Below are 43,563 nucleotides of genomic sequence, written 5' to 3' on the forward strand. Positions count from 1 at the left end.
CTATTCGGCGGGGGAGGAGGGGAGGTCCACCCAGTCGGTTCCCACCGGGGTCAGGTACGCATTCCCGGAGCTGAGTTCCGCCACATGGGCCCGTAATTTGGCCACGGCCTCCTCGGTGTCGTCCGTGGCCACGCGCAAGGTGGCCCCGTTTGCGGACCAGTCGGTTCCCATGACGGTGACGGATGCGGTGCGGAGCTCGTTCTCCCAGCGTGCCGCCTGAGCCAGCGGAGCATTGACCTCATAGACTCCCAGCCGGGCGCGCTGCGCAAACTCCGCGCGGTCCAGGGCTTGGGACACCGAGTCCGAATACGCCCGTACCAGACCTCCCGCACCCAACAGCGTTCCACCGAACCACCGGACGACGACGGCGCACACATCCGACAGGTCTGAGACTTCTTCTCGGGGTGAATCACCCCCGCCGGTCCGCCGTTGGGTGATGGCTTCCAACATGGGGATGCCGGCTGTGCCGGATGGTTCGCCGTCGTCGAAGGAGCGCTGGATGCGGCGATCCGAGCCCACAACCCAGGCTGAGCACTGGTGACGGGCGTCATGGAACTCGCGGCGTAAATCGGCCAGGAGATCTTGGGCGTCGTCCTCGTGGTTGATGCGTTGCAGCACGGTGAGGAAGCGGGACTTCTTGATCTCGATCTGATGGCGCAACGCAGTGGTTGAGCTCAGGACCGTGTAAGGCTGCGGCATGAGAACCAGTCTATGGGCCTGTAAGAGTTGATCTGCGCCACTCCGGTCCGCCCGCTGGGTAGCCTGGGACCATGTTGCACATTGCTTTGACAGGCGGGATCGCCTCCGGAAAATCGGCTGTGGCTGCGCGTCTTGTGGCCAACGGGGCCGTCCTGGTGGATTCGGATGCCATTGTCCGGCAGTTGCAGGAGCCTGCCCAGCCAGGTCTGGTGGCGATCGCCCGTGAATTCGGTCCGCAGATGATTGCAGCGGACGGTTCACTGGACCGACGCGCGTTGGGGGAGCTGGTCTTTGCCGACGACGACGCCCGTGCCCGCCTCAATGCGATCATCCATCCTCTGGTGCGTGCACGTTCCAAGGAATTGGTGGAGGCCGCGGTGGCTCAACACGGTGAGGACGCGGTGATCGTCCACGACATCCCCCTGTTGGTGGAAACCGGGCAGGCAGAGGATTTTGACGTGGTCTTGGTGGTGGAGGCTCCGCGTCATGAGCGGATCCGGCGGATGATCCAGAACCGGGGAATGTCCGCGACTGATGCAGCGGCTCGTATTGATGCACAGGCCACCGACGATCAACGGCGCGCGGTGGCGGACCACGTGTTCGTGAACGATGGGCCACTGAATCACCTGGAGGCTGCCGTGGATCAGTGGTGGGCTCAGGCGCGGGGTTGAGGATCACTCGACGAGCGGCGGTCGACGGCACTTCATGCAGTGTCGGTCCCCCGGCGTAGGCTGGCCACATGAGCTTGGCACAGGAGATCAACCGCGTCGTCGCACCCTTTGAGGTCGTCTCCGAATTCAAACCCGCCGGCGATCAGCCCAAGGCCATCGCTGAACTGACGCAGCGGGTCAACGACGGCGAAACCGACATCGTGCTCCTGGGCGCCACCGGTACAGGCAAGTCCGCCACCGCCGCATGGTTGATCGAATCGGTGCAGCGGCCCACGCTGCTGATGGTGCAGAACAAGACCCTGGCCGCCCAGCTGGCCAGTGAGCTGAGGGAGCTGCTGCCCAACAACGCGGTGGAATACTTTGTCTCCTACTACGACTACTACCAGCCGGAGGCCTACGTCCCACAGACGGACACTTTCATCGAGAAGGACTCCTCCATCAATGAGGAAGTCGAGCGGCTGCGGCACTCCGCCACCAATGCCTTGCTGACGCGGCGCGACGTCGTGGTGGTCTCCACCGTCTCCTGCATCTACGGCCTGGGCACCCCGGAGGAATACATCCAGCAGATGGTCACCCTCAAGGTGGGGGAGGAGATGGACCGTGATGACCTGCTGCGCCAGTTCGTGAACATGCAGTACGCGCGCAACGACGTCGACTTCCATCGGGGGACCTTCCGGGTCCGCGGTGACACGGTGGAGATCATCCCCATGTACGAGGAACACGCCATACGGATCGAGTTCTTTGGGGATGAAATTGAAGCCATCTACACGCTGCATCCGCTGACCGGGGAGATCATCCGGGACGAGAACGAAATGTATGTATTCCCTGCCTCCCACTACGTGGCCGGAGCCGAACGCATGGCCAGGGCTGTCACTGAGATCGAGGACGAACTACGGGAGCGCCTGGAGACCCTGGAGAACCAGAACAAACTGGTGGAAGCCCAGCGGCTGCGGATGCGCACCACCTATGACCTGGAAATGATGCAGCAGATGGGGTACTGCAACGGCATCGAGAACTACTCCCGGCACATCGATGGCCGTGGCCCCGGCTCTGCACCGCACTGTCTGCTGGACTACTTCCCGGACGACTTCCTGCTGGTGATTGACGAATCGCACGTGACGGTCCCGCAGATCGGTGGCATGTACGAAGGCGACATGTCCCGCAAACGCACCCTGGTGGAACACGGTTTCCGTCTGCCCTCAGCCATGGACAACCGCCCGTTGAAGTGGGACGAGTTCTTGGAGCGGATCGGACAAACCGTCTATCTCTCCGCCACACCGGGCAATTACGAGATGGGCAAGGCCGACGGTTACGTGGAGCAGATCATTCGCCCCACGGGCCTGGTGGACCCGGAAGTGGTCATCAAACCCACCCGCGGGCAGATCGACGACTTGCTGGATGAGATCAACACTCGTGTCCAACGCGACGAACGTGTTCTGGTCACCACACTCACCAAGCGCATGGCCGAGGACCTCACCGACTACCTGATGGAGCACGGCGTCAAGGTCCAATACCTCCACTCGGACGTGGACACCCTGCGGCGTGTGGAACTGCTCAGTGAACTGCGGCAAGGCGTATTTGACGTCCTGGTGGGCATCAACCTGCTGCGTGAAGGCCTGGACCTCCCGGAGGTTTCCCTGGTCTCCATCCTGGACGCAGACAAGGAAGGCTTCCTACGTTCCACCACCTCCCTGATCCAGACCATCGGCCGTGCCGCCCGAAACGTCAACGGGCAGGTCCACATGTACGCGGACAAGATCACGGACTCCATGCAGACCGCGATCGATGAGACCAATCGACGTCGTGAAGTCCAAATTGCGTACAACAAGGAACACGGTGTGGATCCCCAGCCGCTGCGCAAGAGGATCGCGGACATCACGGACCAGCTGGCCCGGGAAGCAGAAGACACCCACGAACTGCTGGCGGCGCGCTCGGCGGCCAGCGGCAAGACCGCGCCTGCCAAGGACGCCCAAAGCTCGGCAGCCCTGGCAGATGCGGAACGCAAGTTGCGCCAGGACGGCGTGGAAACCGGCCCGGCACAGAACCTGGAGGACCTGGTCCTTCAGCTGACCGAGCAGATGAACCAGGCTGCGGCAGACCTCAAGTTCGAGCTGGCGGCACGCATCCGCGACGAATTGGCCGACCTGAAACGCGAACTACGCCACGTCCAGGACGCCTCCGGGTCCTGACTGACCGAGCACAGGGCGCCTTCACCTGGCTGTCACCTTCCCGTCAGCCCGCCGTTGCCCCGCCCCGTGAGGCTGGACGTGACCTAGTTGTTCACAGCACAGGCCGAAACACCGGGGGCGGTAACCGTGAGTCAGTCGCACACGAGTCAACGCAAGCGCGCGACCACCGACCAGAATCAGGGCACTGACACCGAGTTCGCCAGAACCGGTGGTGACAGCCGCGAAAACTTGGACGAACTCTCCCAGGACGCCACCAACCTCTCGCGCGGGCAAATTGCTGTTCGAGTCCTTGCCGCACTGGGACTGCTCTACACCCTGATCTGTGCCGTCGGATTGATCGGCACCGGGTTCGGGAATCTGGGGGAGGACACCGCTTCCGGGCTGTTCGACTTTGCAGTGAATCCCTTGGTGGGACTTGCCGTGGGAATCCTGGCCACATCCGTCATTCAGTCCTCCTCCACCACCACAGCGATCGCAGTGACGGCAGTGGGGACCGGGGCGTTGCCGCTGAGCGTGGCCGTTCCCATCATCATGGGCGCCAACGTGGGCACCTCCGTCACCAACACCTTGGCATCGCTGGGATTTGTGGGCACCAAGGATGAGTTCCGACGTGCCTTCTCCGCGGCCACCGTCCACGACTTCTTCAACCTGTTCGCCGTGGCTCTGCTGCTGCCCCTGGAGATGCTCTTCCACCCCCTGGAACGGTTGGCTGAACTGATCACCGGGCCCCTGTCCGGGATCCAGACCACGGATCCGGGGGATGCCGATGTGGTCTCCATGGTCACTGACCCCGTGGTGAACGGACTTGCCTGGGTACTGGGTTTTCCCGGGGAAACCATGGGAGCAGTTCTGCAGATCCTGGGTGGTGTGGCCCTGATCTTCTTGTCCGTGCGCTACCTGGGCAAGCTGCTGCAGACCCTCATGGTGGGCAAGGCCAAGAAGATTCTTCACAAGACCGTGGGCGGCACGCCACCCGTGGCCATGGGTGCCGGTGCCCTGGTGACAGTCCTGGCCCAGTCATCGTCCGTGACCACCTCCGTCTTGGTGCCCTTTGCAGGCTCGGGTGCCCTGAGCACCCGTCAGATCTATCCGGTGACACTGGGAGCCAACATCGGCACCACCACCACGGCACTCATCGCGGCCATGGCTGTCACGGGGGAGAACGCCACCATCGCGCTGCAAGCGGCCCTGGTCCACCTACTGTTCAACCTGCTGGGCATCCTTCTGATTTACGTCCTGCCCTTCCTGCGCAACATTCCGTTGGCCTGCGCCACCTGGCTGGGCTCCCTGGCAGCTGAACGCAAGTGGGTGGCAGCCGCCTGGATCATCGCCGCATTCCTGGTGGCCCCGGGCGCCGTCGTGCTGATCAGTGCTGTGCTGTGACCAAGCCTGGTAGCCAGCCAGAACAGGAGGAGACCATGAACGCCAACACCGAATCCGAACTCCAGAACCTCTTGGCCCAGGCGGAGGCGGAGATCCGCCAACTGCGTGCCGAGATTGCAGCGCGCCAACAGTCGGATGTTGACCGCGTGATTCGTGACCTGCCGGAAGACCTGTCCGCAGCCCAGGGCAAGTGGTCGGATCTCAAAGGGCTGCTGCAAGCCCTGGCGCGTGACCAAAGTCGCGATGACGGCGAATGACAGACGTCTTACCAAGCCTGGGCAAAGCACAGCTGCCGTGTACCATGATGCGCAGCGTAAGGGAGTATCCACTCGCGTTGTGAACGTCAGCACGCAGGGCCATGGCGGCCCCGCCGGGCACAACGGTCGGAACCCCACCTACCCGTGCGTCACACGGGGATCTGAGGTGGCCGACGGAGAGACTTGCGTTCTCGAACCATACCTACCTTGGAGAGGACGCTTCCTTGGAAGTTTCACCCTTGATCTGGGAAGTCACCATTGCCGTAATCGTCGGCATGCTGGCTTTCGACTACTTCTTCCACGTGCGCAAGGCCCACGAACCACACATCAAGGAAGCGGCCATCTGGTCCGCGATTTATGTGGGTGCAGCCCTGATCTTCGGCCTGTTCGTGCTGTGGCAGTGGGGTCCCACGTTCGCCGGTGAGTACTACGCCGGATACATCACGGAGAAGGCGTTGTCCGTGGACAACCTTTTTGTGTTCCTGATCATCATCGCCTCCTTCAAGGTCCCGCGTGAAGATCAGCAGAAGGTTCTGCTGTTCGGCATCACCTTTGCCCTGGTGGCCCGCACGGCCTTCATCTTCATCGGCGCTGCCGCCCTGAACGCCTTGGCCTGGCTGTTCTACATCTTTGGCCTGTTCCTGATCCTCACCGCCGTCAACCTGATCCGTGGTGAACTCAAGGACGGCGAGGCCGAGGACGAGGCAGACAACTTCATCATCCGCCTGGCCAAGCGCTTCATCCCCACCACGGATTACTACGACGGCGACAAGCTGTTCACGGTGGAGAACGGCAAGCGTGTGATGACGCCCATGCTGCTGGTGATGGTGGCCATTGGCGGTACGGACATCCTGTTCGCCTTTGACTCCATTCCCGCGATTTTTGGTCTGACCCAGGAGACCTACCTGGTGTTCACGGCCGTTGCCTTCTCCCTGATGGGCCTGCGCCAGTTGTACTTCCTGATCGACGGCCTGCTGGACCGCCTGATCTACCTGTCCTGGGGACTGGCCATCATCTTGGGCTTCATCGGCTACAAGCTGATTGTCCACGCGCTGCATGAGAACGATCTGCCGTTCATCAATGACGGTCAGCCTGTGCACTTCCCGCCGGAGGTCACCATCAGCCAGTCACTGACCGTGATCGTGGGTGTGTTGGTGCTGACGGTGCTGCTCTCCCTCTACAGCCCCAAGGGCCGCGCCCTGCGCGTGATCTCCGGCCTGCGCAACGTGGCCGAGGCTTACGTGACCCTGCCCAAGGATGCCCCGACGGCGGAGCGCGAACGCTTGGCGGCCAAGGGCGCCAAGCTGGCTGAGCGCATGCCCAAGGTGCCGGAGAAGTACCAGCAGGAACTCATTGAGGAAGAAGACGAGTTCCGCGACCTGTTGGCCCGTGCCCGCGGCAAGCACGAGCACTATGAGCGCACGGGTGAAGCACCTGAGCCGGAGACGCTGCACAAGGACACCAACCCCAAGGTGTGATCCTGCATCAGTCTGATGCGCTGACCTGCCTGACGGGAATCACTGGAGGCCGGTACCCCAACGGGTGCCGGCCTCCACCATGTCCCTTCACCCGGCGGGGTCTTTGGCAGGGTCTTTGGCGGGGTCCCACCGGAGTCAGGTGGCGGAGATCACCAGCACCAGTCCTGCACCGGCCCCGGCCCACAGCAGGGAGGCCAAGGTGCCGATGAGGAACTGCTCACGCTGATGGCCGGTGGTGAACTCTCCATAGCGCGCCAAGCCCTTGATGGCCACCACGATGGCCACACCGTTGGGGAACCCCAGGACAAAACAGGCCATGACGCTCAAGCGTTCCAGCACACCGATCACCAGACCGCCGCGCAGAGGTGGGCCCACCGGTTCACCGGGCCCCGCAGCGTCGGCGGCCGTCAGCTCGGTGGACCGCCCGGCCGTGATGATGGCCATGGTTTTTCGGCGCTGCGCTTCCAGATCCCGGGCAATGTGCAGGATCAGACGCACCACGGGATCACCTGACAAGGCAAAACCCACCACCAGGGCTGTCCCGCTGAACCAAACGGGCACGGAACCTGCAACGGCCATCCACCCGGCAGTGCTCAGGAAAAGCATCAGGGGAATCCAGACCGTGACAGCACCACGGAGGCTCATCAATGATCCTGTGAACCCTGGTGCAGTGCTTGCGTGCTGCTGAGCCGCCTCACTCATGGATGTGCCCCTGCCCATCAGCCTGCTCCAACAAGTCCACCAGGACACCACGCACGGCGTGCTCCTCCTGCCACAGCGCAGTGCTCAGCCGTCTGGACACCGAGGACTGGGTGATGCCTAGCTCTTCAGCGATCTGCTGCTGGGTCAACCCTTGATCGGCCAGGGTGGCAGCTTGACGGGCGGTGGGTGTGCGGCGTCGTCGGACAGCGGCCAGCAGGCTCAGGAGGGCATCCGCCTGGTGGGCAGCTGTGTCACTATCAGCGCCGCGCACAGCGGTGTCCCAGGACGACGCCTTGGCGGCATCCACCGCGTGGCGCGCATTCACAAAGCCGTCCCCGGTGGCCTCACTGACACTGGTGGGCAGGGGAGTGTCCACCGCGCCCACTCCCACACCCACATACCAGATCTGGGCTTCTACCAGGAGCAGCGTGGCCGCCACAGCGGCAACAGGGTCCGAGTACAGGGCTTGGAGCTCGTCACCTGCTGAAACCTGCCAGTTCAGAGTGGCACCGGGCACCTGTGAGCGCAGAAGATCGCGGTGGGCCGCCATGTCCAGCTCACCGGGGTGTTTGCGGGAGTCCCGGCGGTCAGCGGTCAGAACAAACGGCACGGATCCTCCTATGCGTGTTCAAGTGCATATCAACACTATATGCAGTTGGCGATGCATGCGGCATCAAGCCCTGGGTCCGTCACCGACCTGTTTGGGTGATCGGCCCCACGTTGTCCATGAGCACCACCGGAAAGCCGTCTGCATCCGATGCCGCCAGATCAATGCGCGCGTTCATGCCGTAGTCGTGATTGCCGTCAGGATCATCAAACACCTGTTGGACCGTCCAGAATCCCTTGAGACCGGCAGGGTCCTGGTCAATGCGGATCAAGGCCGGCCCACGCGACTGGGCGTCCGTGTAGATGTCCTCGTATTCGTTGAAGTAGTCATCCAATGCCTCCGCCCAGCGGTCCCGGTCCCACCCGGTACCGCCGTCCAGAGCCCCCAGGGTCTTGTCCTTCTCCTGGGCAAACAGCTCCACACGTTGGAACATGGCGTTGCGCACCATGATGCGGAAGGCCCGCACGTTGCTGGTGATGGCAGGAGCTTGCTCCTCCATGAGCTCCGCCAACGAGTCCTGGGAGGTACCCATGGGGGCTTCCTCGCCCCGGGCCAACTTCTCCCATTCATCCAACAGGGAGTTGTCCGTCTGCCGGATGGTTTCCCCCAACCATTCGATGATGTCCTCCAGGGCCTCTGTCCGCAGCTCAATGGGCACCGTTTGACGCAGGGCCCGGTAGGCATCCGTCAGGTAGCGCAGCAGCACACCCTCCGAGCGGGTCAAGGAGTAGAACTGGACGTACTGGCCAAAAGTCATGGCCCGTTCAAACATGTCCCTGACCACGGACTTTGGGGTCAGTTCATGCTGGGCCACCCAAGGGGCGGAGGACCGGTAGGTTTCAAAGGCCTCCTCCAACAGGTCACGCAGCGGCATGGGCCACGTGACCTCATCCAACTCCCGCATGCGTTCGTTGTACTCCAGGCCATCGTCCTTCATCCGGGCCGAGGCCTCGGATTTCTCCTTCTTCTCCTGCATGACCAGCACCTGGCGTGGTCGTTCCAGCGTGGACTCGATCACGGAGACGGCATCCAGTTCAAATCCGTCAGCCTCCGGGTCCAGCAGGGTCAGCGCTGCCAGGGCGAACGGTGACAGCGCGTTGTTCAACGCAAAGTTCTCCTGCAGCTCCACGGTCAGGCGGTAGCGCCGACCGTCGTCGTCAGGGTGCGGCAACCGCTCCACCACGCCCGTGGCCAGCAGCTCCCGCAGGATCCCCAGCGATTCCCTGACCCAACGACGACGATCCGCAGCCGTACCGTCCAGGCCGTTGAACAAGTGCACCGTGGCGGCCACAGGATCACTGTGACGCTGCAGCAGATTCAGCAACATGGCATGCGTGACCCCGAAGGTGGAGCGCAAGGGTTCCGGCTGAGAGTCCACCATGGCCTGGAACGTCTTGTCAGACCAGGAGACAAAGCCCTGCGGCGGCTTCTTCTTGGGGATTTGGCGCAACTTCTTCTCGTCATCGCCGTGCCTTCGCCGCGCCTTCTCCATGGCACGAGCATTTTCGATGTCATGTTCGGGTGCCTGGACCACCACGGTGCCTTGGGTGTCGAACCCCGCGCGTCCGGCCCGGCCCGCGATCTGGTGGAACTCCCGGGACTGCAGCCGGCGTGTGCGGACGCCGTCGAACTTGGACAACGCCGTGATCAACACCGTGCGGATGGGCACGTTGATGCCCACACCCAAGGTGTCCGTGCCGCAGATGACCTTCAGCAGCCCTTCCTGGGCCAGCTGCTCCACAAGGCGCCGGTATTTGGGCAGCATCCCCGCGTGGTGCACGCCGATCCCGTTGCGGACCAGGCGGTTGAGTGTTTTGCCGAACCCGGCGGCGAACTTGAACTCGGCGATCACCTCCGCCACGCGTTCTTTCTCCGCCTTGCTGAGCACATTGGCGCTCATCAGGGCTTGTGCCTGGTCCATGGCCTGCAGCTGGGAGAAATGCACCACGTAGACCGGTGCCTGGTGTGTGGAGACCAGTTCCTCGATCTGTTCCAGGACGGGGATCTGGGAGTAGTAGTAGGTCAGCGGGATGGGTCGTTCGGCGTTGTCCACCACGGCCACCTCACGGCTGGTGAGATCCGTCAGGCGCTGCTGGATGCGGGTGGTGTCCCCAAGGGTTGCAGACATCAGCAGGAACTGGGCTTGCGGGAGTTCCACCAGGGGAACCTGCCAGGCCCAACCGCGCTGGGGATCGGCGTAGAAGTGGAACTCGTCCATGATCACGGGCCCCAGATCAGCGTCACGGCCCTCACGCAAGGCGATGTTGGCCAGGATCTCCGCCGTGCAGCACACAATGGGCGCCTCTGCATTGACGGCGGAATCACCGGTCACCATACCCACGTTTTCCGCGCCGAAGGCCTCACACAGGGCAAAGAACTTCTCAGAGACCAGCGCCTTGATGGGGGCTGTGTAATAGGAGCGCTGCCCGGTGGCCAGGCCCGCAAAATGCGCCGCCAACGCCACCATGGACTTGCCGGAACCCGTGGGTGTGGCCAGGATGACGTTGGCCCCGCCGGCCACTTCCAGCGCCGCTTCTTCCTGGTGCGGATACAGCTCCAGGTCCCGTGAGGCGGCCCAGCCCACAAAGCCTTCATAGATCTCATCCGCCGTCAGCGGGTTGCGCGCAAAATCACCCCGCAGGTAGTGCTGGCCGGGGGCGGACAATCCAGGGGCAAGAGCATCAAGAAGTGACATCGTCACCCACCATATCCGCGCGTACGGACATCCCAGCCGTGGACCGGCACAACGACGCCGCCCCTCACCTGTCCGCAGACGGTGAGGGGCGGCGTCGTCACAAGAACGGCAGAGCTGTCACCAGCCGCGTTCGCGCCACTCCTTCAGGTGCGGACGCTCAGCACCCAGGGTGGTGGAGTCGCCATGTCCGGGGTGGATCACGGTGTCGTCGTCAAAACGGTCAAAGATCCGGGTGACAACGTCCTTGTAAAGCCGCTTGAAGTCCTCCGGCGAGTTGGTCTTGCCCACCCCGCCAGGGAACAGGGAATCGCCGCTGAAGATGTGCGCGGGGCCGTGGGGATCGCGGTAGACCAGGGCGATGGAACCGGGGGTGTGCCCGCGCAGCCCGATCACCTCAAGGTCGAATCCGTCAAACTCCGCAACATCCCCGTGGTCAAGGGTCAGATCCATAGCCACGTCAATGTCGTCCTCGTCCGCCGAGCCACAGGCGGTCACCGCCTCCGAGCGTGACTTGACCTCTGCCAGGGCACGCACGTGATCCCAGTGGGAGTGGGTGGTGATGATCATCTGCAAGCTGCCGGACATGCTGCAGTCGTGGCAGCCGGCGCCCACCAGGCCTGCAATGGACTTGGGTTCATCCGCGGCGTCGATCAGCACCTGGGTGCCGTGGGTCTTGGAGGTCAACAGGTAGACGTTGTTCGCCATGTCGCTGACCTGGATGGAACGGACCGTGATCTCGGCCAGATCAACGGTCTGCGTGTCGGTTACGATCATGCCGACGATTGTAAGACGGTTGACGGGTTGTGTTCATCCCGGCAATGCGATGTGTGATGAAAGGCGCCATGCCCACACTGTTGCCCCCGGCTGACCAGCAATGGGAGCGCCGCCGCCCGGCACGTCTCACGGCAGTCACAATCCTGTCCTACGTGCTGCTGATGGCCACGTTCTGGATTCAGACCCATGATCCGGAGATCGTGGCCGCAGCAGCTAACCCGGAACTCGGTATGACCATTGATCCAGGCCCCAGCCTGGGCACCGTCGTCGGCATGGGCTTGGTGTACGCCATTCCGCTGGTGCTGTGGCTCAAAGGGGTGCCTTACGTGCTGCACCTGATGGCGGCACTCTGTGTTCTGGGTGCGGTGGTCTTCACGCTGTCCGCCGGAACGGGACTGCTGTGGAACTGGCGAGTGGGTACCGTGCCGCTGGCCGGCCTGGTGGTCAATCTGGCATGGCTGCTGCTGGCCTACCGGCGGGACCGGATCTGAGCGGTCCGTCCAACGCCGCCTGAGCACACACGGTTGGGGCGCAATTCTGGTTGTCGGTCACCGGCGATAAGCTGGACGGCGTGCCTGAACAAACTCTTTCCCCCGTAGCGTCCGTGCCCCAGGCCCAGGCCACAGCCCCCACCGATCTCACGGAGATCGTGGTGCAGGGTGCACGGGAGCACAACCTCCACAACGTGGACCTGACCATCCCGCGTGATGCCATGGTGGTCTTCACCGGGCTCTCCGGATCCGGCAAGTCCTCCCTGGCCTTTGACACGATTTTTGCCGAAGGCCAGCGCCGCTACGTCGAGTCCCTGTCCTCCTACGCACGCATGTTCCTGGGGCGCGTGGACAAGCCGGACGTTGATTTCATTGAGGGTCTTTCTCCCGCGGTCTCCATCGACCAGAAGTCCACCTCCAAGAACCCGCGCTCCACGGTGGGCACCATCACGGAGATCTACGATTACATGCGCCTGCTCTGGGCGCGAGTGGGCCACCCGCACTGCCCGGTCTGTGGGGAGCCCATCACCAAACAGACCCCCCAGCAGATTGTTGATCGTCTGCTCACCTTGCCGGAACGCACCCGCTTCCAGGTCCTGGCCCCGGTGGTACGACGCCGCAAGGGCGAGTTCGCCGATCTGTTCAGCTCTTTGCAGCAGCAGGGTTACTCCCGTGCCGTGGTGGACGGCGAGCAGGTCACCCTGGATGACCCGCCCAAGCTCAAGAAGCAGTACAAGCATGACATCGAGGTGGTGGTGGACCGCCTGGTGATCAAGGAGGGCATGGAGCGCCGTCTGACGGACTCCATTGAGACCGCCCTGGGCCTGGCCGATGGCCGCGTGGTGGTGGAGCTGGTGCTGCGCGACGGTGAGGATGCACCCGAGGGGGTGGAGCAGCGCCAGACGTTCTCCGAGAACCTGGCCTGCCCCAATGAGCATCGTCTGGGCACTGACGAGATCGAGCCGCGGGCGTTCTCCTTCAATGCACCCTTTGGTGCGTGCCCCGAATGTGACGGCATCGGCACCCGGCTGGAAGTTGACGAACATCTGGTGGTCCCGGATGCGGACCTGACGCTGGTGGAAGGTGCCATCCAACCGTGGGCCCTGGGCAAGTCCACCAGTGACTACTGGAACCGGTTGATGGCCGGCCTGGCGGAGGACCTGGGCTTTGACCTGGTCACCCCCTGGAAGGACCTGTCCGCGACTGCCCGCAAGGCGCTGTTGGAGGGCAAGGACTACAAGGTCACCGTCTCCTACAAGAACAGGTGGGGTCGCGAACGGCGCTACAGCCAGGGTTTTGAGGGCGTCTACACCTACATTCGCCGTAAGCACCAGGAGACCGAGTCCGAGCACGCCAAGGACCGGTATGAGCAATACATGCGCCAGATCCCCTGCCCGGAGTGTCAGGGTCAGCGGTTGAACCCCACCATGCTGGGCGTGACCGTGGGTGGTTTGTCCATCGCCCAGGCAACGGCCCTGCCCATGCGGGAAGCACTGGCCTTTTTCCAGGGCCTTGAACTCACGGATCGTGAAGCGCGCATTGCAGATCAGGTGCTCAAAGAAATCGAGGCCCGCCTGACGTTCCTGCTGGACGTGGGACTGGACTACCTGAACCTGGAGCGTGCCTCTGCAACACTTTCCGGCGGTGAGGCCCAGCGCATCCGCCTGGCCACCCAGATCGGTGCAGGCCTGGTGGGTGTGCTCTACGTGCTGGATGAACCGTCCATCGGCCTGCACCAACGCGACAACCGGCGTCTGATCCAAACGCTGACCAAGTTGCGGGACATGGGCAACACCTTGATCGTGGTGGAACACGATGAAGACACCATTCGTGAAGCCGACTGGATTGTGGACGTGGGCCCCGGAGCGGGCGAACGCGGCGGCCGAGTGGTGCACTCCGGTGGCTACCAGGAACTGCTGGCCAACAAGGACTCCATCACCTCGGACTATCTGTCTGGCCGCAAGGGCATTGAGGTCCCGGAATCCCGGCGACCCATTGACCGCAAACGTGTGTTGAAGGTGGTTGGTGCGCAGGAGAACAACCTGCAGAACATTGACGTCACCTTCCCCCTGGGTATTTTCACCGCGGTGACGGGTGTGTCCGGATCCGGCAAGTCCTCCCTGGTGAACGAGATTCTCTACACCAAGCTGGCCAACGAGCTCAACGGTGCCAAACAGGTCCCGGGCCGGCACAAGCGTATTGAGGGCGCAGACCAGCTCAAGAAGATCGTCCATGTGGACCAGTCACCGATCGGCCGCACCCCGCGCTCCAACCCGGCCACGTACTCCGGAGTCTTTGACCGCATCCGCAAGCTGTTCGCAGACACTCAGGAGGCCAAGATCCGCGGGTACCAGCAGGGCCGGTTCTCCTTCAACGTCAAGGGAGGACGCTGTGAGGCCTGCTCGGGCGATGGCACGCTGAAGATCGAGATGAACTTCCTGCCGGACGTCTACGTGCCGTGTGAGGTCTGCAAGGGCGCCCGCTACAACCGCGAGACCCTGGATGTGCACTACAAGGGCAAATCCATTGCGGATGTTCTGGACATGCCCATCGAGGAAGCGGCCGAGTTCTTCTCCGCCTACACCGCCATTGCACGTCACCTGAACACTCTGGTGGACGTGGGACTGGGTTATGTGCGGCTGGGGCAGCCTGCCACCACGCTCTCCGGTGGTGAGGCCCAGCGGGTCAAGTTGGCTGCTGAACTTCAGAAACGCTCCCACGGAGACACCATCTACGTGTTGGACGAGCCCACCACGGGACTGCACTTTGAGGACATCAACAAGCTGCTCAAGGTCCTGCAGGGCTTGGTGGACAAAGGCAATTCCGTGATGACCATTGAGCACAATCTGGACGTCATCAAGACCGCCGACTGGGTCATTGACATGGGGCCCGACGGCGGTTCGGGCGGTGGCCGTGTGGTGGCCGAAGGAACCCCGGAGCAGGTTGCGCAGAATCCTGCCAGCCACACGGGTATGTTCCTGAAGGAGATCTTCGAGGGGGAGCAGTGAAGCTGTACCGGGCAACTCAAAAAGCAGTGGGCCACCTGTTCCGGTTGGTGTGTCGGCCGGTCATCACAGGGCAGGAGAACTTTCCTGCCACCGGTCCCGTGATCGTGGCCTCCAATCACCTGTCCTTCCTGGACGGCATCATCGTCTCCGCGTTGATGCCACGCCGGGTGGGGTTCATCACCAAGGCGTCTCTTGCCAATGCCCCCGGCATCAAGGGCAAGGTCATGACTTTTGTCTACAGCGTTCTGGGATTGATTCCGGTGGACCGCTCCGGACAGTCCGAATCCGTGACCGCCCTGGACCCCGCCTTGAAGTTGCTGGCAGACGGCGGAGTCTTTGGAGTGTTCCCGGAAGGCACACGATCCCGTGACGGTCGGCTCTACCGCGGACGCAGTGGCGTGGCCTTCACAGCCTTGTCCACCGGGGCCCCCGTGGTCCCTGTGGCCCTCAAGGGCACGGAACGTTTGCAGAAACCCGGCTCCCGCATGATCGTGCCGCGCAAGTTTGAGCTGCACATCGGCAAGCCGCTGCAGATCGACCGGGTGGACGGGCGCCAGACCGGCGCGCAGCGCCGCGCCGTCGTGGATCGGGTGATGGACGCCATTGCCGAGCTCTCCGGCCAGGAGCGCGCCGACACCTACAACACGCCGCCTTCCGTGGAGCGTGACGCTGCTCGTGGCTGATCCACGGACCTACCGGCCTGCGCGGGGGGACATTCCCACGGATCCCGGTGTGTACCGGTTCCGGGACGCCACGGGCCGGGTCATCTACGTGGGCAAGGCCAAGAACCTGCGCAACAGGCTCTCCAGTTACTTTGCCCCGCTGCACTCGTTGGCACCCAAGACCCGCACCATGGTGACAACCGCCGCCGGTGTGGAATGGGTGGTGGTCAGCTCGGAGCTGGAGTCCCTGCAGCTGGAGTACACCTGGATCAAGCAGTTCCAACCGCGGTTCAACATTGCCTACCGGGATGACAAGTCCTATCCGTACCTGGCAGTGACCATGGGGGAGAAGGTACCCCGGGCGTTGGTGACTCGCGGAACCAAGAAGAAGGGCACCCGTTACTTCGGTCCGTACTCCCAGGCGTGGGCCATCCGGGAAACCCTGGATGCCGTGCTGCGAGTTTTCCCCGTACGCTCCTGCGCCCCGGGCGTGTACCGCCGCGCTGAACGCTCAGGGCGCCCGTGCTTGTTGGGTTACATCGGCAAATGCACCGCACCGTGCGTGGGGGAGATCTCCCAGGAGGATCACCGCGCGCTGGTCGAGGACCTGTGCCAGTTCATGGCGGGTCGGGCGGAGCCGTTCATCAAGGAACTCGAAGAGAAGATGATGGCAGCCGCAGCCGTCCAAGACTTTGAGACCGCTGCGGCCCGGCGCGACGACGTCGACGCCCTCCGTAAGGCCTTCGAGCGCAATGCCGTGGTGCTCTCCGATGCCGTGGATGCCGACTTCTTTGCGTTGGCCGATGATGAACTCGAAGCCGCCGTCCAGGTCTTCCACGTGCGCGGTGGACGCATCCGTGGCCAGCGCGGATGGGTCACGGAGAAGGTGGAGGAAACGGACAGCGCCCACCTGCTGGAGGCGTTGTTGCAACAGGTCTATGGGGAGGGGGCCGCGGACAGCATCACCGGTGCAGAGCTCAAGGCTCAGGCAGCACGCGAGGAGCGCGGTTCCCACCACCGTCCGCGGACCGTGGAGTTGGACTACCGCGAGGATCTGATACCGCGCACGGTGTTGGTCTCCCACCCGGTTCAGGAGGCCGAGCAGTTGGAGCAATGGCTCAGTGAACTGCGCGGCTCCAAGGTCACCATCTCCACGCCCCAGCGCGGGGACAAAGCCCATCTGATGGCGACGGTGCAGGAGAACGCCCGGCAGGCGTTGGCGCTGCACAAATCCCGGCGAGCCGGTGACATCACCACTCGCTCCGCATCCCTCCAGCAGCTGCAGGAAGCACTGGATCTGCCCGATGCCCTGATGCGCATCGAGTGCTACGACATCTCCCATGTGCAGGGCACCAATGTGGTGGCCTCCATGGTGGTCTTCGAGGACGGACTGCCCCGTAAGGCCGAGTACCGCAAGTTCTCCATCACCGGGGAGGCCGCACGGGATGACACGGCGGCCATGTACGACGTCATTCATCGCCGGTTCAGCAGGCATCTGGCCCAGCAGGAGGAACAACAGCAGGAGTGCGCACCCACCACCGGAGCCTTGGACCCAGACTCCCTGGACACGGATCCCGCGGCCCGGAAACGGTTTGCCTACCCGCCCAACCTGGTGGTGGTGGACGGTGGTCCGCCACAGGTGGCTGCTGCCTCCCGAGCCCTGGAGGATCTGGGGGTGGTGGACGTTGCCGTGGTGGGTTTGGCCAAGCGCCTGGAAGAGGTGTGGGTTCCGGATGACGAGTTCCCGGTGATTCTTCCCCGAGCCTCCGAGGCCTTGTACCTGATGCAGCGTGTCCGGGATGAAGCCCACCGCTTTGCCATCACCTTCCACCGGGCCAAGCGCGGGAAGTCCATGATCGCCTCCGTACTGGATGAACTGCCTGGTGTTGGACCGGCCAAGCAAAAGGCCCTGCTCAAACACTTTGGTTCGGCCAAGAAGCTCAAGTCCGCACGGCTGGAGGAGATCCAGGAGGTGCCCGGCTTCGGCCCGGCCCTGGCCGCCAAGGTGATGGCTGCCATCCATCAGGATGACGACACGGCACAATCGGCCGTCAACATGGCCACTGGCGAAATCATGGACTGACTCTCCTGTGGCGTCGGTGCCTCCCGATAAACTGGGACAGTGACGCATGAGATCCCTGCCCAGGAACCTGTCCAGTCCTCGTCCCCATCCACGTCCGAGTCCAATCGAGTGGCCCAGCCCGATCGCAAAGCCGAATTGCTGGTGGTCACCGGAATGTCCGGTGCCGGGCGTTCCACGGCTGCCAATGCACTGGAGGACCAGGGTTGGTACGTGGTGGACAACCTTCCACCGCAAATGCTGCAGACCCTGGCGGACCTTGTCTCCCGCACTCCGGAAGCCATCCCGCGCCTCGCCGTGGTGATCGATGTCCGCGGAAAGGCGCTGTTCAACGACATGCGGGAAACCCTGGCCGCCATGGAGGCCAGCGGCGTGGAGTTCTCCGTGTTGTTCCTGGAGGCCTCGGATGAATCCTTGGTGGCCCGTTACGAACATCAGCGCCGCCCGCACCCCCTCCAGGCGGGTGGCCGGATCATGGACGGGATTGCCGCCGAACGCGCTCTGCTCAAGGACCTGCGCGAGTCCGCAGACATTGTCCTGGACACTTCCACGTACAACGTGCACGCATTGTCCAAGGCCGTGGCGGACCTCTACACCACGGATGGCCCGGTGGTGCTGCACCTGACCGTCATGAGTTTCGGCTTCAAGTACGGGCTGCCGGCGGATGCCAATTACGTGGCCGACGTCCGATTCATCCCCAATCCCCACTGGGTGCCTGCCTTGCGGCCCCGTACGGGCAAGGATGTTGAAGTCCGCGACTACGTGTTCAAGGAGGAGGGCACCCGCAAGTTCGTGGAGATGTTCACTTCCATGTTGGAGCCGGTGTTCAACGGATACCGCACGGAGAACAAGCACTACGCCACCATCGCCATTGGCTGCACCGGTGGTAAGCACAGGTCGGTGGCCGTCACGGAGGAAGTCGCACGGCGGCTGTCCAAGTTCCCGCGGGTCACGGTGAACGTGGAGCACCGGGACATCGGGCGGGAATGAGATGACCACTTCCGCCTCCGGCTCGTTCTACCCGGATTTGCCCACAGGTTCCATTCCCACGGGTTCCATTCCCACAGTGCCCTTCACGGCACCGCGTGCTGATCGCACCCGTGCTCGGGAGCGGGATGACGTTCCTGCCCGCCCCCACCGCGGTGCAGGCAAAGCCGTGGTGGCGCTGGGTGGTGGCCACGGGCTGTCGGCGTCGTTGTCTGCATTGCGTTTGCTGACCAATCACCTCACGGCTGTTGTCACCGTGGCCGACGACGGCGGATCCTCCGGGCGGTTGCGTGAGGAACTGGAGGTTCTGCCGCCGGGGGATCTGAGGATGGCGTTGTCTGCCCTGTGTGACGATTCCGACTGGGGCATGACCTGGCGGGATGTGATGCAGCACCGATTCGGTGCCCTGCCCGAGCACAACACACCCCTGGAAGGGCACGCGCTGGGCAACCTGTTGATCGTGACCTTGTGGGAATTGCTGGGAGACCCGGTGGAGGGGCTGCGCTGGGCCGGTGCTCTGCTGCGGGCCCAAGGGCAGGTGCTGCCCATGTCGATCACACCACTGGTGATCGAGGGAGATGTGGAAGGCACGGACGGTGTTCGCACCGTCACCGGTCAGGTGGCGCTGGCCAAGGAGCCGTTCGTGAAAAACGTACGGCTGCAACCCCCGGGAGCCGTCGTGTGCAAGCAGGCCCTGGATGCCGTGGAGGCCGCCGACTGCGTGATTCTGGGCCCCGGTTCTTGGCACACCTCCGTGTTGCCGCACCTGCTGCTGCCGGAATTGCGCCAGGCCTTGGCCCACACGGAGGGGCAGCGGGTGATCACCATGAACTTGTCCCGTGACGCAGAAACTGCCGGAAAGACCAGTGCTCAGGAACTGCAGGTCCTGCACGATCATGCACCGGAACTGCGCATCGACGCCGTGGTGGTTGACCCCAGTGCGGTGGAGGACCGTGCCCACCTGGAAGAGGTGGCCGCGGCCATGGGCGCGGCAGTGCACTTTGCGGACTTGCGCCGTGGCTCCGGGCAGCAGGTGCACTCACCGTTCAAACTTGCCGCCGCATACCAGGAGGTCATGGGCGGCTGAAGGCTCCCATCACACAAGTGGTGCTCTGCGGGTAGCCTATGGGGGATCTGTTTGCGGGGATGCTCTGCCCACAGATCAGGCCATGACCCCGTGCGGAAAGGAATCAGATGTCGCTGACGGCATCGGTCAAGGACGAGTTGGCGCGGCTGGAGACCAAGACGGCCTCCGAACGCCGGGCCGAACTATCAACCGTTCTGCGATTCTCAGGTGGTCTGCACATTGTCTCCGGCCGCATCGTGGTGGAAGTTGAACTGGACTCCGCTGCCGTGGCCCGGCGCCTGCGCGCCACCATCATGGAAGAGTTCGGACACACCTGCGAACTCGGCGTGATCAGCGGTGGGGGATTGCGCCGCGGCAATCACTACGTGTTGCGCGTGGTCCGTGACGGGGAGGCCTTGGCCCGCCGTACCGGCCTGCTGGACTCTCACGGCCGCCCCGTCCGCGGCTTGCCACCGGTGATCGTCAACGGCTCGATCGGGGATGCCGAGGCCGTGCTGCGCGGCGCCTTCCTCTCCCACGGCTCGTTGACCGAACCCGGCCGGTCCGCCGCCATGGAGTTCACCTGCCCGGGACCGGAGGCCGCCCTGGCTCTGGTGGGTGCCGCACGCCGCCTGGACGTGATTGCCAAAGCGCGCGAGGTCCGCGGGGGAGATCGCGTGGTCATTCGCGACGGCGATGCCATCGCCACGCTGCTGACCCACATGGGCGCACATGACACGTTGCTGACGTGGGAGGACCGGCGTCTGCGCAAGGAGGTCCGGGCCACCGCCAACCGTCTGGCCAATTTTGACGACGCCAATTTGCGCCGCTCCGCCCAGGCCGCCGTGGCAGCGGGAGCGCGCGTGGAGCGCGCTCTGGAACTGCTGGGCGACGACGTCCCGGACCACCTGCGCGCGGCCGGCCAGCTGCGCTTGGCCAACAAGCAGGCCAGCCTGGATGAGTTGGGGCGGTTGTCCGATCCCATCCTGACCAAGGACGCCATTGCCGGTCGTATCCGCAGGCTGCTGGCCATGGCCGATCGCCGCGCCGAGGAACTGGGCGTTCCCGGAACGGAGGCCAGCGTGGGGCACGAGGTCGAGCACGGTCTGTGACCGAATGCACCGGCAGACACGCACGGCGTAACCCGCTGACAGCGAACACAAACCCGTGAAACAGAGCAGATGTGGGATTGGTTGGGTTTGAGTGAGAAAAGCTCAGGAAATCCAGAAATGGTCTGGCATGTGCCTGGTCTTGCCTCTAGACTGGCAACTGAGCGGGATAGCTCGTGAGGTCGTCGCCAGGACGGCGGGACCGACCGGTTGGGATCGCAACTCTTAGGAGTCAAGATCCCTCACAAAACCACACGGCAACTTCCGACCATTAGATGTCAGGCGACCGTAGGCCAGGCAGACTGGCAGAGCACTCGTCGGACGACGTCACCGAACGCATAGGAGATCGATCCCAGTGACCATCAAGGTTGGCATTAACGGTTTCGGCCGCATCGGCCGCGGCTTCTTCCGCGCCGTGCAGGAGCAGGGCCAGGACATCCAGGTTGTTGCCGTCAACGACCTCACCGACCCCAAGACCCTGGTTCACCTGCTCAAGTACGACTCCATCAACGGCCGTTACCCCGGTGAGGTCACCCTCAACGGTGACTCCATGACCGTGGACGGCCACGAGGTCAAGTTCCTGGCCGAGCCGGATCCCACCAAGCTGCCCTGGGGCGAGCTGGACGTGGACATCGTCATCGAGTCCACCGGCCGCTTTGCCAAGGGCCCGGAAATGCAGGCTCACCTGGATGCAGGCGCCAAGAAGGTCATCCTCTCCGCTCCCGGCAAGGAAGTGGACGGCACCTTCGTCTACGGCGTGAACCACGAGTCCTACGACTCCGAGTCCATGAACCTGATCTCCGGTGCTTCCTGCACCACCAACTGCTTGGCACCGCTGGCCAAGGTCCTGAACGACAAGTTCGGCATCAAGGCCGGTCTGATGACCACCATTCACGCCTACACCGCTGATCAGCGCCTGCAGGACGCCCCCCACAGCGACCTCCGCCGCTCCCGCGCCGCCGCCCTGAACATGGTTCCCACCACCACGGGTGCCGCTGCCGCCGTCGGCCTGGTGCTGCCGGAGCTCAAGGGCAAGCTGGACGGCTTTGCCGTTCGCGTCCCCACCCCCACCGGCTCCATGGTCGACCTCACCTTCGACGCCGAGCAGGAAGTTTCCGTGGAGTCCGTGAACGCGGCTCTGAAGGAAGCTGCCGAGGGTGACATGAAGGGCATCATCGAGTACACCGAGGACCCGATCGTCTCCAAGGACATCGAAGGCTACGCGGTCTCCACCGTGTTCGATGCCCCGTTGACGAAGGTCATCGACAACCAGGTCAAGGTCATCGCCTGGTACGACAACGAGTGGGGCTACATCTCCCGTCTGGTCTCCCTGACCAACTTCGTGGCTTCCAAGTTCTGATTCCGCGCCAGGATTGTCCGCGCCGTTACGTGGTCATGAACCGGTACCGGACAACGGGCAACCTCCGCTGATGGACGCGCGAGGTGTGCGCAGCACCGCTGCGGGCACCCCGCGCGTTGTCATTGCTGAACCCATTACCTGTCTTGAACCTGCGATCCATTCCTGAATGAAAGGAACACCTGCCATGGCCAAGTCCCTGGAAGATCTGCTCAACGAAGGCGTTGAAGGCCGTACCGTCCTGGTGCGCTCAGACTTGAACGTTCCCCTGGACGGCTCCACCGTGACCGACGACGGCCGCGTGCGCGCCTCCCTGCCCGTGATCGAAAAGCTCTCCAAGGCCGGCGCCCGCGTGATCGTGACCGCCCACCTGGGCCGCCCCAAGGGTGAACCCAACCCCAAGTATTCAATCGCTCCGGCTGCAGCCAAGCTGGCTGAGCTCTCCGACCTCGACGTGGTCACCGCCACCGACGTCACCGGGGAGGACGCCCAGGCCAAGGCAGCTGCTCTGACCAACGGCCAGGTGCTGGTGGTGGAGAACGTCCGTTTTGACGCTCGCGAAACCTCCAAGGATGAGGCCGAGCGCACCGAGATGGCCAAGGAACTGGCGGCCCTCACTGGTGAAAACGGCGCATTCGTAGGAGACGCTTTTGGTGCCGTGCACCGCAAGCATGCCTCCGTCTACGACGTCGCCAAGATTCTGCCGGCCTACCTGGGCGATCTGGTCAAGACTGAGGTGGACGTGCTCACCAAGGTCATCTCCAATCCCGAGCGCCCGTTCATTGTGGTCATGGGTGGATCCAAGGTCTCTGACAAGCTGGCCGTGATCGAAAACTTGATCGGCAAGGCGGACAAGCTGCTGATCGGAGGCGGCATGGTGTTCACCTTCCTGAAGGCTCAGGGTTACTCCATTGGTGGCTCCCTGGTGGAAGAAGACCAGGTGGAGACTGTCAAGGGCTACCTGGACAAGGCAACCGCGGCCGGCACGGAGATCGTGCTGCCCACGGACGTTGTCTACGCCGCTGAGTTCAAGGCTGACGCCAAGCACGAGGTCCGCCCGGTCAACGACATCGAAGGTGGCGAACTGGGCGCAGACGGCATGGGCCTGGACATCGGTCCGGACTCCGCCAAGGCCTTTGCGGATGCCATTTCCGAGGCCAAGACCATCTTCTGGAACGGCCCAGTGGGTGTGTTCGAGATGGAAGCCTTTGCCGGTGGCACCAAGGCCGTTGCGGAAGCTTTGGCCAACGGATCGGGCATGTCCGTGATCGGTGGCGGCGACTCCGCCGCAGCCGTGCGCACCCTGGGCTTCTCCGATGACCAGTTCGGCCACATCTCCACCGGTGGCGGTGCCTCCCTGGAGTTCATCGAGGGCAAGGACCTCCCCGGCGTTTCCGTCATCGGCTGACGCAGCCGTCAGCCCAGATCACATCACTATCTCTTAGGAGTACACATGACTTCGCAGACCAACGGTCAGTTCGACCGCACCCCGCTGATTGCCGGGAACTGGAAGATGAACATGGACCACCAGCAGGGTGTTGCCCTGCTGCAGAAGCTGGCTTGGACGTTGCAGGACGCCAAGCACGACTTCAGCCGTGTGGAGGTGGCCGTCTTCCCGCCGTTCACGGACATCCGCTCCGTGCAGACCATTGTTGACGGTGATGACCTCAAGGTTGTCTACGGTGGCCAGGACCTTTCCGACCAGGACTCCGGGGCCTACACCGGTGACATCTCCGGTGAGTTCCTGAAGAAGCTGGGTTGCACCTACGTGCTGGTGGGCCACTCGGAGCGCCGCACCATCCACGGTGAATCTGACGAGCAGTGCCTGGCCAAGATCAACGCCGCCTTCCGTCACGACCTTCTGCCCGTGCTGTGCATCGGCGAGGGCCTGGACTCCCGCAAGGCCGGCGAGCACGTGAGCTTCACCCTGGAGCAGCTGCGCGGATCCATCGCGGGTCTCTCTGCAGAAGAGGTGGCCAAGGTCGTTGTCGCTTACGAGCCCGTCTGGGCGATCGGCACCGGTGAGGTGGCAGGTCCGGAGGACGCACAGGAAATGGCCCAGGCCATCCGCGCAGATCTGGCCGAGCTCTACGACGCCGAGACCGCGGACAAGGTTCGGATCCTCTACGGCGGTTCCGTCAAGTCCTCCAATGTGGGAGCCATCCTCAAGGGCAAGGACGTGGACGGTGCCCTGGTGGGCGGTGCCAGCTTGGATGCTGAGGAGTTTGCTAACATTGCCAAGTTCGAGCAGCACCTGGTCACGGACTGATCAGGGCTTGAACCCCGACAACCATCTCAAGGCTGCACGCCTCAAGGACTGAACCATGGATATTCTGCAAGACATCCTGCTGGTGGTGATTGTGCTCACCAGTCTGCTGGCTGTGGTGCTGGTCCTGCTGAACAAGGGCAAGGGTGGCGGTTTGTCGGACATGTTCGGCGGCGGCATGACACAGTCGTTGAACACCTCCGGCGTCGCGCAGAAGAACCTGGTGCGTCTGACCACCACGGTGATCATTGTGTGGGCACTGTGCATTGTGGGCTTTGCCCTGACCATGCGTTTTGCCACCACGGCCGCTGGAGTCTGAGCAGCCAACTGGCTTGAGAACATGTGAGGCCCGGATCCTTGTGGGATCCGGGCCTCACATCTGTGGTGATGCGAGTTCTACGCATTGTGGGCCGCCATCGAGAGCTGATGGCGGTCCACAATGCGTAGAACTCAGTCCTCCGAGGTGGTGAACAGGACCGTGGAGAACTGACCGGAGACACCCAGGCCCTGTGATCCTCCTGCAGTTGTGTTGCGCACCAACTGCTGAGCTGCTGCCACCTCTTGTGCATCTGAGGCCAACATCCACAAGTGGTGCGAGGTCGAGATCAGGGGCAGAGTCATGGCGATGAGAGGAGATGGCTCCTGGTGGGAGCCGCACACCACCACGGTAGCCTCATGCATCCGGCCTGGCTCAGGCAACCGGTCTAAATCAAGCGCCTGGGCGCCCGTGGAACCTGACATCTGGGCGGCCACAGGCTGGTGAGCACCAACACCCAACAGGGCGATGTCAAAGATGGGGAACTCACTCCCGTTGCCGTCAGCGTCAGCGGCCGCCTTCAACTCCGCCAGGTAGTCAGCGGCGGCATCCTCGGCTGTGAAGAACTGGTCCGAGTCGCCGATCACGTGGACGTTCTCCGGGGGCACCTGGCTGAGCAACATGAAGTTCTCAGAGGCGGCTGCTGCACGCTGCGCATTGCGCTGTGGGTGCTCCTGGGGAAGGAAGTACTCCTCACACCACCACAGGTCCACGCAACTCCAGTCGGGAACGAACTCGGCAGTCCTGGTGGAGGCAGCCAATGCCTGAATGGCGGTGATGACCAGTGGACCGCCAGTCAGCGCCAAGGACGCTCTGCCGCGGTCCTCCTGCGCCTCCACCAGAACCTGATTGACCCGGGCCGCCACATGCTCCACCAACAGGGCCGTGGTCTGTTCCCTGACAACATCAGGTTGCACACCTTCAGCGTTCACACCTTCAGGGTGCACACCCTCCGGTTGCACACCTTCAGGGTGCTCAGGCAGCGCCTTCACCACACACACCACAGGGCAGTACGTGCACGGCAGAGGCCAGAACCTCGCCGTAGACCTCATCCGGGTCCAGCTGACGCAGTTCTTCAGCCAGGCAGGCACTGAGCTCACGGTGGGGGATGGCCACCCGCTGATCCGGTTGGCCAGGTTGGATCAAAGTCCCCAGGGAGTTGCCCGGGCGTTCCAAGGCGATGTCCCCGTTGGGACGCACCAAACGAACACCGCCCAAACCGTGCTGAGACTTCTCCGGGTGCACAAACCGCACCGGAGCCGATAGCCGCCCACTGAGCCAGGCACCCAGCAGGTGCACTCGTGATGAGTCGGCTGCACCGGTGACCACCACTTCTGAGACCGGGCCCGGTTCGGCCTGGTCCATGGCAGCAGCCAGCTGGACCCGCCAGTTGGTCAGACGCGTCCAGGACACATCAGTGTCTCCGGGGGCGTACTGCTGTGCCAGATGGGTCAAGGCCTCGCACACGTTCTGGGCATTGGAGGAATCAGTGATGCGCCGGTGGGCAATCTTGCCGATGGACGAATCAGAGGGCTTATTGGGAACCCGATGGGGCCACCAGGCCACAATCGGTGCATCCGGCAACAACAGCGCAGAGACCAACATCTCTGAGGGCTCGGCCAGTTCCCCGTAACCGTGCAGCACCACCACCTCGGAGGCGCCGGCGTCGCCACCAATGCGCAACTGGGCGTCAAGGCGGGTGTAGTCCGAGGCCGAGTGGGACACGTGCATGATGATCCTGCAGGGGTGCTCGTGACTGGCCAGGATGGCTGCATCCAGGGCGCGTTCCGAGTGCCCCGCCTCTGCCATGATCACCAGCGTGAGCACACGGCCCAGGGCAACCACACCGCCCTCGTCACGTAGACGGTGCAGCTGTTTGTCGATGGCAGAGGTGGTGGTGTTCTCCAGATTGACGATCATGGCCGGCGCCACGTCCTTCCATCACGTTCCATCAGTCGATCTGCAGACGGCGGCCCCCAGGAGCCGGGTGCATAACCCTCCGGTTGCGCCCCGTTGGCCTCCCAGTACTCCTCGAACGGATCCAGGATCCTCCAGGAGAGTTCAACTTCCTCGTGGTGGGGGAACAGCGGCGGTTCACCCAGCAGCACGTCCAAGATCAAGCGTTCGTAGGCCTCGGGGGAGGATTCCGTGAACGCGTGCCCGTAACCGAAGTCCATGGTGACGTCCCGGATCTCCGCCTGGGTGCCCGGCACCTTGGAGGCAAACCGGATGGTGACACCCTCATCCGGCTGAATGCGGATCACAATGGCGTTGTTGCCGAACTCATCGGTGTCATGGGTGGTGAACAACCGGTCCGGGCTGCGCTTGAAGACCACGGCGATCTCCGTGACCCGCCGCCCCAGACGTTTGCCGGCACGCAGGTAGAACGGCACCCCGGCCCACCGCCGGTTGTAAACCTCCAACCTCAAGGCGGCAAAGGTCTCCGTGCGGGAGTCATCCGGGATGTCGTCCTCGTCAAAGAAGGACTTGACCTCCTGGCCACCTTGCAGCCCGCCCTGGTACTGACCCAGCGCAGAACCCTCACTCAGATCCTCCGGCAGACGCACAGCAGCCAGCGCCTTGGCCTTTTCAGCTTGCAAAGCCTTGGCAGAGAAGTCGAAGGGCTCCTCCATGGCTGTCAGCGCCAACAACTGCAGCAGGTGGTTCTGGATGACGTCACGGGCAGCACCCACGCCGTCGTAATAACCGGCGCGGGAGCCGATGCCGATGTCCTCTGCCATGGTGATCTGCACGTGGTCCACGTAATTGGCGTTCCACAGCGGTTCAAACATGGTGTTGGCAAAGCGCATGGCCAAGAGGTTCTGCACCGTTTCCTTGCCCAGGTAGTGATCGATCCGGAAGATCGCATCCGGGGCGAACACGGACTCCACAATCTGGTTCAGCTCCTGGGCTGAGCGCAGATCATGGCCGAACGGCTTTTCGATGACCACACGCCGCCACCCGGAGGCGTCCTCGTGATCCGCCAGACCGTTCTCCGCCAACTGGTGGCAGACAACTTCAAAGGCCTTGGGCGGAATGGAGAGGTAAAAGGCGTGATTGCCCCGGGTGCCACGTTCCCGATCCAGGTCCCGCAGCACGTTCTGCAGGTTCTGGTAGGCAGCGGTGTCATCGAATTCACCCTGGACAAACCGCAGACCTTCGGCGAATTGCTCCCACACCACGTCCTGGAACGGCGTGCGGGCATGGGCTTCCACCGATTCCCGGACGTAGGCGCGGAAGTCGTCGGCGCTCCACGGACGGCGGCCAAAACCCACCAAGGAGAACGACGGCGGCAGCAGCCCTCGGTTCACAAGGTCATACATGGCCGGCAACAACTTCTTGCGGGCCAGATCCCCGGTGACGCCAAAGAGCACCAGCGCAGACGGGGCGGCGACCCTCACAAGGCGTTTGTCGCGATCATCCCGTAGCGGGTTGGTGTGCGCGTTGGAGGTGGGCACTTTGCTCCTCTGGTTCAGCGCTGGGCGAGTGCAGTCAACACGTCCAGCAGCTGGGAGACCCCGGTCTCCCGGTCCGTCAGACGCAGACGCAGCACGGGGCGGCCGTGCTCCTCAAGGACCTGGGCATCGCCGTCGGCCTGGGCGGAGATGAGCTCGCCAAAGGTGAAGGGGATTCCGGGGATCTCAAGGTCGGTCTCCGAGTCAGCGGTGATCTGCAGGAACACGCCCGCACCGGGGCCGCCCTTGTGGAACTGGCCCGTGGAGTGCAGGAACCGGGGTCCCCAGCCAAAGGTGGTGGGACGGCCCGTGGCAGTGGCCACCAGGGGGCGAGCATCCTCCAACTCGGTCCAGGTCAGGCGGTCGAAGTAGGCCTGGATGGAGACGTAGCCGTCAGCCGGCAACCGGTCCAGCAGGGCCACGACGGCCTGAGTCAGGTTCTGTGCCCCGTCCAACAGATCGGCGGCACCGCGGATCTCCACGGAGCCGTCCACCAGGACAGCGGGGGTGGGCTCAGGCTTGTCGGCCAGCACGGCACGGGTGGCGGTCTTGGCGGACTCCACATCGGGCTGGTCAAAGGGGTTGATGCCCAGCAGCTTGCCGGCCACAGCGGTCGCGACTTCCCATAGGAGCATCTGGGCGCCCAAGGAACCGGCCACAGCCACGGCATCGCCTTCGGGTGCAGTCTCGGTGTCCTGCGGAACCAGGTAGGCGGGCAGAACGTCAGATGCCACGGGATCCTTCAGTTCGGGGACGTCGTCGGTGACCACCACCGGGAGGATGCCGGTGCCGTCCTTGCCGGTTGACTCGGCAATGAGCTGCTCGGCCCAGTCGGCAAATCCAACGATCCCGGAGCCGCAGTCCTGGATCAACAACTTGTTGCGCAGGGGAGTGGTACCGCCCATGACCGCGCCCAGCAGGAGGCCCAGGTTGTCCTCGGCGTCCTCACGCAGCACCTCGGCGGCCTCGTCCACCTCGTCCAGCAGGGCCTCCAGGTCAACGCCGGCCAGACCGGAGGGGACCAGGCCAAAGGCCGTCATGGCGGAGAAGCGCCCACCGACGGTGGGATCAGCCGTGAACACCGCACGGTAACCGGCGTCCCGGGATGCCTGATCGAACGGGGAACCGGGGTCGGTGACCACCACCAGACGGCGCGCGGCATCGATTCCGGCGTCGTTGAAGGCCTTCTCAAATGCACGGCGTGCAGAATCGGTCTCCACCGTGGAACCGGACTTGGAGGAGATCACGGCAGCGGTTCGGGCAATGTCCTTGGTCAGGGCCGCCTGCACCATGACGGGGTCGGTGGAGTCCAACACGAACAGCTCCACGCCGGCGGTCTTGGTGATCACCTCAGGGGCCAGGGAGGAGCCACCCATACCGGCCAGTACGAATCGGTCCACGCCTTCTGCGGCAAAGGACTCACGCAGCTCATTGATCTGAGCAACCAGAGGGCGGGAGACCTCAGAGGCATCCACCCATCCCAGGCGCTTGGAGGACTCGTCCTCCGCAGCAGGGCCCCACATGGTGTGGTCCTTGGCGAACAACCGGGAGGCGAACTTTTCCTCCACCAGGGTGGGAACATGGCGGTCGGCTGCCTTGCTGGCGGCACCGTTGAGCATCACGGACAGGGAACTCATGACGTCCTCTCTGAGCGCCCGGTGGCGCTCCTGCATGGATGGGGTGTTCGGTGGGTGGAGATGTGTGCAGGTGTGACCGGTCAACCGGCCACACCCACACGCATCAGCGGATCAGCATGCCTGATCCAGCGCGGTCTGAACGGTTTCCAGAAGCTCGGCCCAAGAGGCCTCGAACTTCTCCACACCTTCGGATTCGAGTTTTGCCACGACGTCGTTGTAGTCGATGCCCAGCCGCGCCAACTGATCCAACAGGGCGTTGGATTCCTGGTAGGTGCCGGTGATGGTGTCACCGGTGATCTGGGCCTGCTCAGCCGTGGCGTCCAAAGTCTTCTCCGGCATGGTGTTGACCGTGTTGGGTGCAACCAGGCCGTCCACATACAGGGTGGCCGGCAGGGCCGGGTCCTTGGTGCCGGTGGAGGCCCACAGGGGACGCTGACGGTTGGCACCGGCGGATTCCAGACGCTTCCAGCGCTCGGTGCCAATGGAGTCCTCGTACACCTGGTACGCCAGACGGGCATTGGCCAGACCAGCCTTGGACTTCAGCGCCAAAGCCTCATCCGTGCCGATCTCCTCCAGCTTGGCGTCCACGGCAGAATCCACGCGCGAGACAAAGAAGGAGGCCACCGAATGAATGGTGGAGAGGTCCTTGCCGTTCTCCAGAGCTTTTTCCAACCCGGACATGTAGGCGTTGACCACGGCACGGTAGCGCTCCAAGGAAAAGATCAGCGTGACGTTCACGGAGACACCCTCTGCCAGGGTTTCGGCAATGGACGGCAGACCGGCCTCCGTGGCCGGAATCTTGATCAGCACGTTGTCCCGGTCAATGGTGTCCGACAACCGCCGAGCCATGGCGGCGGTGGCCTCCGGGTCATTGGCCAGACGCGGGTCCACCTCAATGGACACGCGGCCGTCCTGGCCCTGGGTGGCCTCTGCAATGTTGGCGAACACGTCACAGGCGTCCCGGACGTCATCCGTGGTGATGGTGAAAACAGCTTCATCCACGTCCGCGCCGGCAGCGGCCAGTTCCTTGACCTGGTCCGCATAGGCAGCACCGTTGGAGAGAGCACCGGCAAAGATCGTGGGATTGGTGGTCACACCCACCACGTCCTTGGTGTCGATCAATTCCTGCAGGTTCCCGCTGGTCAGACGCTCACGGGAGAGATCGTCCAGCCAGATGGACACACCGGCATCGGAAAGCTTCTTGGTTGAGGCAGTCATTGCGGACTCCTTTGCAGTTGGTGGGCTCAGCGCTGGGCTGCAGCCACGGCGTCTATGGATTCGTGGGCCTTGGAGGCGACGTCCTTGGCGGTGATGCCGAACTCCTGGTAGAGCTTCTCGTAAGCAGCCGACTCACCGAAGTGTTCCAGGGATACCGCGCGACCGTAGGAGCCCAGGATGTCGTTCCAGGACATGGCAATGCCTGCCTCAACGCTCACGCGTGCCTGAACGGCGGAGGGGATCACGGATTCCCGGTAGTCGGCGTCCTGGTTGTCGAACCACTCGCGGCATGGCATGGAGACCACACGACCCTTGATGCCCTCGGCTGCCAAGGACTCACGGGCCTCCAGAGCCAGCTGGACCTCGGATCCGGTGCCGATCAGGATCACGTCCGGGGTGCCGTCGGTGTCAGCCAGGACGTAACCGCCGCGGGCCACGCCTTCGGCCGAGGCCAACTTCTCACCGTCACCCTCCATGCCTTCGCGCAGGAACGTGGGCACGTTCTGCCGGGTCAGTGCCAGGCCGGCCGGCCGTTCCCGGTTCTCCAGGACGGTCCTCCAGGCCACGGAGACCTCGTTGGCATCCGCAGGCCGCACGACGTCGAACCCCGGGATCGCGCGCAAGGAGGAAAGCTGCTCCACGGGCTGGTGCGTGGGGCCGTCCTCACCCAGACCAATGGAGTCGTGGGTCCACACGTGGATGGAGGGGACCTTCATCAGCGCGCCCAGGCGGACCGCCGGACGCTGGTAGTCGGAGAAGATCAGGAACGTCCCGGAGAAGGCCCGGGTCTGAGAGGACATGGTGATGCCGTTGACGATCGAAGCAGCGGCGTGCTCGCGGATGCCGAAGTGCAGGACACGGCCGTACGGATTGCCCGTCCACTTGGCAGTGGAGTGCTCGGACGGGATGAACGAGGCCGCAGATTCAATGGTGGTGTTGTTGGACCCAGCCAAATCAGCCGATCCACCCCACAGCTCGGGGAAGGTGTCCGCAATGGCGTTGATGACCTTGCCGGAGGCGGAACGCGTGGCCACGTCCTTGCCGGCTTCGAACACCGGGAACGCATCCGCATAACCCTGGGGCAACTCGCCATCGCGCAGGCGGTCGTAGAGCTTGGCACGCTCCGGGTTGGCTTCCCGCCAGGCCTGGAAGGTCTCTTCCCACGCCTTGCGATCATCCGCACCACGCTGCAGGAGCTCACGGGTGTGGGCCAGGACGTCGTCGTCGATCACAAAGTGCTGCTCGGGATCAAAGCCGAGCACCTCCTTGGTGGCTGCCAACTCTTCTGCACCCAGCTTGGAGCCGTGGATCCCGCCGGTGTTCTGCTTGTTGGGGGCAGGCCAGCCAATGATGGTGCGCAGGTTGATCAGGGACGGCTTGGAGGTTTCGGCCTCGGCTGCCTTGATGGCATCGAACAGCGCCTGGACGTTTTCCTGGTACTCGCCGCCACCGTTGGTCCAGTCCACGGTCTGGACGTGCCAGCCGTAGGACTCGTAACGCATGGCGACGTCCTCGGTGAACGCGACGTCGGTGTCGTCCTCGATGGAAATCTGGTTCTGGTCGTAAATGACCACCAAGTTGCCCAGTTCCTGGTGCCCCGCCAACGACGACGCCTCCGAGGTTACGCCTTCCTGGAGGTCACCGTCCGAGGCGATGACGTAGATGTGGTGATCAAAGGGGGACTCGCCCTGTGCAGCTTCCGGATCGAACAGGCCGCGGGTGTAGCGCTGTCCGTAGGCAAAGCCCACGGCGGAGGCCAGACCCTGACCCAAGGGGCCGGTGGTGATCTCCACGCCCTTGGTGTGCCGGTACTCAGGGTGGCCCGGGGTCTTGGCGCCCCAGGTGCGCAAGGACTCGATGTCCTCCATCTCCAGGCCGAACCCACCCAGGAACAGCTGCAGGTACAGCGTCAGCGAGGTGTGGCCGGGGGAGAGGATGAAGCGGTCGCGGCCGGTCCAACGGTCATCGGAGGGATCGTGGCGCATGACCTTCTGGAACAGCAGGTAGGCGGCGGGCGCCAGGCTCATGGCCGTGCCGGGGTGGCCTGAGCCAACCTTCTCCACGGCATCAGCAGCCAGAACACGCACGGTGTCCACGGCTCGGCGATCAAGATCGGTCCAGGTGAGCTGCTCAGACTGAGGCACGGGAACACTGTCCTTCCAATGAGACGGTTCGCTGATGGCACCGTGCTTGCCGATCTGGGCGCACCAGATCGGGCAGACACGGTGCTGTTCGATGATCAGCCTAAGTCACACCCGTGGGGACCCGTATTTGACTACGGAGGGTTTCCTGCTGATTGCGCGTGCGGCATAACTGGGGCGTGAACCATGACACATCTGGGATCTGGGGCAGCAGGACCGGTCAGCGAATGCCTGCCGAATGTGGTGTTTCGCGCTAGACTGGGCGGAATTCTGTTGTGTCCATTGGCATGACTGGCATATCAGGCAACGCCAACTCAGTACCGCCAAGACGGCACTGCCTACGCAGCACCGCCATCACCTCAGCACCACCACCAACGTCAGGGAGAGCGAAAAACGTGAGCTCAACGCACGCCTCGGAGCACGCCGTGATCCCTGCCTCCGGTGACGCTCACGAGCCTGCAGCAGGCCGCAACACCTCCCTGAAGGACCGCCTCAAGGCGTACCTGCAGCTGATGAAGCTGCGCATTGTGGAGCTTTTGCTGATCGCCACGGTGCCCACCATGATCTTTGCCCAGCAGGGCATGCCGAGTTTTTGGCTGATCCTGAACACCTTGATTGGCGGCACGCTCTCGGCCGGTGCGGCCGGAGCTTTCAACTCCTACATTGACCGCGACTCCGACCGCGTGATGAAGCGCACCTCCAAGCGGCCGCTGGTCACGCGTGTGGTGGGGGATCGGGAGGCCTTGATCTTTGCCTGGATCGTGGCCGTGGTCTCCGTGATCTGGTTCCTGGTGTTCGTCAACCTGCTGGCAGCTGTGCTGACGGCTGTGGCGATCTTCCTGTACGCAGTCTTCTACTCGATCATCCTCAAGCGCCGCACCTCCCAGAACATTGTGTGGGGTGGCGTGGCCGGTTGCATGCCCGTGCTGATCGCCTGGGCCGCCGTGACCGGGACCGTCGAGTGGCCGGCGGTGGTGCTGTTTGCCGTGGTGTTCCTCTGGACCCCGCCGCACTACTGGCCGCTGTCCATGAAGTACGCCGCTGACTACTCCCGCGCCGGGATTCCCATGCTGGGTGCCATTTCACCTGCGGGCAAAGTGGCCTCCCAGGTGGTGCTCTACGGCTGGGCGACCGCCATCTGCTCGTTGCTGCTGGTGCCTGTGGGTGGCGCGGGGTGGCTTTATGCCAGCGTGTCCTTGGCGGCCGGTGCCTGGTTTGTCTACGAATGCCACCGTCTGCTGCGCCTGGCCAATGCCGGGGAAGCTACCGACAAACAGGCCATGCGCGTGTTCCACGGCTCCATCACCTACTTGACCTTGGTTTTCGTGGCCGTTGCGGTGGACCCCTTTGTGGGTGGCCCCATTCTGTGACCCCGTAGACTGCCCACCATGCTGAGCATGCGCTTCTCCGGTCTGGTGGCCTATCCGGTCACGCCTTTTGCCCCCGGAGGAGTATTGGACCTGGAGGCACTGTCCCAGCAGGTGGGCGCCCTGTCCGAATCGGGTGTTGACGAGATCTGCGTTCTGGGCACCGCCGGTTCTTTCGCCTACCTCAGCAACGACGAACGCGGCGACGTCGTCCGCACTGCCGCGGCTGCAGCCGCCGGATCAGGCGTGCCGGTGGGCGTGGGGATTTCCGCGCTGACCACTCAGCAGGTGTTGGAACTGGCATGGGATGCGGAGAACTCCGGGGCGGATGCCTTGGTGGTCAACCCGCTGTCCTACGTGGCCTTGCGCTCCCCGGAGATCGCTGACCAGGTGGAAACCGTGGCCTCCTCCGTGGGCCTTCCCCTGTGCCTGGACAACAACCCCGCCACCACGGGCTTTGTCTACCCCGTGGATTTGGCCGCGGAGCTGACCCACCTGGAGAACGTGGTGGCCTTCAAGGACACCGCTGATTCCGCCCGGGCCCTACAGAACCGCCGCCACCTGTTTGACCAACTGTGTGAACCCGGGACTTCCTTTGGCGTGGCCAGCCCACAACTGATCATTGACGACGCCGATCCCTCCATGGCCTGGCACACCGGCTTGGCTGCGGCTCTCCCGGAGGAATTCGCGTCCTTCCGCGCCGCTGCCGTGGCTCAGGACCGGGAGGCACTCGCCAGGTGGAAACATGCCTTTGCGCCGTTGATCGACGTCCTGCGTTGGGAACGACCCTTGAGTTCCATCTACGCGCTCAACGACGTCTGTGGGGTCCGTACGGCAGCACCCCGCCGACCCATTCACCCCGTGACGTCCCAAAGTCGGCAGCGGATAGCCGAAGCTGTCCAGGTGGTTCGAGCAGCGCTGCGCGCGTGAGTTCCAACGCCGGGTGTTGAAGTACCTACACTGGCTCAGTGCCCATGGACCAGATGACGCCACCCCCCTCACCTCAAGACTCCGCCACCACCAACACGGCAGCGGCGCTGGAGGTTTGCAACCTCCAGATGGAGTTCAAGGTTGCTGCTGGGAGAGGTCATCACAGTGTCAAGGCTGTCAATGGCTTGAGCTTCCAGGCGGCTCATGGCCAGGTCACCGCTCTGTTGGGTCCCAACGGCGCGGGCAAGACCACCACGTTGGAGTGTGCACAGGGTCTGCTGAAACCAACCGGAGGCAGCGTTCGGCTCCTGGGGGAGAACCCGTGGAACGCAGGACCAGCACTGCGCGCACGGGCAGGTGTGATGCTGCAGGACGGCGGCTTGCCACAGAGTGCACGCCCCGGCGAGTTCCTCAAACACATCAGTTCCATGTACCACCGGCCTGCGGACATGCAAGAACTGATCGACACCCTGGGCATCAACTCCTACCTCAAGACTCCGCTGCGTCGCCTCTCCGGCGGCCAGAAGCAGCGCGTGGCCCTGGCCGCAGCCTTGGCCGGGGATCCGGAGATCGTGTTCCTGGATGAGCCCTCAGCCGGTCTTGACCCGCAATCCCGCGCCGTGGTTTTTGACCTGATCGCCCAGCTCAAACAGCGCGGCACGGCAGTTGTGCTGACCACCCATTTGTTGGACGACGCCCAACGCCTGGCCGATCACGTGGTGATCGTGGACCGGGGAACCGTGCGGAAGTCGGGTACGGTCGCCGAGCTAATTGCCGGGGATGACACCACGGGAGTGCTGCGCGTGGGCCTGACCGCCAGGCAACGTGACCTGTGGGAGGAGGCGCCGCCGTCGTTGACGGGTGCGGGGCCAGAGTCCGGTGTGCAGGTTGAGATGCACCAGGAGGAGGTCACCGTGACCGGCACCTTTGGGCCGCAACTGCTGGAGGAGATCACCACCTGGCTGGCCACCACAGGCGAGTTGCCCACGTCCATGACATTGCAGCCGCGCACCCTGGAGGACGTTTTCCTGGCAGTGGCCGGACGGGAGATCCGATGAACACGAGCGCACGTTCCATCACCACGACGGCGAACCCGCGCACCGCACATCCCGCACCCATGTGGCGCCGGGTCATCAGCCAGACCCGGTATGAGGCCCTGACCATGTTGCGCAACGGCGAGCAACTCCTGCTGCTGGTGATTCTGCCGGTGATCGCCCTGGTTGCCCTGTCCCGGATGGATCTGTTGGACTCCGTGCTGCCAGCAGGCGCCAGCCGTCTGGACTACGCCGTGCCAGGAGTTTTGGCGCTCAGCGTGATCTCCAACGCCTTCTCCGGACAGGGGATTCAGACCGGTTTTGATCGTCGATACGGCGTGCTGCGTCAGCTGGCCACCACACCTCTGGGGCGCAGTGGTCTGATTGCCGGCAAGCTCGGCGCCATCCTGTTGGTGTTGGCGGCTCAGACCGTGTTGATCGGCGCGGTTGCATGGTTCATGGGTTGGCACCCCTCCGCGTCCGCACTGCTGGAGGCCGCCCCGTTGTTGGTGTTGGGAGCGGTGGCTTTCACCGGACTGGGCCTGTTGGCGGCAGGCACCATGCGGGCGGAGGCAACACTGGCCGTGGTCAATCTGCTGTGGGTGTTGTTGGCTGTGGTCGGTGGCACGCTGGCTCCGGCCTCCGCGCTGCCGGAGTGGCTGGCGCCGCTGATCGGGTTGTTGCCATCGGCTGCCCTGGCTGACGGTCTGCGGCACGTGATGGTGCCTGATGACCCCGGTGCTCTGCTGGGGCCAGTTGTTGTCCTGGCGGCATGGGCTGCCATCGCCTGGGCGGCCACTGCGCGTTGGTTCCGCTGGAGCTGACAAGAGCGTTCCGCTGAGCTGTGCGTACGGTCCCGCCGGAGCTGAGCCCCGATCTCCCAGTGGTGTCCCGGCGTTAGACTGGATCGGCCCTGAAAACCACCACCCTGTATGGATGTGACCCCGTGAGTTCCGCCCCCGCCCGCACCCCGTCCAGCTCCGGCCAGGCACACCCTGACGGTGGTCCCGGCCCTGAGGGGAAGCCGGAAACGCTGGGTGAGCGGGCGTCGTCGTTCTTCCTGCGGACCCAGGTGGACGGTTGGGTGCGCCTGACCGCGTGGGCCTCCCTGTTGGCCAACTCCCTGTTGATCCTCACCGGGGGACTGGTGCGCCTGACCGGCTCCGGTCTGGGCTGCCCCACATGGCCGCGGTGCACGGACGAATCCTGGACTTCCACCACGGAGATGGGCATTCACGGTGCCATTGAGTTCGGTAACCGCCTGCTGACGTTCGCCCTGGCCGTGGTGGCCATCCTGGCCTTCCTGGCGGTGTTGAAGATGCGGCGGGAGCGTCGTGACTTCTTCTTGCTGACCCTGTTCCTGGGCTTGGGCATTCCGCTGCAGGCGGTGGTGGGGGGCATCACGGTACGGACCGGGCTGAACCCGTGGATCGTGGGCATCCACTTTATGATCTCCGCCGCCATGATCTACCTGGCGGCCACCTACGTGAACCGGGTCCGCCGGGCGAGCCTTCATGACGTCGACCACCGCGAACAACCCGGCCAGGCGCAACACGCCCGCGGCGTCATTCGGGGCATGGTAGTTGTTATGGGATTGCTCACACTGGTGATCGTCTATCTGGGCACGCTGGTCACGGGCACGGGCCCCCACTCCGGCGATGCCGGTGAAGTGGTCCGCCACACCTTTGACGCCGTGATGATCACCCGTGCCCATGCCATTCCCGCGTACCTGTTGGTGGCACTTGTGCTTGCCGCCCTGGTCATGGGACGCCGCTCCTGGCCACAGCCGGTGTGGCGGGCATACGCGCTGGTGGGGCTCGTGGTGGTGCTGCAGGCAATGGTGGGTTTTTACCAATACTTCAACGGACTGCCGATTGTGGCGGTCAGCTTGCACCTGGTGGGATCCGCCCTGATGGTCTCCGTGGTGGCCTTTGCCGTGGAGAAGGCCTTTGCGCTGACTGCTCACCCCGCAGACGTCACCACCAGCTCGGTCACGGACCCCACGCACTGAGGCGCGCACACCTACTGAGGTGAGCCTTCCTAGTCACCGGGAATGAATTTAGACATACTTTGGTTGTGTAATTTGGCCCCGATGTGGAGCCGACGTGTGACCGTGATGGGAGGCAGCGCATGACCGTGGAGCATTCGTCCACCACCGTGAACCAGCCCCAGACGGTTGAGGAATCCACGGAGTCCACCACGCGTTCCCGCGTGCTCAATGCTGTTCTGGAACATGGTCCCGTTTCCGCCCGTGACCTTGGCCGCCGCATGGATCTGACCCCGGCAGCCATTCGCCGTCACCTGGATGCCCTGGAGCGGGACCGCTTCATTGAGGTCACCATGGTGCGCCGCCGGGGTTCGGGTGCTGGTCGCCCGGCCAGGCGCTACGTCGTCGCTCCTGAGGGGCACGAACGCCTGGGCAACGATTACCTGGGCATTGCCGCTGACGCACTGGATGCCCTGCGCGACCTGGGCGGGGAGCAGGCGCTGCGCGCCTTTGTGGACCAACAGTTCGAACACATGGAACGCCGGTACCGTCCCACCGTGGAGGCCGCTGGCGACGACGTCGCAGAACGGCTGGACGTCTTGGTTCGTCTGCTCTCGGCAGATGGGTACGCCGCCTCGGCCAACACCGTCAAAGTGGGACCCAGCCGCCACCGGGTGCTCTCCGCCCAGCTGTGTCAAGGACACTGCCCGGTGCAGGAGATCGCCACCAAACACCCCGAGTTCTGCGAGGCAGAGACCCGGATGATCGCCTCCCTGCTGGATGTTGACATCCGCAGGCTTTCCACACTGGCCGCCGGTGCGCACGTGTGCAACACACATGTGCCGCTGTCCAGGCCACAACAGACTGCGGGACGCACCGGTACGCCGGGTCGCTGACTGCCCATCAACCAGGGCTGACCCCAGCCCGCCTGCACACCGAACTGCTCGACACGAGGAGGCCGTCATGACTGACGTGACGAACGCCAATGACACCGTCATTAGCGAAATCTTGGAGAAGAACCCGGAGCTCGAGGGCATCGGCAACTACGAATACGGCTGGGCTGACCCTGACGTTGCCGGTGCATCCGCGCGTCGTGGTCTGAGTGAGGAAGTCGTTCGGGACATCTCCGCCAAGAAGAACGAGCCCGAGTGGATGCTGAACATGCGTCTGAAGGCCCTGAAGTTCTTTGACCGCAAGCCCATGCCCACCTGGGGTGCGGACCTGTCGGAGATCGACTTCGACAACATCAAGTACTTCGTGCGCGCCTCGGAAAAGCAGGCGCAGTCCTGGGAGGACCTGCCGGCGGACATCCGCGACACCTACGAGAAGCTGGGCATCCCGGAGGCCGAGCGCTCCCGACTGGTGGCCGGTGTGGCCGCCCAGTACGAGTCCGAGGTGGTCTATCACCAGATCCGTGAGGACCTGGAGGAGCAGGGCGTGATCTTCATGGACACCGACACCGCCCTTCGCGAGCACCCCGAGTTCTTCGAGGAATACTTTGGCACCGTGATCCCGGTCGGTGACAACAAGTTCGCCGCCCTGAACACGGCTGTGTGGTCCGGTGGATCATTCGTGTACGTACCCAAGGGCGTTCACGTGGAGATCCCCCTGCAGGCCTACTTCCGCATCAACACGGAGAACATGGGGCAGTTCGAGCGCACGCTGATCATTGCTGATGAAGGCTCCTACGTGCACTACATCGAGGGCTGCACGGCACCGATCTACAAGACCGACTCCCTGCACTCGGCCAACGTGGAGATCATCGTCAAGAAGAACGCCCGCGTTCGCTACACCACCATCCAGAACTGGTCCAACAACGTCTACAACCTGGTGACCAAGCGGGCCATTGCCCATGAGGGCGCCACCATGGAGTGGATCGACGGCAACATCGGTTCCAAGGTCACCCAGAAGTACCCGGCCGTCTACATGACCGGCGAGCACGCCAAGGGTGAGACCCTCTCCATCGCCTTTGCCGGTGAGGGTCAGCACCAGGACACCGGTTCCAAGATGGTGCACGTGGCCCCCAACACCTCATCCTCGATCGTCTCCAAGTCCGTGGCCCGTAACGGTGGCCGCGCGGCCTACCGCGGTCTGGTTCAGGTTCGGGAAGGCGCTCACAACGCCAAGTCCAACGTGGTGTGCGACGCCCTGCTGGTGGACACCATTTCCCGGTCGGACACCTACCCGTACGTGGACATCCGTGAGGACGACGTCTCCATGGGGCACGAGGCCACCGTTTCCCGCGTCTCCGAGGAGCAGCTGTTCTACCTCATGCAGCGCGGCATTGCGGAGGAAGAGGCCATGGCCATGATCGTGCGCGGATTCGTGGAGCCCATTGCCCGCGAACTGCCCATGGAATACGCACTTGAACTCAACCGCTTGATCGAACTGCAGATGGAGGGCTCCGTTGGCTGACACGTCCAACACCACCACGCGACCCGCACCCGGGGCCGATGTGACCACCGCCGAAGACGACGTCGTTGCCGGGGTGCGTACCGATGAGGCCCGAGTGGCCATTCCGGGGATGACCCAGGAGGGCGAGAAGCTCGCCACGGAGCACACCGCAGGTGATGACAGCGAGGTTGAGGTCACCATCCGGCGCGACCCCAAGAAGCCGGCAGGAAACTCCCGTGCGGAGCGCACCGCCTCCTACGACCTTGCCGATTTTCCCGAGCTCACGGGCCGTGAAGAGGACTTCCGCTTCACCCCGCTGAAGCGTCTCAACGGGCTGCACACCTCCGACCTCACCGGTGAGGCACCGTCCGTGACGGTGTCCGGCACGGATCTGGTGACCGTGGAAACCGTGGGTCGCGACGACGCCCGTGTGGGTAACGCCGGCATCCCGGAGGACCGCTTGTCCGCCAATGCCTGGGCGCACTTCTCCCAGGCCACCGTGGTGACCATCCCGCAGGAGGTCGAGGTCGATCAGACCATCTCCGTGGAGATCAAGGGCACCCACACGGATCCGGCAGCCCAGCACATGATCATCGACGCCAAGCCGTTCTCCAAGGCACGCGTGGTGCTGCACCACAGCGGCACTGCCGTGGTGAGCCAGAACGTAGAGTTCACGGTGGGGGATTCGGCCAACCTGACCGTGGTCTCCCTGCAGGAATGGCAGGATGCGGGCACCGCCCACGCCTCCGCCCAGCACGCCAAGCTGGGCCGGGACGCCCGGTTCAAGCACGTGTGCGTGAGCCTGGGCGGCGACACCGTCCGCGTCACCCCGTCCGTGCGCTACACCGCACCCGGCGGTGAGGTGGAGATGTACGGCCTGACCTTTGTGGATGACGGCCAGCACCTGGAATCACGCCTGTTCGTGGATCACTCTCAGCCCAACTGCGTTTCCCGGGTGACCTACAAGTCCGCCCTGCAGGGCCGCGCAGCCCACGGTGTGTGGGTGGGTGACGTGCTGATCCGCCCCGAGGCCGAAGGCACAGACACCTACGAGCTGAACCGCAACCTGATCCTCAACGACGGTCCGCGCATGGACTCGATCCCCAACCTGGAGATCGAAACCGGCCTGATCGCAGGTGCCGGTCACGCCTCCACCACCGGCCAGTTGGACGCCGAACACCTCTACTACCTGATGTCCCGCGGCATCCCGGAGGTGGAAGCCCGCCGCCTGGTGGTTCGGGGCTTCCTGTTCGAGATCCTTCAGCAGATCGAGGACGAAGGCATTGAGGCCCGCCTGCGCGAGGTCGTTGAAGCCGAACTGTCCAACGCCGACCACTGAGCCCGGCCCACCACACATTTTTCACAGAACTTCAGGAGAGACATTGAGCACTCTGGAAATCAAAGATCTGAACGCATCCGTGCTGCTGGACGAGGACAACAGCAAGCAGATCCTCAAGGGCGTCAACATCACCATCAACTCAGGTGAAGTCCACGCCATTATGGGCCCCAACGGCTCCGGCAAGTCCACCCTGGCCTCCACCATTGCAGGTCACCCCAAGTTCCGCGTGGACTCCGGCTCCGTGCGGCTGGACGGGGAGGACGTCCTGGAGATGTCCGTGGACGAGCGCGCACGCGCCGGACTGTTCCTGGCCATGCAGTACCCCGTGGAAATCCCCGGCGTGACCACCTCCAACTTCCTGCGCTCCGCCAAGACCGCAGTGGACGGGGAAGCTCCCTCCCTGCGCACCTGGACCAAGGACGTCAAGGCCGTTGCCGACCGCTTGAAGATGGATCCCACCATGATTCAGCGCAACGTCAACGAGGGCTTCTCCGGCGGTGAGAAGAAGCGCATGGAGATCATGCAGCTGGAACTGCTCAAGCCAAAGATGGCACTGCTGGATGAGACTGACTCCGGTCTGGACGTGGATGCCCTGCGTGTGGTCTCCGAAGGCGTGAACCGCGCCAAGGAGGAAAACAACCTTGGCGTCATGCTGATCACCCACTACAACCGCATCCTGCGCTACATCAAGCCCGACTACGTCCACGTCTTCAACGACGGCCGGATCGTGGAGCAGGGCGGCCCCGAGCTGGCTTTGCAGCTGGAAGAAGAGGGCTACGACAAGTACGTCGCAGCCGCTCGCTGATCCATCAGCCCGTTGCCTGGAAGGAGACGTCATGACTGAGACCGCAGAAGTTCCCGCAGGGGCGCCGTCGATCGACGAGGTCGAGGAAGCGCTCAAGAACGTGATCGACCCCGAACTGGGCGTCAACATTGTGGACCTGGGCCTGCTCTACGGGGCCTCCTACATGGAGGACGGGGCCCTGAAGCTGGACATGACCTTGACCACGGCAGCCTGCCCGCTGCAGGACGTGATCGAGGAGCAGGTGGAGCAGAACGTTGGTCCCATGGTTGACGAGTGGCACGTCAACTGGGTCTGGATGCCGCCGTGGGGCATGGAACGCATCACGGAGGACGGACGGGATCAGATGAGGGCTTTGGGCTTCAACATCTGATCTCGGCGCGGTCGTCAGGCCCAACCGGTCTTACCCGGCCCGCACGCCCCATACTGCCGAACGTTGCGAGTTCGTTCGATTCCACCCGT

At 63.7% G+C, this 43,563-nt stretch carries 37 protein-coding genes; 26 read left to right on the forward strand and 11 right to left on the reverse strand.

Going from position 1 to position 43,563, the window contains the following annotated elements; genetic code table 11:
* Positions 1-699, reverse strand: a complete 699-nt coding sequence (locus L979_RS05415) for a YigZ family protein (RefSeq protein ID WP_047690178.1) — start codon at positions 697-699, stop codon at positions 1-3.
* A 71-nt stretch (positions 700-770) separates the two neighbouring features.
* On the opposite strand from L979_RS05415, the gene coaE reads away from it, so the two are divergent.
* From coaE to L979_RS05440, 5 genes are all read left to right on the forward strand, one after another.
* Positions 771-1,370 (forward strand): dephospho-CoA kinase, encoded by a 600-nt coding sequence (gene coaE / locus L979_RS05420; protein ID WP_047690179.1) that lies wholly within the window; start codon positions 771-773, stop codon positions 1,368-1,370.
* 68 nt (positions 1,371-1,438) lie between these two features.
* On the forward strand, positions 1,439-3,559 hold the full coding sequence (gene uvrB, locus L979_RS05425; protein WP_047690180.1) for an excinuclease ABC subunit UvrB: 2,121 nt from the start codon (positions 1,439-1,441) through the stop codon (positions 3,557-3,559).
* A gap of 126 nt (positions 3,560-3,685) precedes the next feature.
* A complete protein-coding gene (locus L979_RS05430; RefSeq protein WP_168023449.1) occupies positions 3,686-4,942 on the forward strand; it encodes a Na/Pi symporter in 1,257 nt (418 codons plus the stop codon).
* 35 nt (positions 4,943-4,977) lie between these two features.
* Positions 4,978-5,199, forward strand: coding sequence for a hypothetical protein (locus L979_RS05435; RefSeq protein ID WP_047690181.1), 222 nt, complete (start codon positions 4,978-4,980; stop codon positions 5,197-5,199).
* A gap of 224 nt (positions 5,200-5,423) precedes the next feature.
* Positions 5,424-6,677: a TerC family protein gene (locus L979_RS05440; RefSeq protein WP_052209538.1), complete on the forward strand. Its 1,254-nt coding sequence runs from the start codon at positions 5,424-5,426 to the stop codon at positions 6,675-6,677.
* A gap of 135 nt (positions 6,678-6,812) precedes the next feature.
* Here L979_RS05440 and L979_RS14485 read toward each other — a convergent pair whose 3' ends face one another.
* From L979_RS14485 to L979_RS05460, 4 genes are all read right to left on the reverse strand, one after another.
* On the reverse strand, positions 6,813-7,322 hold the full coding sequence (locus tag L979_RS14485) for a hypothetical protein (RefSeq protein ID WP_052209539.1): 510 nt from the start codon (positions 7,320-7,322) through the stop codon (positions 6,813-6,815).
* Between the two features lie 49 nt (positions 7,323-7,371).
* Positions 7,372-7,989: a sigma factor-like helix-turn-helix DNA-binding protein gene (locus tag L979_RS05450; protein WP_047690184.1), complete on the reverse strand. Its 618-nt coding sequence runs from the start codon at positions 7,987-7,989 to the stop codon at positions 7,372-7,374.
* A gap of 79 nt (positions 7,990-8,068) precedes the next feature.
* Complete coding sequence (locus L979_RS05455; RefSeq protein ID WP_047690187.1) at positions 8,069-10,681, reverse strand: RNA helicase; 2,613 nt, start codon at positions 10,679-10,681, stop codon at positions 8,069-8,071.
* Between the two features lie 117 nt (positions 10,682-10,798).
* On the reverse strand, positions 10,799-11,455 hold the full coding sequence (locus tag L979_RS05460; protein WP_047690190.1) for an MBL fold metallo-hydrolase: 657 nt from the start codon (positions 11,453-11,455) through the stop codon (positions 10,799-10,801).
* Positions 11,456-11,523: 68 nt separating this feature from the next.
* On the opposite strand from L979_RS05460, the gene L979_RS05465 reads away from it, so the two are divergent.
* The 11 genes from L979_RS05465 to secG all read left to right on the forward strand — a co-directional run bounded on the left by L979_RS05465 (position 11,524) and on the right by secG (position 24,800).
* The gene (locus L979_RS05465; protein WP_047690191.1) at positions 11,524-11,946 is read left to right on the forward strand and encodes a hypothetical protein; all 423 of its coding nucleotides are present in this window, start codon (positions 11,524-11,526) and stop codon (positions 11,944-11,946) included.
* A gap of 113 nt (positions 11,947-12,059) precedes the next feature.
* On the forward strand, positions 12,060-14,954 hold the full coding sequence (gene uvrA, locus L979_RS05470; protein WP_047690193.1) for an excinuclease ABC subunit UvrA: 2,895 nt from the start codon (positions 12,060-12,062) through the stop codon (positions 14,952-14,954).
* On the forward strand, positions 14,951-15,637 hold the full coding sequence (locus L979_RS05475; RefSeq protein WP_047690195.1) for a 1-acyl-sn-glycerol-3-phosphate acyltransferase: 687 nt from the start codon (positions 14,951-14,953) through the stop codon (positions 15,635-15,637). The genes uvrA and L979_RS05475 overlap by 4 nt, the downstream gene beginning before the upstream one ends.
* The gene (uvrC, locus tag L979_RS05480; RefSeq protein ID WP_047690236.1) at positions 15,630-17,699 is read left to right on the forward strand and encodes an excinuclease ABC subunit UvrC; all 2,070 of its coding nucleotides are present in this window, start codon (positions 15,630-15,632) and stop codon (positions 17,697-17,699) included. Before L979_RS05475 ends, uvrC begins: the two co-directional genes overlap by 8 nt.
* Before the next feature lie 153 nt (positions 17,700-17,852).
* Positions 17,853-18,686, forward strand: a complete 834-nt coding sequence (gene rapZ / locus L979_RS05485; protein WP_119933050.1) for an RNase adapter RapZ — start codon at positions 17,853-17,855, stop codon at positions 18,684-18,686.
* A gap of 1 nt (position 18,687) precedes the next feature.
* A complete protein-coding gene (gene yvcK / locus L979_RS05490; RefSeq protein ID WP_052209540.1) occupies positions 18,688-19,770 on the forward strand; it encodes a uridine diphosphate-N-acetylglucosamine-binding protein YvcK in 1,083 nt (360 codons plus the stop codon).
* A 107-nt stretch (positions 19,771-19,877) separates the two neighbouring features.
* Positions 19,878-20,861, forward strand: a complete 984-nt coding sequence (gene whiA / locus L979_RS05495) for a DNA-binding protein WhiA (protein WP_047690197.1) — start codon at positions 19,878-19,880, stop codon at positions 20,859-20,861.
* A 352-nt stretch (positions 20,862-21,213) separates the two neighbouring features.
* On the forward strand, positions 21,214-22,218 hold the full coding sequence (gap, locus tag L979_RS05500; protein ID WP_047690199.1) for a type I glyceraldehyde-3-phosphate dehydrogenase: 1,005 nt from the start codon (positions 21,214-21,216) through the stop codon (positions 22,216-22,218).
* A 184-nt stretch (positions 22,219-22,402) separates the two neighbouring features.
* On the forward strand, positions 22,403-23,623 hold the full coding sequence (gene pgk, locus L979_RS05505) for a phosphoglycerate kinase (protein ID WP_047690202.1): 1,221 nt from the start codon (positions 22,403-22,405) through the stop codon (positions 23,621-23,623).
* Between the two features lie 45 nt (positions 23,624-23,668).
* Positions 23,669-24,484, forward strand: a complete 816-nt coding sequence (tpiA, locus tag L979_RS05510) for a triose-phosphate isomerase (RefSeq protein ID WP_047690204.1) — start codon at positions 23,669-23,671, stop codon at positions 24,482-24,484.
* 55 nt (positions 24,485-24,539) lie between these two features.
* Positions 24,540-24,800 (forward strand): preprotein translocase subunit SecG, encoded by a 261-nt coding sequence (gene secG, locus L979_RS05515; RefSeq protein ID WP_047690206.1) that lies wholly within the window; start codon positions 24,540-24,542, stop codon positions 24,798-24,800.
* A gap of 131 nt (positions 24,801-24,931) precedes the next feature.
* On the opposite strand, the gene L979_RS14490 is transcribed toward secG, so the two are convergent.
* The 6 genes from L979_RS14490 to tkt all read right to left on the reverse strand — a co-directional run bounded on the left by L979_RS14490 (position 24,932) and on the right by tkt (position 33,251).
* Entirely contained in the window at positions 24,932-25,789 is an 858-nt protein-coding gene (locus tag L979_RS14490; protein WP_197052082.1) for a 6-phosphogluconolactonase, read from the reverse strand.
* Complete coding sequence (locus tag L979_RS05525; protein ID WP_052209544.1) at positions 25,773-26,717, reverse strand: glucose-6-phosphate dehydrogenase assembly protein OpcA; 945 nt, start codon at positions 26,715-26,717, stop codon at positions 25,773-25,775. The genes L979_RS14490 and L979_RS05525 overlap by 17 nt, the downstream gene beginning before the upstream one ends.
* On the reverse strand, positions 26,714-28,255 hold the full coding sequence (gene zwf, locus L979_RS05530) for a glucose-6-phosphate dehydrogenase (RefSeq protein WP_047690209.1): 1,542 nt from the start codon (positions 28,253-28,255) through the stop codon (positions 26,714-26,716). Before zwf ends, L979_RS05525 begins: the two co-directional genes overlap by 4 nt.
* 14 nt (positions 28,256-28,269) lie before the next feature.
* Positions 28,270-29,889: a glucose-6-phosphate isomerase gene (locus tag L979_RS05535; RefSeq protein WP_047690211.1), complete on the reverse strand. Its 1,620-nt coding sequence runs from the start codon at positions 29,887-29,889 to the stop codon at positions 28,270-28,272.
* A gap of 111 nt (positions 29,890-30,000) precedes the next feature.
* Positions 30,001-31,107, reverse strand: coding sequence for a transaldolase (gene tal, locus L979_RS05540; RefSeq protein ID WP_047690213.1), 1,107 nt, complete (start codon positions 31,105-31,107; stop codon positions 30,001-30,003).
* 26 nt (positions 31,108-31,133) lie between these two features.
* Positions 31,134-33,251 (reverse strand): transketolase, encoded by a 2,118-nt coding sequence (gene tkt, locus L979_RS05545; protein ID WP_047690215.1) that lies wholly within the window; start codon positions 33,249-33,251, stop codon positions 31,134-31,136.
* Positions 33,252-33,676: 425 nt separating this feature from the next.
* On the opposite strand from tkt, the gene L979_RS05550 reads away from it, so the two are divergent.
* The 10 genes from L979_RS05550 (at position 33,677) to L979_RS05595 (ending at position 43,474) form a co-directional block, all read left to right on the forward strand.
* Positions 33,677-34,618, forward strand: a complete 942-nt coding sequence (locus L979_RS05550; protein ID WP_052209545.1) for a heme o synthase — start codon at positions 33,677-33,679, stop codon at positions 34,616-34,618.
* Positions 34,619-34,636: 18 nt separating this feature from the next.
* Entirely contained in the window at positions 34,637-35,545 is a 909-nt protein-coding gene (locus L979_RS05555; protein WP_047690218.1) for a dihydrodipicolinate synthase family protein, read from the forward strand.
* Positions 35,546-35,598: 53 nt separating this feature from the next.
* On the forward strand, positions 35,599-36,603 hold the full coding sequence (locus L979_RS05560; RefSeq protein ID WP_052209546.1) for an ABC transporter ATP-binding protein: 1,005 nt from the start codon (positions 35,599-35,601) through the stop codon (positions 36,601-36,603).
* A complete protein-coding gene (locus tag L979_RS05565) occupies positions 36,600-37,403 on the forward strand; it encodes an ABC transporter permease (protein ID WP_189587233.1) in 804 nt (267 codons plus the stop codon). Before L979_RS05560 ends, L979_RS05565 begins: the two co-directional genes overlap by 4 nt.
* Before the next feature lie 122 nt (positions 37,404-37,525).
* A complete protein-coding gene (locus tag L979_RS05570) occupies positions 37,526-38,590 on the forward strand; it encodes a heme A synthase (protein ID WP_052209542.1) in 1,065 nt (354 codons plus the stop codon).
* A 119-nt stretch (positions 38,591-38,709) separates the two neighbouring features.
* On the forward strand, positions 38,710-39,462 hold the full coding sequence (locus tag L979_RS05575) for a metalloregulator ArsR/SmtB family transcription factor (RefSeq protein ID WP_119933017.1): 753 nt from the start codon (positions 38,710-38,712) through the stop codon (positions 39,460-39,462).
* A gap of 67 nt (positions 39,463-39,529) precedes the next feature.
* The gene (sufB, locus tag L979_RS05580; protein WP_047690221.1) at positions 39,530-40,981 is read left to right on the forward strand and encodes a Fe-S cluster assembly protein SufB; all 1,452 of its coding nucleotides are present in this window, start codon (positions 39,530-39,532) and stop codon (positions 40,979-40,981) included.
* Between the two features lie 109 nt (positions 40,982-41,090).
* On the forward strand, positions 41,091-42,299 hold the full coding sequence (gene sufD / locus L979_RS05585; RefSeq protein WP_052209547.1) for a Fe-S cluster assembly protein SufD: 1,209 nt from the start codon (positions 41,091-41,093) through the stop codon (positions 42,297-42,299).
* A gap of 43 nt (positions 42,300-42,342) precedes the next feature.
* A complete protein-coding gene (gene sufC, locus L979_RS05590; protein ID WP_047690223.1) occupies positions 42,343-43,104 on the forward strand; it encodes a Fe-S cluster assembly ATPase SufC in 762 nt (253 codons plus the stop codon).
* A 31-nt stretch (positions 43,105-43,135) separates the two neighbouring features.
* Complete coding sequence (locus L979_RS05595) at positions 43,136-43,474, forward strand: metal-sulfur cluster assembly factor (RefSeq protein ID WP_047690225.1); 339 nt, start codon at positions 43,136-43,138, stop codon at positions 43,472-43,474.
* Positions 43,475-43,563 lie beyond the last annotated feature (89 nt).

Origin of the sequence: Kocuria sp. ZOR0020, assembly GCF_000800955.1 — a bacterium.
GTDB lineage: Bacteria > Actinomycetota > Actinomycetes > Actinomycetales > Micrococcaceae > Kocuria > Kocuria subflava.

Excerpts from the sequence above, each read along its gene's own strand:
- L979_RS05415 (WP_047690178.1), bottom strand. The coding sequence starts at position 699 with ATGCCGCAGCCTTACACGGTCCTGAGCTCAACCACTGCGTTGCGCCAT.
- coaE (WP_047690179.1), top strand. The coding sequence starts at position 771 with ATGTTGCACATTGCTTTGACAGGCGGGATCGCCTCCGGAAAATCGGCT.
- uvrB (WP_047690180.1), top strand. The coding sequence starts at position 1,439 with ATGAGCTTGGCACAGGAGATCAACCGCGTCGTCGCACCCTTTGAGGTC.
- L979_RS05435 (WP_047690181.1), top strand. The coding sequence starts at position 4,978 with ATGAACGCCAACACCGAATCCGAACTCCAGAACCTCTTGGCCCAGGCG.
- L979_RS14485 (WP_052209539.1), bottom strand. The coding sequence starts at position 7,322 with ATGAGCCTCCGTGGTGCTGTCACGGTCTGGATTCCCCTGATGCTTTTC.
- L979_RS05455 (WP_047690187.1), bottom strand. The coding sequence starts at position 10,681 with ATGTCACTTCTTGATGCTCTTGCCCCTGGATTGTCCGCCCCCGGCCAG.
- L979_RS05460 (WP_047690190.1), bottom strand. The coding sequence starts at position 11,455 with ATGATCGTAACCGACACGCAGACCGTTGATCTGGCCGAGATCACGGTC.
- L979_RS05465 (WP_047690191.1), top strand. The coding sequence starts at position 11,524 with ATGCCCACACTGTTGCCCCCGGCTGACCAGCAATGGGAGCGCCGCCGC.
- rapZ (WP_119933050.1), top strand. The coding sequence starts at position 17,853 with ATGTCCGGTGCCGGGCGTTCCACGGCTGCCAATGCACTGGAGGACCAG.
- yvcK (WP_052209540.1), top strand. The coding sequence starts at position 18,688 with ATGACCACTTCCGCCTCCGGCTCGTTCTACCCGGATTTGCCCACAGGT.
- whiA (WP_047690197.1), top strand. The coding sequence starts at position 19,878 with ATGTCGCTGACGGCATCGGTCAAGGACGAGTTGGCGCGGCTGGAGACC.
- pgk (WP_047690202.1), top strand. The coding sequence starts at position 22,403 with ATGGCCAAGTCCCTGGAAGATCTGCTCAACGAAGGCGTTGAAGGCCGT.
- tpiA (WP_047690204.1), top strand. The coding sequence starts at position 23,669 with ATGACTTCGCAGACCAACGGTCAGTTCGACCGCACCCCGCTGATTGCC.
- secG (WP_047690206.1), top strand. The coding sequence starts at position 24,540 with ATGGATATTCTGCAAGACATCCTGCTGGTGGTGATTGTGCTCACCAGT.
- L979_RS05525 (WP_052209544.1), bottom strand. The coding sequence starts at position 26,717 with ATGATCGTCAATCTGGAGAACACCACCACCTCTGCCATCGACAAACAG.
- L979_RS05535 (WP_047690211.1), bottom strand. The coding sequence starts at position 29,889 with ATGAGTTCCCTGTCCGTGATGCTCAACGGTGCCGCCAGCAAGGCAGCC.
- tal (WP_047690213.1), bottom strand. The coding sequence starts at position 31,107 with ATGACTGCCTCAACCAAGAAGCTTTCCGATGCCGGTGTGTCCATCTGG.
- L979_RS05555 (WP_047690218.1), top strand. The coding sequence starts at position 34,637 with ATGCTGAGCATGCGCTTCTCCGGTCTGGTGGCCTATCCGGTCACGCCT.
- L979_RS05560 (WP_052209546.1), top strand. The coding sequence starts at position 35,599 with ATGACGCCACCCCCCTCACCTCAAGACTCCGCCACCACCAACACGGCA.
- L979_RS05565 (WP_189587233.1), top strand. The coding sequence starts at position 36,600 with ATGAACACGAGCGCACGTTCCATCACCACGACGGCGAACCCGCGCACC.
- L979_RS05575 (WP_119933017.1), top strand. The coding sequence starts at position 38,710 with ATGACCGTGGAGCATTCGTCCACCACCGTGAACCAGCCCCAGACGGTT.
- sufB (WP_047690221.1), top strand. The coding sequence starts at position 39,530 with ATGACTGACGTGACGAACGCCAATGACACCGTCATTAGCGAAATCTTG.
- sufD (WP_052209547.1), top strand. The coding sequence starts at position 41,091 with ATGACCCAGGAGGGCGAGAAGCTCGCCACGGAGCACACCGCAGGTGAT.
- L979_RS05595 (WP_047690225.1), top strand. The coding sequence starts at position 43,136 with ATGACTGAGACCGCAGAAGTTCCCGCAGGGGCGCCGTCGATCGACGAG.